General features: G+C 49.7%; 60 protein-coding genes, 1 tRNA gene and 1 pseudogene (1 of these 62 only partly in view). 33 read left to right on the top strand and 29 right to left on the bottom strand.

Translation table 11 applies throughout. From position 1 onward, the window contains the following. From B5D58_RS05460 to glgP, 9 genes are all read right to left on the bottom strand, one after another. Positions 1 to 1568, bottom strand: partial view of a coiled-coil domain-containing protein gene (locus tag B5D58_RS05460; protein WP_011111090.1) — the 5' portion only. It extends 529 nt beyond the left edge of the window; only the first 1568 of its 2097 coding nucleotides appear in the window; its start codon is at positions 1566 to 1568; its stop codon lies beyond the left edge, outside the window. A gap of 161 nt (positions 1569 to 1729) precedes the next feature. Beyond that, positions 1730 to 2527 (bottom strand): flagellar biosynthetic protein FliR, encoded by a 798-nt coding sequence (gene fliR, locus B5D58_RS05455; protein ID WP_011111091.1) that lies wholly within the window; start codon positions 2525 to 2527, stop codon positions 1730 to 1732. A gap of 92 nt (positions 2528 to 2619) precedes the next feature. Further along, on the bottom strand, positions 2620 to 2895 hold the full coding sequence (gene fliQ, locus B5D58_RS05450) for a flagellar biosynthesis protein FliQ (protein WP_011111092.1): 276 nt from the start codon (positions 2893 to 2895) through the stop codon (positions 2620 to 2622). A gap of 15 nt (positions 2896 to 2910) precedes the next feature. Then, positions 2911 to 3717, bottom strand: a complete 807-nt coding sequence (gene fliP, locus B5D58_RS05445) for a flagellar type III secretion system pore protein FliP (protein WP_011111093.1) — start codon at positions 3715 to 3717, stop codon at positions 2911 to 2913. Then, on the bottom strand, positions 3707 to 4156 hold the full coding sequence (fliO, locus tag B5D58_RS05440) for a flagellar biosynthetic protein FliO (protein WP_011111094.1): 450 nt from the start codon (positions 4154 to 4156) through the stop codon (positions 3707 to 3709). The genes fliP and fliO overlap by 11 nt, the downstream gene beginning before the upstream one ends. Positions 4157 to 4182: 26 nt before the next feature. Further along, positions 4183 to 4656, bottom strand: coding sequence for a flagellar motor switch protein FliN (fliN, locus tag B5D58_RS05435; RefSeq protein ID WP_011111095.1), 474 nt, complete (start codon positions 4654 to 4656; stop codon positions 4183 to 4185). Positions 4657 to 4670: 14 nt separating this feature from the next. Beyond that, positions 4671 to 5663, bottom strand: coding sequence for a flagellar motor switch protein FliM (fliM, locus tag B5D58_RS05430; RefSeq protein ID WP_011111096.1), 993 nt, complete (start codon positions 5661 to 5663; stop codon positions 4671 to 4673). Positions 5664 to 5675: 12 nt separating this feature from the next. Next, positions 5676 to 6164, bottom strand: a complete 489-nt coding sequence (gene fliL, locus B5D58_RS05425) for a flagellar basal body-associated protein FliL (protein WP_011111097.1) — start codon at positions 6162 to 6164, stop codon at positions 5676 to 5678. A gap of 257 nt (positions 6165 to 6421) precedes the next feature. Continuing rightward, positions 6422 to 8986, bottom strand: a complete 2565-nt coding sequence (glgP, locus tag B5D58_RS05420) for an alpha-glucan family phosphorylase (RefSeq protein WP_011111098.1) — start codon at positions 8984 to 8986, stop codon at positions 6422 to 6424. A 439-nt stretch (positions 8987 to 9425) separates the two neighbouring features. Between glgP and B5D58_RS13845 the strand changes: the two genes are divergently transcribed. The 12 genes from B5D58_RS13845 to B5D58_RS14290 all read left to right on the top strand — a co-directional run bounded on the left by B5D58_RS13845 (position 9426) and on the right by B5D58_RS14290 (position 17376). Continuing rightward, entirely contained in the window at positions 9426 to 9584 is a 159-nt protein-coding gene (locus B5D58_RS13845) for a hypothetical protein (RefSeq protein WP_158297455.1), read from the top strand. Further along, positions 9581 to 10360, top strand: a complete 780-nt coding sequence (locus tag B5D58_RS05410; RefSeq protein WP_011111099.1) for a sulfite exporter TauE/SafE family protein — start codon at positions 9581 to 9583, stop codon at positions 10358 to 10360. Before B5D58_RS13845 ends, B5D58_RS05410 begins: the two co-directional genes overlap by 4 nt. A gap of 181 nt (positions 10361 to 10541) precedes the next feature. After that, positions 10542 to 11039 (top strand): transcription/translation regulatory transformer protein RfaH, encoded by a 498-nt coding sequence (gene rfaH / locus B5D58_RS05405; RefSeq protein ID WP_011111100.1) that lies wholly within the window; start codon positions 10542 to 10544, stop codon positions 11037 to 11039. A 333-nt stretch (positions 11040 to 11372) separates the two neighbouring features. Further along, positions 11373 to 12431: a dTDP-glucose 4,6-dehydratase gene (gene rfbB / locus B5D58_RS05400; RefSeq protein ID WP_011111101.1), complete on the top strand. Its 1059-nt coding sequence runs from the start codon at positions 11373 to 11375 to the stop codon at positions 12429 to 12431. A gap of 288 nt (positions 12432 to 12719) precedes the next feature. Further along, positions 12720 to 12947, top strand: a complete 228-nt coding sequence (locus tag B5D58_RS05395; protein WP_041356437.1) for a DUF4160 domain-containing protein — start codon at positions 12720 to 12722, stop codon at positions 12945 to 12947. After that, on the top strand, positions 12944 to 13444 hold the full coding sequence (locus B5D58_RS05390) for a DUF2442 domain-containing protein (RefSeq protein ID WP_011111102.1): 501 nt from the start codon (positions 12944 to 12946) through the stop codon (positions 13442 to 13444). The genes B5D58_RS05395 and B5D58_RS05390 overlap by 4 nt, the downstream gene beginning before the upstream one ends. A 129-nt stretch (positions 13445 to 13573) precedes the next feature. After that, the gene (locus tag B5D58_RS05385; RefSeq protein ID WP_011111103.1) at positions 13574 to 14392 is read left to right on the top strand and encodes an ABC transporter permease; all 819 of its coding nucleotides are present in this window, start codon (positions 13574 to 13576) and stop codon (positions 14390 to 14392) included. A 165-nt stretch (positions 14393 to 14557) separates the two neighbouring features. After that, the gene (locus tag B5D58_RS05380) at positions 14558 to 14923 is read left to right on the top strand and encodes a Fic family protein (protein ID WP_011111104.1); all 366 of its coding nucleotides are present in this window, start codon (positions 14558 to 14560) and stop codon (positions 14921 to 14923) included. Between the two features lie 187 nt (positions 14924 to 15110). Next, positions 15111 to 16262, top strand: coding sequence for an ATP-binding protein (locus B5D58_RS05375; RefSeq protein ID WP_050731228.1), 1152 nt, complete (start codon positions 15111 to 15113; stop codon positions 16260 to 16262). Between the two features lie 146 nt (positions 16263 to 16408). Next, entirely contained in the window at positions 16409 to 16630 is a 222-nt protein-coding gene (locus B5D58_RS05370) for a ribbon-helix-helix protein, CopG family (RefSeq protein ID WP_011111106.1), read from the top strand. Continuing rightward, positions 16608 to 16862 carry a type II toxin-antitoxin system RelE family toxin gene (locus B5D58_RS05365; protein ID WP_011111107.1) on the top strand — a complete coding sequence of 85 codons (255 nt, stop codon included), beginning with the start codon at positions 16608 to 16610 and terminating at the stop codon, positions 16860 to 16862. Before B5D58_RS05370 ends, B5D58_RS05365 begins: the two co-directional genes overlap by 23 nt. Positions 16863 to 17184: 322 nt before the next feature. Continuing rightward, the gene (locus B5D58_RS14290) at positions 17185 to 17376 is read left to right on the top strand and encodes a type II toxin-antitoxin system RelE/ParE family toxin (RefSeq protein ID WP_143023752.1); all 192 of its coding nucleotides are present in this window, start codon (positions 17185 to 17187) and stop codon (positions 17374 to 17376) included. On the opposite strand, the gene B5D58_RS05355 is transcribed toward B5D58_RS14290, so the two are convergent. Continuing rightward, entirely contained in the window at positions 17321 to 19231 is a 1911-nt protein-coding gene (locus B5D58_RS05355; RefSeq protein WP_011111108.1) for an ATP-binding cassette domain-containing protein, read from the bottom strand. The genes B5D58_RS14290 and B5D58_RS05355 overlap by 56 nt on opposite strands. Before the next feature lie 300 nt (positions 19232 to 19531). On the opposite strand from B5D58_RS05355, the gene vapB reads away from it, so the two are divergent. From vapB to B5D58_RS05340, 3 genes are all read left to right on the top strand, one after another. Further along, on the top strand, positions 19532 to 19765 hold the full coding sequence (gene vapB, locus B5D58_RS05350; RefSeq protein WP_011111109.1) for a type II toxin-antitoxin system VapB family antitoxin: 234 nt from the start codon (positions 19532 to 19534) through the stop codon (positions 19763 to 19765). After that, the gene (gene vapC / locus B5D58_RS05345; protein WP_011111110.1) at positions 19765 to 20166 is read left to right on the top strand and encodes a type II toxin-antitoxin system tRNA(fMet)-specific endonuclease VapC; all 402 of its coding nucleotides are present in this window, start codon (positions 19765 to 19767) and stop codon (positions 20164 to 20166) included. The genes vapB and vapC overlap by 1 nt, the downstream gene beginning before the upstream one ends. A 158-nt stretch (positions 20167 to 20324) precedes the next feature. Further along, complete coding sequence (locus B5D58_RS05340) at positions 20325 to 20753, top strand: hypothetical protein (protein WP_011111111.1); 429 nt, start codon at positions 20325 to 20327, stop codon at positions 20751 to 20753. 64 nt (positions 20754 to 20817) lie between these two features. Here the strand turns inward: B5D58_RS05340 and B5D58_RS05335 are convergent, their stop codons facing one another. Both B5D58_RS05335 and B5D58_RS05330 read right to left on the bottom strand, forming a co-directional pair. After that, positions 20818 to 21123, bottom strand: a complete 306-nt coding sequence (locus tag B5D58_RS05335) for a HigA family addiction module antitoxin (protein ID WP_011111112.1) — start codon at positions 21121 to 21123, stop codon at positions 20818 to 20820. Between the two features lie 9 nt (positions 21124 to 21132). Next, positions 21133 to 21420 carry a type II toxin-antitoxin system RelE/ParE family toxin gene (locus B5D58_RS05330; protein WP_011111113.1) on the bottom strand — a complete coding sequence of 96 codons (288 nt, stop codon included), beginning with the start codon at positions 21418 to 21420 and terminating at the stop codon, positions 21133 to 21135. A gap of 92 nt (positions 21421 to 21512) precedes the next feature. Between B5D58_RS05330 and B5D58_RS05325 the strand changes: the two genes are divergently transcribed. The 5 genes from B5D58_RS05325 to B5D58_RS05305 are packed head-to-tail and all read left to right on the top strand — an operon-like array spanning position 21513 to position 29644. Further along, a complete protein-coding gene (locus B5D58_RS05325; RefSeq protein WP_011111114.1) occupies positions 21513 to 22868 on the top strand; it encodes an ABC transporter ATP-binding protein in 1356 nt (451 codons plus the stop codon). Continuing rightward, positions 22865 to 26071 (top strand): methyltransferase, encoded by a 3207-nt coding sequence (locus tag B5D58_RS05320; protein ID WP_011111115.1) that lies wholly within the window; start codon positions 22865 to 22867, stop codon positions 26069 to 26071. Before B5D58_RS05325 ends, B5D58_RS05320 begins: the two co-directional genes overlap by 4 nt. A 50-nt stretch (positions 26072 to 26121) precedes the next feature. Beyond that, complete coding sequence (locus B5D58_RS05315) at positions 26122 to 27450, top strand: glycoside hydrolase family 99-like domain-containing protein (RefSeq protein WP_143779493.1); 1329 nt, start codon at positions 26122 to 26124, stop codon at positions 27448 to 27450. Then, a complete protein-coding gene (gene wecB / locus B5D58_RS05310; RefSeq protein ID WP_011111117.1) occupies positions 27447 to 28541 on the top strand; it encodes a non-hydrolyzing UDP-N-acetylglucosamine 2-epimerase in 1095 nt (364 codons plus the stop codon). The genes B5D58_RS05315 and wecB overlap by 4 nt, the downstream gene beginning before the upstream one ends. Beyond that, positions 28541 to 29644, top strand: coding sequence for a glycosyltransferase family protein (locus B5D58_RS05305; RefSeq protein ID WP_011111118.1), 1104 nt, complete (start codon positions 28541 to 28543; stop codon positions 29642 to 29644). Before wecB ends, B5D58_RS05305 begins: the two co-directional genes overlap by 1 nt. Before the next feature lie 327 nt (positions 29645 to 29971). Here the strand turns inward: B5D58_RS05305 and B5D58_RS05300 are convergent, their stop codons facing one another. From B5D58_RS05300 to B5D58_RS05270, 7 genes and pseudogenes are all read right to left on the bottom strand, one after another. Further along, a complete protein-coding gene (locus B5D58_RS05300; RefSeq protein WP_011111120.1) occupies positions 29972 to 31654 on the bottom strand; it encodes an AIPR family protein in 1683 nt (560 codons plus the stop codon). Between the two features lie 88 nt (positions 31655 to 31742). Then, positions 31743 to 31877 (bottom strand): annotated as a pseudogene (locus B5D58_RS13565) (IS3 family transposase); the annotation flags it as partial. A gap of 95 nt (positions 31878 to 31972) precedes the next feature. Continuing rightward, a complete protein-coding gene (locus B5D58_RS05290) occupies positions 31973 to 32290 on the bottom strand; it encodes a HigA family addiction module antitoxin (RefSeq protein WP_011111121.1) in 318 nt (105 codons plus the stop codon). Between the two features lie 12 nt (positions 32291 to 32302). Then, positions 32303 to 32626, bottom strand: a complete 324-nt coding sequence (locus B5D58_RS05285; protein ID WP_011111122.1) for a type II toxin-antitoxin system RelE/ParE family toxin — start codon at positions 32624 to 32626, stop codon at positions 32303 to 32305. A gap of 287 nt (positions 32627 to 32913) precedes the next feature. Further along, the gene (locus tag B5D58_RS05280) at positions 32914 to 33981 is read right to left on the bottom strand and encodes an Rpn family recombination-promoting nuclease/putative transposase (RefSeq protein ID WP_011111123.1); all 1068 of its coding nucleotides are present in this window, start codon (positions 33979 to 33981) and stop codon (positions 32914 to 32916) included. 3 nt (positions 33982 to 33984) lie between these two features. Beyond that, positions 33985 to 34299: a helix-turn-helix domain-containing protein gene (locus B5D58_RS05275; protein WP_041356444.1), complete on the bottom strand. Its 315-nt coding sequence runs from the start codon at positions 34297 to 34299 to the stop codon at positions 33985 to 33987. After that, positions 34299 to 34619 carry a type II toxin-antitoxin system RelE/ParE family toxin gene (locus B5D58_RS05270; RefSeq protein WP_011111125.1) on the bottom strand — a complete coding sequence of 107 codons (321 nt, stop codon included), beginning with the start codon at positions 34617 to 34619 and terminating at the stop codon, positions 34299 to 34301. The genes B5D58_RS05275 and B5D58_RS05270 overlap by 1 nt, the downstream gene beginning before the upstream one ends. 1047 nt (positions 34620 to 35666) lie before the next feature. Between B5D58_RS05270 and B5D58_RS05250 the strand changes: the two genes are divergently transcribed. The 7 genes from B5D58_RS05250 (at position 35667) to B5D58_RS05215 (ending at position 41234) form a co-directional block, all read left to right on the top strand. Further along, on the top strand, positions 35667 to 35858 hold the full coding sequence (locus B5D58_RS05250; protein WP_011111127.1) for a hypothetical protein: 192 nt from the start codon (positions 35667 to 35669) through the stop codon (positions 35856 to 35858). A gap of 387 nt (positions 35859 to 36245) precedes the next feature. Continuing rightward, positions 36246 to 36485: an antitoxin gene (locus tag B5D58_RS05240; RefSeq protein ID WP_041356451.1), complete on the top strand. Its 240-nt coding sequence runs from the start codon at positions 36246 to 36248 to the stop codon at positions 36483 to 36485. After that, positions 36482 to 36892, top strand: coding sequence for a type II toxin-antitoxin system VapC family toxin (locus B5D58_RS05235; protein ID WP_011111129.1), 411 nt, complete (start codon positions 36482 to 36484; stop codon positions 36890 to 36892). The genes B5D58_RS05240 and B5D58_RS05235 overlap by 4 nt, the downstream gene beginning before the upstream one ends. Positions 36893 to 36927: 35 nt before the next feature. Beyond that, entirely contained in the window at positions 36928 to 37677 is a 750-nt protein-coding gene (locus tag B5D58_RS05230) for a glycosyltransferase family 2 protein (protein WP_011111130.1), read from the top strand. Positions 37678 to 37691: 14 nt separating this feature from the next. After that, positions 37692 to 38639, top strand: a complete 948-nt coding sequence (locus B5D58_RS05225) for a UDP-glucose 4-epimerase family protein (RefSeq protein WP_011111131.1) — start codon at positions 37692 to 37694, stop codon at positions 38637 to 38639. 58 nt (positions 38640 to 38697) lie between these two features. Further along, positions 38698 to 39258 (top strand): sugar transferase, encoded by a 561-nt coding sequence (locus B5D58_RS05220; protein ID WP_041357027.1) that lies wholly within the window; start codon positions 38698 to 38700, stop codon positions 39256 to 39258. A gap of 8 nt (positions 39259 to 39266) precedes the next feature. Further along, positions 39267 to 41234: a polysaccharide biosynthesis protein gene (locus tag B5D58_RS05215; RefSeq protein WP_011111133.1), complete on the top strand. Its 1968-nt coding sequence runs from the start codon at positions 39267 to 39269 to the stop codon at positions 41232 to 41234. A 47-nt stretch (positions 41235 to 41281) separates the two neighbouring features. Here B5D58_RS05215 and B5D58_RS05210 read toward each other — a convergent pair whose 3' ends face one another. The 3 genes from B5D58_RS05210 to rluD form a co-directional block, all read right to left on the bottom strand. Beyond that, on the bottom strand, positions 41282 to 41779 hold the full coding sequence (locus tag B5D58_RS05210) for a DUF4124 domain-containing protein (RefSeq protein ID WP_011111134.1): 498 nt from the start codon (positions 41777 to 41779) through the stop codon (positions 41282 to 41284). Positions 41780 to 41934: 155 nt separating this feature from the next. Further along, positions 41935 to 43320: a type I glutamate--ammonia ligase gene (gene glnA, locus B5D58_RS05205; RefSeq protein WP_041357029.1), complete on the bottom strand. Its 1386-nt coding sequence runs from the start codon at positions 43318 to 43320 to the stop codon at positions 41935 to 41937. A 231-nt stretch (positions 43321 to 43551) separates the two neighbouring features. Beyond that, positions 43552 to 44586 carry a 23S rRNA pseudouridine(1911/1915/1917) synthase RluD gene (rluD, locus tag B5D58_RS05200; protein ID WP_011111136.1) on the bottom strand — a complete coding sequence of 345 codons (1035 nt, stop codon included), beginning with the start codon at positions 44584 to 44586 and terminating at the stop codon, positions 43552 to 43554. Here rluD and B5D58_RS05195 point away from each other — a divergent pair. From B5D58_RS05195 to B5D58_RS05185, 3 genes are all read left to right on the top strand, one after another. Next, the gene (locus B5D58_RS05195) at positions 44585 to 45388 is read left to right on the top strand and encodes an outer membrane protein assembly factor BamD (RefSeq protein WP_041356454.1); all 804 of its coding nucleotides are present in this window, start codon (positions 44585 to 44587) and stop codon (positions 45386 to 45388) included. The genes rluD and B5D58_RS05195 overlap by 2 nt on opposite strands. A gap of 76 nt (positions 45389 to 45464) precedes the next feature. Continuing rightward, a tRNA-Arg gene (locus B5D58_RS05190) sits at positions 45465 to 45540 on the top strand. 147 nt (positions 45541 to 45687) lie between these two features. Beyond that, the gene (locus tag B5D58_RS05185) at positions 45688 to 46572 is read left to right on the top strand and encodes a recombination-associated protein RdgC (protein WP_011111138.1); all 885 of its coding nucleotides are present in this window, start codon (positions 45688 to 45690) and stop codon (positions 46570 to 46572) included. A gap of 111 nt (positions 46573 to 46683) precedes the next feature. Here the strand turns inward: B5D58_RS05185 and B5D58_RS05180 are convergent, their stop codons facing one another. Genes B5D58_RS05180 through B5D58_RS05170 form a run of 3 tightly spaced genes read right to left on the bottom strand, consistent with a single transcriptional unit; the run spans position 46684 to position 49351 of the window. Beyond that, positions 46684 to 47313, bottom strand: coding sequence for a DUF1292 domain-containing protein (locus tag B5D58_RS05180; protein ID WP_011111139.1), 630 nt, complete (start codon positions 47311 to 47313; stop codon positions 46684 to 46686). Beyond that, complete coding sequence (locus tag B5D58_RS05175; protein WP_234989006.1) at positions 47310 to 48032, bottom strand: SCO family protein; 723 nt, start codon at positions 48030 to 48032, stop codon at positions 47310 to 47312. The genes B5D58_RS05180 and B5D58_RS05175 overlap by 4 nt, the downstream gene beginning before the upstream one ends. 5 nt (positions 48033 to 48037) lie before the next feature. After that, the gene (locus B5D58_RS05170; protein ID WP_234989004.1) at positions 48038 to 49351 is read right to left on the bottom strand and encodes a YncE family protein; all 1314 of its coding nucleotides are present in this window, start codon (positions 49349 to 49351) and stop codon (positions 48038 to 48040) included. Between the two features lie 492 nt (positions 49352 to 49843). On the opposite strand from B5D58_RS05170, the gene rdgC reads away from it, so the two are divergent. After that, the gene (gene rdgC, locus B5D58_RS05165; protein WP_234989002.1) at positions 49844 to 50044 is read left to right on the top strand and encodes a recombination-associated protein RdgC; all 201 of its coding nucleotides are present in this window, start codon (positions 49844 to 49846) and stop codon (positions 50042 to 50044) included. Between the two features lie 68 nt (positions 50045 to 50112). On the opposite strand, the gene B5D58_RS05160 is transcribed toward rdgC, so the two are convergent. After that, complete coding sequence (locus tag B5D58_RS05160; protein WP_011111143.1) at positions 50113 to 50472, bottom strand: hypothetical protein; 360 nt, start codon at positions 50470 to 50472, stop codon at positions 50113 to 50115. A 319-nt stretch (positions 50473 to 50791) separates the two neighbouring features. Between B5D58_RS05160 and B5D58_RS05155 the strand changes: the two genes are divergently transcribed. Beyond that, complete coding sequence (locus B5D58_RS05155) at positions 50792 to 52354, top strand: amino acid permease (RefSeq protein ID WP_011111144.1); 1563 nt, start codon at positions 50792 to 50794, stop codon at positions 52352 to 52354. A gap of 79 nt (positions 52355 to 52433) precedes the next feature. Here the strand turns inward: B5D58_RS05155 and B5D58_RS05150 are convergent, their stop codons facing one another. Both B5D58_RS05150 and B5D58_RS05145 read right to left on the bottom strand, forming a co-directional pair. After that, complete coding sequence (locus B5D58_RS05150; protein WP_011111145.1) at positions 52434 to 53123, bottom strand: response regulator; 690 nt, start codon at positions 53121 to 53123, stop codon at positions 52434 to 52436. Then, on the bottom strand, positions 53120 to 54556 hold the full coding sequence (locus tag B5D58_RS05145; RefSeq protein ID WP_011111146.1) for an ATP-binding protein: 1437 nt from the start codon (positions 54554 to 54556) through the stop codon (positions 53120 to 53122). The genes B5D58_RS05150 and B5D58_RS05145 overlap by 4 nt, the downstream gene beginning before the upstream one ends. A 344-nt stretch (positions 54557 to 54900) precedes the next feature. Between B5D58_RS05145 and B5D58_RS05140 the strand changes: the two genes are divergently transcribed. After that, on the top strand, positions 54901 to 55665 hold the full coding sequence (locus tag B5D58_RS05140) for a DsbC family protein (RefSeq protein WP_011111147.1): 765 nt from the start codon (positions 54901 to 54903) through the stop codon (positions 55663 to 55665). A 24-nt stretch (positions 55666 to 55689) separates the two neighbouring features. On the opposite strand, the gene B5D58_RS05135 is transcribed toward B5D58_RS05140, so the two are convergent. Then, the coding region (locus tag B5D58_RS05135; protein WP_143779550.1) for an integrase core domain-containing protein at positions 55690 to 56019 on the bottom strand (330 nt) is incomplete at its 5' end.

Raw genomic sequence — 56019 nt, 5'->3', positions numbered from 1 at the left:
TCTTCCGTTTTTGCCATGGCGATAACCTGGTTCTGGGCAATGCGGGTCGAAAGTTCGGTCAGTTTCTGTTCCATTTCTATACGTGCAGCAGCAGCGGATTTGGCTTGCTGTACGGCCTCGGCCTGTTTTCTCTTGTTTTCGATCAGGCGTGCTTCAGTTTCTGCCAGTTCATTGGCTTCTTTCTCGACCTGCCTGTCCAGAGCAATGCGTTTTTCAGCCAGTTCTGCCGCGTGTGTTTCTGCTGTAATTTTATCTTCTGCTGTTTTTCTGGCGACCGCTTCCGCGGCTGCGCGGGCACGTGCTCGCCGGATGGCGGTTTCCTGGGCCTGTATACGTTCCTTGATCGTATCGGTAACTGCCTGATCGGTTTGTGCCTTTTCGTTGAAAATGGCTGTTTCCTGTTCTTTTGCCTGCATGCGGGCTTCAGCCGCAGCGCATGCCTCGTTTTCCGCAAGAGTGTGTGCGCGTGTTTTCTCCAGCAGTAGCGTATCTGCCCGGGAACGTTCCAGAGCAGCGTTGGCTGCTTCTTGTTCAGCCAGGGCAACTTGTTCTGCCATGGCGCGGGCTTTCCGTTCTGCTTCGATTCGGGTGCGCTGGGCGGTGGCGGCTTCCAGTTCGGCTGCAGCACGTGCTTCCGCCTCCGATTTTGCGGTCAGATCGAGATCGCGACGGGATTGGGCAGCTTCGATCGCTTTCTTCTCAGCATCGAGCCGGGATTGTTCCGCTTCTCGCGCACTGATTTCACCCTGTAATTTTTGCTGGGCTTTTGATGTCAGATCAGCCTCGGCTTCGGTGCGCAGCCGGATTTCTTCGATCGCCTGACGCTCAGCCTCGGCTTTGGCATTGGCCAGTGCAATATTTTTCTCATCCTCTTCGATTCTTGCACGGGCGAGTGCAGTTGCTTCTGCTTCGGCTGCAGAAGCTGCAAGCGCTATTTTCAGCGCTTCTTCGTGGGTTCTTCGTCTGGCGATGGCCGCCTCGATGGCTCTTTGCTCTGCCAGTTCTCTTTCCCGGGATTTTTCCAAGGCAAGCGCTTCTTCCTGTAAACGTCGCCGTGCTTTTTCGGTGGTGGCGGCTTCTGCCTGCACTTTGGCACGCAGTGCGGTAACCGTTTCTTTTTCTGCTTTCAGGCCATCCTCGACAGTCTGACGCAGTCTCGCTTCCAGCTCCTGGCGTGCATGGGCTTCATGCGCAGCCAGTGCTTCTGCCCGGGCGCGTGCCCTGGCTTCTTCCGTTGCAGCGGTCTCGGCCTTGATGCGTGCTTCGGCTGCCAGTCTGGCACTGGCCTCCACTCGGGCGCGCGCTTCTGCCGTGACACGTGCCCGAGCTTCGGTCTCAATCCGGCTTTTGGCTTCCCGGATCGCGAGATTCTCGGCTTCCAGCCGTGAGGCATTGCTGTCATCGGCAGGGGCATCATACTCTTCCTGTGCCGGAGTATCGTTCGTGGTCAGCAGGGTGTCGTCGGATGCGGTTTTACCGGTATAAAGGGGGACTACATTGGATTCAGCTTCATTTTCTGACTGGGGGCTAATATTCAGAATCGACCTGAGATGAGATTTGAATAGCATGGTGGTTACCGTTTTCTCAAGAAAAATATGCGAGTGCCGCTTACCTTATCAATCACCGGAAGATTGCGATCGGCCAAAAAAAGGGTAAAAAATCCGGTTAATCCAAAGAATGCCAAAATGTTCGATGAGGTCGGATCGGGAATGGCCATTCCGACTCATTTTCAGGGTATTCCAGCCACGCTGGCTTTGCTGGAGAGTGAACGCATGACCGAGAAACTCTCCTGAAACAGTTGATTGAGCAGAGGGGTGAAATAGGGCAATGCCCATGACATGACCAGCAGACCGATTCCCAGCGTCAGTGGAAATCCGACGGCAAAAATGTTCAGTTGGGGAGCGGCGCGTGTCAGGATACCCAGCGCAAGATTGGTGATCAGCAGAGCTGTCAGGACAGGTAAGGACAGATGTAATCCCAGCATGAAAATTTTGATTCCCCAATTGACGAGTGCCGTGAATGAAGTGGTACTCATTCCCTCGGCCCCGATGGGCAGCGTGGTGAAACTGTGTGCAAGAATGGCGATGACCTGCAAATGCCCGTCGATGGCTAGAAACGTGAGAGTGGCCAGCAACCCGTAGAAGCGGCCAACCAGCTGGACCTGTCCGGATTGCTGGGGATCGAAGAAAGTGGCAAAACCAAGGCCCATCTGCAATCCTGTGATTTCACCTGCCATTTCGACTGCAGTAAAAACGATGCGCATGGAAAAACCCATGGCCAGTCCGATGATGATCTGCTGCATCAGAACGATGAGGCCAACACCGGAACCCGGATCGATCTGAGGCAGCGGGGGCAGCAGCGGTGCAATCAGAATAGCCAGCAGTACAGCCAGCCCCAGTTTCGTCTGAGTCGGAATCGAGCTGCTGCCCAGCAGTGGTGTGCTCGCCAGGAGTGCGAGGATTCTGGCCAGCGGCCAGATCAGGGTGGACAGCCAACTGTTCAGTTGTTCGGTCGTGATGCTGAACATGGGTCGATGGCCTGGGCTAGATACGATGTATCAGGCTGCAGAAAAGCGTGAAGGATGCAGCATAAAATGGAAATGTCAGCACGTTTCGCCCGTCAGCCACCGCTGATGATCCAGGGAATGCTGGTATAAAGCCGGGTGATGTAATCGAGCATGATCTGCAATATCCAGGGTCCGGCCAGCGTCAGCGTGATGAATATGGCCAGCAGTTTCGGAATGAACGACAACGTCATCTCATTGATCTGTGTGGCAGCCTGAAAAATACTGATGACCAGACCCGTTACCAGCGCCGCCAGTAATAAGGGGGCTGCGATCGTGAATGTGACCTCCAGTGCCTGCCGGCCGATAGTCATTGCCTGTTCCGGGTTCATGGGGCGATCTCCTCGTCAGACGTAGAAACTCTGGGTGAGCGAACCGATCAGCAGATTCCAGCCATCGACCAGCACGAACAGCATCAGCTTGAACGGCAGCGAAATGATCATGGGTGACAGCATCATCATCCCCATGGCCATCAGCGTGCTGGCAACGACCATATCGATGATCAGAAAGGGGATGAATACGACAAATCCGATCTGGAAGGCGGTTTTCAACTCACTGGTAATATAGGCAGGCACCAGGATTTTCATCGGTACCTGATCCGGGCTTTCGATTTCTCCGTTTTCGGCAATCCGGGCAAACAGGGCGATATCTGCTTCGCGCGTCTGGCGCAGCATGAAGGATTTGAGCGGATCTCCCGCCTTTTCCATCGCTTCGACGATGCTGATTTTATCTTCCGAGAACGGCAGGTACGCTTCCGTATAAACCTTGTCGATGACCGGCGACATGATGAAGAAAGACAGGAACAGTGCCAGGCCGAGCAGTACCTGATTGGGCGGGGAGGATTGTGTGCCCATCGCTTGGCGCAACAGTGACAGAACGATGATGATACGGGTGAAGCTGGACATCATCAGGATGACGGCTGGCAGAAACGTCAGCGAAGTCAGCAGCAGCAGAGTCTGCAGGCTGAGGGTATAGGTAGCGCCCCCTCCCGCTGCAGGGGTGCTGGTAACGGCAGGAAATCCTGTTTTCTGAGCCAGCACCGGGCCGGCAACGCCGATTCCCGCAACCAGCAACAGGATGCCGCAATTGATGGAGCGTTTGGGCAGACTGTGCCGGAAGCTGGTTTTGGGATGGGCTGGTAATTTATCGTTCATGACCTTGTTCCAGATGAGCCTGCAACTTTTCCGTAAAACGGCTGGCGTGAGGAGGTTCGGCGGTTTCACCGGCAGGCAGAGTGTTTTTGTCCATCTGATGCAGCAGGCTGACCTGGCCCGGTGCAACGCCCAGTACCAGCCAGGTATCGCCGATCTCGGCCAGCACGATCCTTTCTCTCTGGCCGACACTGGCAGAGGAAATGACTTTCAGCAGACCTGTCCGGTTGGCAGGATGAAAGCCGATTTTCTTGAACAGCCAGGCAATCAGTGCGATGAATGCCAGTACCATGAGCAACCCGGCTGACAGTTGCAGCATGCTCTCGGTGGAAATGATCGGAGGCGGCGGGGTAAAGCCCTGATTTCCTGCAGGTTCGGCAAGCAACTGCTGTGGCAGCCACAGCCACAGTGCTGCACCAGCGCGGATACGTATGGGTTGCATGGATTTGGCGATCGACCCGGTATCAATCAGCGGTTGAGTTTGCGTATGCGTTCACTGGGGGTGATGATGTCAGTCAGGCGGATACCGAACTTTTCATTGACGACCACCACTTCTCCCTGAGCAATCAGACAGCCATTGACCAGCACATCCATCGGCTCCCCGGCCATACCATTCAGCTCCACTACGGAACCTTGTGCCAGTTGCAGCAGATTTTTGATAGCGATCCGGGTGCGGCCCAGCTCGACAGTCAGTTGCACCGGAATGTCCAGAATCATGTCGATATCGTTGCGGGTATCGTTCAGCACGTCATTCCTGGAGAACTGCTCGAAAACGGGGGAGGGTTTCGTCAGGCTGTCGCCCGCCAGATGGGCTGATGAGGGGGGTGGCGATCCATTGTCATCATCGGTTGTCGGCTGAGCATCAGCAGCCTGCTGTTCCGCCATGGCGGCGGCCCAGTCATCCTGTTCGGTTTGCGGTTCGGTTACGGTGGATTCATTCATCTTCTGCTCCGGTATCAGTCGGTTTCGTTGGGAGATCGTACAGTTTTGACTTTGAGCGCATAGTGGCCGTTGAGGATGCCGTAATGACAATCCATGATCGGTACGTTGTTCGCTATTGCCACCACGGTATCGGGAATATCGAGCGCGATGACATCGCCTTCCTGCATGTTGAGAATCTGATGTAACGTCACCTGGGTCTGGCCCAGATTGGCGATGATTTCTATTTCCGCTCCCTGTACTTGCCTGGTCAGTGATTTGATCCAGTTTTTGTCAACTTCCGCACGATCTTCCTGCATGCTGTTGTTGAGCAGGTCGCGTATCGGCTCCAGCATGGTGTAGGGGATGCAGGTATAGAATTCCCCGCGATTGCCGCCCAGGTTGAGCTCGAAGGCGCTGGCGACGACAATGTCGGTCGGGGTGACGATATTGGCGAATTGCGGATTCATTTCCGCCCGGATATATTCAAATTTGACCGGATAGACAGACTGCCATGCCTTTTCGTAGTGTTCGAACAGAACATCCAGCAAGCGCCGGATGATGCCCTGTTCGGTCAGGGTGAACTCACGTCCCTCCACTCTGGTATGGAAACGGCCATCTCCACCGAACATGTTGTCCACAATCAGGAATATCAGGTTGGGATCGATGGTGAACAGCGCGGTACCGCGCAGCGGTTTCATGCTGACCAGGTTGATATTCGCCGGGACGACCAGTGAACGGGTGAATTCGCTGTATTTGATGGTTTTGATCGAACCGGCGGAAATATCCACCCCCCGGCGCAGAAAATTGTAGAGCCCGATCTGCAGTGAATTGGCGAATCGTGCATTGATGATTTCCAGGGCGGGCATGCGTCCGCGCACGATCCGCTCCTGGGTGGCCATGTTGTAGGGGCGAACACCGCCCGGATAGGAGACCTCGTTTTCTTTCTGGGCAGTTTGCTGATGCTTGCTGCCATTCTCAAAGTTCAGCAGCGCATCAACTTCATCCTGGGTAAGAAAATTCTCGGCCATGGCGCGCAGAGTTTACTGAATGATGAACGAGGTGAACAAAACATCCAGAATGTCATCCTCCAGCTCTTCAGAATCGATCTTTGATCTGACTGCCTGAATGATATCCTCGCTGAGTTTCTGTTTGCCCTCCAGCGTGTTGATCTCGGAGGGCTTCTTGCTGGACAGCAGCAGCAGGATCTGATTGCGGACTTCAGGTTTCTTGTCTTCGATGATCTTGACCGCGTCCGATTCGTTTACTTTGAGGGACAGTTCTACCTGCAGATAGTGTGGTTCCCTGTCATCTGATTGCAGATTGACAGTAAAGCTTTCGAGCTTGATGAAGGTCGTCGGTTTCTTTTTCTTCTTTTTCTCGACCGTGACTTCTGATCCCTCTTCCTGCTGTTGTTTCATGTAATACCAGGTACCGCCGATTCCTGCGCCGACGGACAGCACTCCGATCAGAACAAACAGAATCATCTTCTTTTTATTGCCCGTGCCGGCCGGTAGAGTCGCTTCGCTCATGATTTCTCCTGCGTGGATAGTGATACGGGCGAATTATGGGTAATACGCGGAAATTTCGATCATCTGAACAATCGCCTAATCTCCGGCTATTTCCACACGCTGCACGGAAAGGGGTTTCCTATGTCGCCAGGTTATCTGGTGCGAGTGAGTTGGAAGAAGTGGCTGTTCAGCAACGAGGGTGACAAAGATACTGGATCACTACACTTTTCTTGTGATCATCGCAATTCTGTCTGCAGTGCGGTTCATGGAGGGCTTAATCAGAGGTTCTTCAAGGATACGATTCCGCTCCACCAGTGGATCAGGTGATTCTCGATCGGGATACAGGCATCGGGGTGATGGGCGATGCAACGTGGTGTGAAATCGGTATGGGCGCGCAGCGTATTCAGCCGGGCTGTATACAGATAGCCGTTTACGGCGCCAGGCATTTCATTGCCGCGCTGCATCGCTTCGCGGACGGGGACTTTACCTTCGATCGGATCGGCATAGAGTTGCACCTGTACAGATTCGGGAGGGATGCCTCCCAGATAAACCGGTACTTCAAACAGCCAGCCTTGCTCATCTTGAGAAACGATCAGGTTTCCCCAGTGGATTTCGTGCCAGCTTCTTTTCAGTTGCTCGTCCCACTGGCGCAGTTCCCGCGCTGTCGAGCTGCCGGGGGCCGTTCTCTGCTGGAAGGCAGCAGCGGCAGGAAGATAGAGTTGCTCGACATATTCACGTACCATCCGGTTGCTGCTGAACTGCGGAGCGAGATGGGCCATGCTGGTGCGCATACGGGCTACCCAGGCTGCGGGAATACCACTGGCATCGCGATCGTAGAACATCGGTATGATTTCTTCTTCCAGCAGGCGATACAGTTGTTCCGCTTCCATGGCATCCCAGCCGGGTTCATGGTGTTCGCGGCCATCACCCAGCGCCCAGCCGGCATCCGGGGTGTAGGCTTCGGCCCACCAGCCGTCGAGTTCCGAGAGATTCAATCCGCCATTGGCCAGTACTTTCATGCCGCTGGTACCACTGGCCTCCCACGGCCGGCGCGGAGTGTTGATCCAGATATCCACTCCCTGTACCAGCTCCTGTGCCAGCGCGATATCGTAGTCTTCAAGAAACACGACATGGTTGCGTACATCCGGCCTGCTGGAAAACTGTGCCCATTCCTGGATGAAGCGCTTGCCTTCGTTATCGGCAGGGTGTGCTTTGCCGGCGACGACCAGTTGCACCGGCCGGTCTGTCCGGGTGAGCAGCCGGGCGAGGCGTTCACGATCGTGCAGCAGCAGGTTGGGGCGCTTGTAGGCGGTAAAGCGGCGGGCAAAACCGAGTGTCAGCACATTGGGGTCCAGTATCCGGTCAACCTGACTGATCGCTTCCGTGTCTGCACCTCTTTGTCCCTGCAATATCCGCATCCGTTGCCGTGCGTGGCGCACCAGATCGGCGCGTTCCTGACCGCACAGATTCCAGAGTGCCGCATCGTCGAGTTTGTGTATTTTAGTGGCGAGTGTTTCTTCCGAACCCAGCCAGCGACCTTTGCCACAGGAATCTGTCCAGATTTCGTCTGCCCAGGGAGAATCCCACGAAGGGACGTGCACACCATTGGTAACATGCGTGACGGGGACTTCACATTCCGGCCACTGTGGGTACAACTTCTGGAAAATACTTCGACTGACCTGACCGTGCAGCCGGCTGACGCCGTTCATCATGCCGCAGGTGCGTGCTGCCAGATAAGCCATATTGAAAGGTTCATCATCATCCTGCCCGTTGCTGCGCCCGAATGCCATCAGTTCATCGAGTGGCATACCCAGGTTTCTGGCGTAGGGCAGGCCGTATTTGATCATCAGCGCGCGCGGGAAAGTGTCGAAACCAGCCGCTACCGGAGTATGCGTGGTGAACAGGTTGCCCGGGCGGGTCGCCCAGAGTGCTTCGTGGAAATCCATCTGCCTTTTCTGCGCGAAACAGCGGGCACGTTCCAGCGTAACGAAAGCAGCATGACCTTCATTCAGGTGACAGACATCGATTTCCAGTGCCAGCGCTTCGATGAGTTGCCAGCCGCCGATTCCCAGCACGATTTCCTGTACCAGACGGATTTCTTCCCCTCCGCCGTACAGCTTGCCGGTAATACCACGATCGAGCGCACTGTTCAGCGGATTGTTACTGTCCAGTAAATACAGGCTGACCCGTCCCACGCGTGCTTCCCAGACGTGCAGTTGTACCGTTCGCCCGGGCAGCCTGATCGGGATGGACAGCCAGGTACCATTATGGGCTCGCAGAGGGTGCAAGGGCAGGCTGCTGGAATCGTTGTAGGGATAGATTTCCTGTTGCCACCCGCTGGTATCCAGCATCTGCCGGAAATAACCTTCCTGATACAGCAGGCCGACGGCGATTACCGGTACGGCCAGATCACTGGCTGCCTTGAGATAATCTCCCGCCAGCACACCTAGCCCGCCGGCATACAATGGCAAAGCCTTGCCCAGACCGTATTCCATGCTGAAATAGGCGATTCTGCGCAGACCGGCGTTGTCGTGTACCTCTCCAAACCAGCCCCCACAACTGCAATAACGATTGCGTGCTTCAACCAGACGATCGAGATGCTGTCTGAATTCCTGATCCTGGCTCAGCGTCTGCAATCGTTCATGCGATAGATTCTGCAGGACGACGAAAGGATTTTCGCTTTGTTCCCACAGCTGCGGATCCATGATTTTCCACATGGCATCTCCTCCGTGGCTCCAGGTCCAGCGCAAATCCATTGCCAGATCAGCAATCTGCTCGACCAGCGGCAGCAGATCAGCAGGCAAATCTCTCAGGTAAGACATGAGTAAACGAGGTATTTGCATACGTTTTGTCCTCCTTTTGCAGTGATGTCCGAATATCGAACATTAAGGTTATTTGTCGGGAAAAACGCGATGATCGGTTTCCCGTCAGGTTGTGCAGCCCGAAAGGGCGCATGGGCAGGTAGTGAGTTACTGAAACATTCGTTTTCCCATGGTATTACCGGCAGATTCACAGGTAAAGATATTCTTCGATTGCTGCCGGATGAAACCGATCCCATATTCGATTGGAATTCGGTCGGAGATTCATCTGTATGCAGCAGGGAATATCCTCTTCGGTGGTTACAAGGCTGTTTGTCCGACAGTTTTACAAGAAAATTTAATCAGCAAAATCAAATCACGATAAACTGCCACCCTTTCTTACAGGTTGGGTTGTTTTCGACCCGGCAAAAAAGTGATTTGCCGGAGCGAAGTAACTTCAACCCGGACAGGCAAATAAATCCCTATGCGACAATCTGAATTCACAATTTTGGCAGAGCAAGCTGACCTGAACGGTGCTGATGAAGACGTACCGTATTCCGACAGGCGGCAGCAGTTCAACGAATCAGGTATTCACGATATTGTATTCATTGCGATGTGCGATTTTGCGGGAGCACGCGCATGATCGACTGGTCTTTTACGTTGGCAGGTGCATTGACCGGTTTTGTCATTGGATTGACTGGTGTGGGTGGGGGTGCCTTGATGACTCCCATTCTGCTGCTGGTGTTCGGTGTTCAGCCTGTAACGGCGGTAGCGACCGATTTGTGGTTTGCCGCCATCACCAAAATAGCTGGTGCTCGAGTGCACCATACCAATGGCAATGTCGATTGGCAGGTGGTCAAACGGTTGTGGTCGGGCAGTCTTCCCATGGCTCTGCTGGTCGTGCTGCTGGTAAGCATGGGAACACACATTACAAAAGTGGACTGGCTGACCAAAGGGATCGGCATTGTCGTGCTGATTACGGCGATCGGCCTGCTGACCGCACCCCGAATGGTTGCTCTGGCCAGAAAGAAACGAACCGGGCAGCCGGAACGGTTCGAAACCATGCAATCGATACTGACAGTCATTGCCGGTGCAATCCTTGGTGTGTGCGTTGCGCTGACATCGGTGGGAGCGGGAGTGCTGGGAAGTGTAATGCTGCTGTATCTTTATCCGTTGCGTATGACTCCGCATCGCCTGATAGCCACGGATATCGTGCATGCTATTCCCCTGGCAGTTGTTGCTGGCCTGGGTTATCTGTTCGCGGGCAAGGTCGATTGGTGGATGCTGATCAGCCTGCTGCTGGGTTCGGTACCTACCGTCGTTGCGGGCAGTATGCTGGCCAGCAAAATTACCGGGCGATGGATTCAGATCGCTTTGGCATGCGTACTCGCTGCGGCAGGGCTGAAAGTTCTCATATAAAAGAGTCTTGACAAAATATATCCTGCAGGATGCGGGAACTGTCTGTGCAGATATTTTTCATATACTGAAGAGCAGTAAATAAACAGACAATTCTGTATACATCCCGGATATGACAAATTCATTGCTGTGCCAACATTGGCTACAGTAGAATGTTGTCGTCTGGATAACCTGGGGAGAGGCAATGCACTGGTATCTCGTTCATACCAAACCCAAGCAGGAGAAATGTGCTTTTCAGAATCTGCAACAGCAAGGGTATCGATGTTACCTGCCGATGTTGCCGGTAGAAAAGCTTCATCTGGGAAATCTGACGGTGGTCGATGAACCACTGTTTCCCCGTTACCTTTTTATTCAACTGGAGCAGGGCGATTCCGCCAAAAGCTGGGTGCCGATCCGTTCCACCAGAGGTGTCAACCGGCTGGTATGTTTCGGATCTGAACCTGCCAGGATCGATGATATTCTGATCGATCTTCTGCGTATGCAGGAAGCTTCTTTCCAGCATAAACCCGAACGACTGTTCAAACCCGGGGAAAGAGTGCGCCTGACAGAAGGCGCCTTCGCCGGTATCGAGGGGATCTACCAGATGGCAGAAGGTGAACGCCGTGTGATGGTACTCATCGAACTGCTGAGTAAACCGGTTGCCATGCGAGTTTCACCGACCAGTTTGCGTAAAACAAACTGAGAAACTCTAAAAATCTGCGTAACTGATTGGTAAGTTTGGCCAGCCTGTTTCATTCATTAGGCAGAATGTTTCCCAAAAACATGGCAATGTGGCAAAATTTCGCCCGTCTGCCGGCAGGTTGCGATTCATTTACTCGCTGCTGGTTTGTGCAGTCTGCTGCTTTACTTCGTTGAATCTCTCTCCTGTTATAAAACAGGCATGGCGGTAGCGTGCCTGAAATACTCAGATTTTTTCCCTAATGTGGTAACCCATTGTTGTCGTAAGAATTTCCATAAAAAGAATGGTGCGATTTGTATCTGAAGTTCGGCTGGATTTGAAAAGGAGTCATTGGAAGTGATATTGGTTACTGGCGGGGCCGGTTTTATCGGCAGCAATTTTGTTCTGGACTGGCTGGCGCAGTCTGAAGAAACAGTCATCAATCTGGATGCACTCACTTATGCCGGCAACCGGGCGAACCTGGCTTCGCTGGAAGGTGATTCACGCCATATTTTTGTGAAAGGCAGCATTACTGATTTCGATCTGGTTGCGCGTCTTTTACACGAACACCATCCCCGGGCTGTCATCAACTTTGCGGCCGAATCACATGTCGACCGAAGTATCCATGGTCCGGAGAATTTCATCCATACCAATATCGTTGGTACTTTTCGCCTGCTTGAGTGTGTACGTGCCTTTTGGAATGATCTGAGGGAGCCTGATCAACAGGATTTTCGCTTTCTGCATGTTTCCACTGACGAGGTATACGGCACCCTGAGCAAGGAAGCCTCTCCTTTTACCGAGGTCAGTCGTTATGAGCCCAACAGCCCGTATTCGGCCAGCAAGGCAGCGAGTGACCACCTGGTGCGCGCCTGGCACCACACTTACGGATTGCCGGTACTTACCACCAATTGCAGCAATAATTACGGACCCTATCATTTCCCGGAAAAACTCATCCCGCTGATGATTGTGAATGCTCTCGCAGGCAAGCCACTACCCGTGTATGGTGATGGCATGCAGATCCGTGACTGGCTCTATGTCAAAGATCATTGTGGTGCAATCCGACGTGTGCTCGAGGTTGGAAAACCGGGTGAAATTTATAATATTGGCGGCTGGAATGAGAAGCCGAATATCGAAATCGTTAATACAGTCTGCAAACTGCTCGATGAGCTGCGGCCCAAAGCAGATGGTACGAGCTACGCATCACAAATCACCTATGTCGCAGATCGCCCCGGCCACGATCGCCGCTATGCCATCGATGCGCACAAGATCGAACGCGAACTGGGCTGGAGACCTGCTGAAACCTTTGAAACCGGCATTCGCAAAACGGTGCAGTGGTATCTCGACAACCCGGAGTGGGTGGTACGGGTTCAGTCTGGTGCGTATCGTGAATGGATAACCAGGCAATATGGAGAGTAAGGGTCAGGAATAGAAAGGTAGAAAACGGGAAACTATACAGACAGAAACACCGTCGTCCTATGCTTGAACTCTCATTGCGAACGCCAACGGCGTGAAGCAATCGAGTAATAGAGGTAGTGAACATACCGGGTTACCCTCGCTACGGCGCTTATTATTACCCAATTCAATGAATAGCCAGAGATGAAGATACCTTTGGCTATTCGGGATAAACCGCTTATTTTCAATCTACTTTTAGCGCGTGCATCACTCTTCTTGAAATAGTGCAACCATTGCCCCAAACTTGATGTAATGCCAACCCTGAAACGTTTCAATGATCTACGGGTGTTGATGTATCTGAATGACCATCCACCACCCCATGCTCATGTCAAATTACGTGATGGACGGGAATGCACAGTCGATCTTGATAATCTTGCGATCAAGGGCCGGGTGACAGAGCGCGAGATACGTGAAGCACTGGCCTGGATTGAAGCAAGTCGGGATTTGCTGTTTGATGAATGGCGGAGGAATAATCCATGAACGAGTACTTTTTTCCAAAATTGACAGCTGTTGAGGCCTTGGCGCCTTACCGTCTGCGCACTACCTGGAGCACTGGCGAGGTGCTGGAGGTCGATGTAGGTGACATCCTGCGCAAAATTCCTGATCTCGCTCCTATCCTGGATCCAGAGGCGTTTGCGCGCGTACATATTGCTGAATGGGAGGGGAGTGTTGAGTGGTTCGATACCGAATTCGGCCGGGACAACGTTTACGCTTGGGCCAAGGAGCAGGCAGGTGAAGTTAGCCACGAAATGTTTGGTGACTGGATGCACCGAAATAACCTGTCACTAACTACTGCTGCCGAGGCGCTGGGAATTAGCCGGCGGATGGTGAGTTACTACCGTACCGCGCACAAAATTATCCCGCGTACTATCTGGCTGGCTTGCCTGGGTTGGGAAGCCACGCGCCCTGAGACAAAGACTCTGCCGCGCACTTTGCCTGCAGCCTACGCTAAGGGAGTTTCAGCTTCATTGTCATGATGGCGCTACTTTTAATCATGGTTGTCATTGGAGGTGCTGGATCGCCGCATTACTATGCAGCTTGCGAAGGCAGTGATGGCAACGCAGATAGTTTTGCAAATCATTTATTGAGGTGGAGGTATTGGGTTGATGCGTCAATTTCCTGCAACGCCGGTAGAAATGTTTACCAGTCTCTGGCGCAATCGTGAACTGATTCTGGCTTCTGCCAAGCGCGAAATACTGGGGCGTTATCGTGGCTCTGTGCTGGGCCTGCTATGGTCTTTTTTCAACCCGATATTCATGCTGGCGGTGTACACCTTTGTATTCAGCGTAGTATTCAAGGCGCGCTGGAGCGTGGGAAGCGAATCCAAAACCGAGTTTGCCCTGGTGCTTTTTGCTGGTTTGATCGTGTTCAACCTGTTTGCCGAGTGTATCAATCGTGCACCTGCGCTGATTCTTGCCAACCCCAACTACGTCAAGAAAGTGGTTTTTCCGCTGGAGACCCTGACTTTTGTCAGTCTGCTTTCAGCTTTGTATCATGCCTTGATCAGCCTGGGTGTCTGGCTGGCAGCCTACGTAATTTTGTTTGGTGTTCCGCATGCAAGTGCACTGTACCTGCCATTTGTCGTCATGCCATTTGCTCTGTTTATCCTGGGGTTGAGCTGGATTCTGGCATCACTGGGTGTTTATCTGCGTGATGTATCACAATTCATCGGAGTAATAACTTCGGTACTCATGTTTCTCAGTCCTATTTTCTACCCGATTAGTGCTTTGCCCGAAAGCTATCAGCATTTGCTGTACCTTAACCCTCTTACCCCAGTCATCGAAATGGTGCGGGATGTGTTGTATTGGGGGAAAATGCCGGATTTCTTGCTGCTGGCACTTTACTGGCTGGTTACCGGGATAATTGCCTGGCTGGGGTTTGCCTGGTTCCAGAAGACCAGAAAAGGGTTTGCTGACGTTCTTTGAATACCGCGTTGTAAAATTCCCTTCTGCCACCTTTCCCATTTCATGAGAAACAGTGCGCAGGTGCGGCAAGCTCCTGATTGACTTATCGATGAGTTATCAACCACCTTTCAGCCTTACTGCCACGTTGTTCAACCGTGTTGCGGCCTATACAGGGTTCACTGGCGATTGAAGGTAATTACCTATTATCAGGTCATTGCTGATAGCACGGCGCAAACCGATTGTGCATTTTTTATTGAATTCATGCTGACGGTGATTGAAGAAACCTTAAGCGAATCACAGATCATTACCCCGCAAGCTACCCTGCAAGATATCCCGCAAGCTGTATTGGAGATTATGGAGCAATATCCGGGGTTGGCGGAGTTTTGCCAACACCCGCGCAGCTGTACTGAATTGCAAGCGTTTTACCATTTGAATGACCGTGAACATTTTCGCAAAGCTGTTTTAACCCCTTTACTTGATGCTGGCTGGCTGCGGCGCACTCAGCCAGATAAACCCAATAGCCCCAGGCAAAAATATTTTCGTGAGCATTGATGGTGCTGCGCTTATGCACCTGCTGGCTGACAGAAGCACCGGATTGCTATCCGTTCGTCCTGTTTGCGGATAAAGACTACATGATTCGTGAAAACAAACATTTGGGTTTCTATCCAGAATTTCTACAAAATGCCAGAGAGATCTATTGGATATAATAGAGATGTCTAGTATTTTGTAGGATTGCATGATGACTCTTTTTCAACGTCCTTTCGTCGCACAGCTTGCGCACCGTCTGGACGGTATGCAACCGCTGATACAAGTGCTGACAGGTCCTCGTCAGGTGGGCAAGACTACAGGTGTGCGGCAACTGATGGCACAATGCAGCTATCCGCAGCATTATGCCAATGCCGACGATGTGCTGGTGAGTGACCGCAGCTGGTTGCTGGAGCAGTGGCAGCAGGCATTGCTGTTGGGCGAAGGCGCCCTGCTTGTGGTGGATGAAATCCAGAAGGTGGTGAACTGGCCAGAAACCATCAAGGCACTGTGGGACGCGCAGCCGGGACGCTTGCGAGTGTTGCTGCTGGGTTCCAGTGCCCTGCAAATTCAGAGTGGCGTAACAGAAAGTCTGGCTGGACGCTTTGAACTGCTGAGAGTACATCATTGGACATTTGCCGAATTGCACGCTGCCTTTGGTTACGACTTGCCGCGTTATCTCGCTTTTGGTGGCTATCCGGGCGCAGTTGTCCTGGAGTATGATCCCGATCGCTGGTACGCCTACATGAAGGATGCAATTGTAGAGGCAGTTATCGGCAAGGACATCTTGCAAAGTCGCAAGGTGGCCAACCCGGCACTTTTTCGGCAGGCGTTCGAGATTTTATGCGCCTACCCTGCGCAGGAAATTAGCTACACCAAACTGCTGGGGCAGTTGCAGGACAAGGGAAATACCGATCTGGTCAAATATTACATTGAGTTGTACGGTGGTGCTTTTTTGTTGCATGCGTTGCAGAAGTATTCACCCAAGACATGGCTTGCACGCAGTTCCAGTCCCAAGATGCTACCGGCTTGCCCGGCGCTGTACAGTATGGTAGCGGGGGTAGATGTGATGCGGAGTACGGAGCAGCGCGGGCGGGCATTTGAACTGGTGGTGGGTGCTGAACTGATGCAGCTGCCTGGGCAGGTGTTTTATTGGCGTGAGCGTAACGATGAGGTGGATTTTGTATACCAGTATCGCGAGCGGTTGTACGCCATCGAGGTAAAATCCGGTCGCAAAAAATCGGCCAGGGGACTGGACGCCTTTTGTGCACAGGAGCCCAAGGCTTTGCGGGTGATTGTAACACCGGAGAATTTTGCGCAGTTTTCTGCTGAGCCGCGCGATTTTCTGCAACAGGTGGCAATATGACAATTGCTTGAAATTACCTTGCGCAAGATAGTTACAGAAATGGGAAACGGCCTGATTGATGCGGCCTTATGAGAGTGGTATTGACCTGAACGGTTCTTACCTAAACTTGCATCAATTAACATTAACTGACATTACATGGGGGTGCTATGGCTCAAATTACTGCTCGTTTGCCCGATGACCTCGTTTCTTCCCTTGATGCGGCTGCAGCTCGTTTACGGCGTTCTCGGGCAGAAGTGGTTCGTCAGGCGGTGGAATATTATTTGGAGGATTTTGAGGATATCTCGCAGGCGATCGATATATTGCGAGATCCGGCAGATCCGATACTGGATTGGGAAGAGGTAAAGCGTGATCTACTCCATCTCGATTAGGCAGAGCGCGGTAAAGTCACTTGAAAAAATTCCCGGACCAGACCGACTACGTATCATAAAAGCAATCGATTTGCTGAAAGAACACCCCGGTGCCGGATCTATCCTGAAGGGCGAGTTTTCCGGGTTGCGCCGGATACGGGTTGGTATGTATCGAGTCGTATATGAAATCCAGGATAACCTCTTAACGATTCTGGTTGTTCGTATCAATCATCGTCGTGATATTTATCGCTGAGCGGTCAAGAAGCTTCTGATTAAATCGATAAATGTCATTGCGGGTGTATCAGTCTTCAGCCGCAGGGCCATAGGTCGTGGCGGGAAGCAATCCAGTAAAATATAAAACCCAATGACATCTGGATTAACAAATGACATTTAGAAAAACCTGGAGAGAATCTGTTTTCAGCAAAAGAAATGAGAGTGGCATGAAACCTGCCCCGGGCAATACAAGAGAGAGTGGAAGCTGGCCGCACCTCAATGCGGGCCGGTCATGGCCGTACAAATAATGAAGTTGAAGCTGAATTCGCTACCAGGCGCAACCAAGTAATAGCCGGCCAGGTGTGATAGTTATCTGGACGCCAGAAGCGGAACAAGATCGGGCAGACATCTGGGACTACATCGCGGCGGACAACCCCGGCGCGGCTGGAGTGAAGCGTTTTGTGACACCCCGGTTTAGCCCGCTTTCAAACCATTGCGTTATACATCTTCCCCAAGTTCACTTTGCAATAATTCCAGCTCTTCTAAGTTATTGAGCCAGGTTTCTTCCAGTTTTACTTGCTTTTGTAGCAAGTTGGTTTGCTGGCTTAGGTATTGCTTGAGCTGATCTTTTTGCGGCTGCTCATAGAGATTATTATCAGCCAGAATGGTTTCCAAAGCCTGTAGCTCTTTTTGAATGTTATCTAACTGTTTTTCTAATGTATCAGTGTGCTTGCGTAGCGGTGCCAGTTGTTTACGGAGTGCTGCAGTTGCCTGGCGTTGTGCGCGGCGATCGACTTTATCGGGGCTGGTTGCGTCGTTATCAGGACGCTGGCGCAAACGATAATCGTTGAGCCATTTGCTGTAGTCCTCAAGATCGCCTGCAAACTCCCGCACACGGCCATCAGCAACTAAGTACAACTCATCCATGGTACTTTTGATCAGATGGCGATCGTGAGACACCAGCAGTAGCGCACCGGAGAAATCTTGTAAAGCCATACTCAATGCTTGTCGCATTTCTAAATCAAGGTGGTTGGTGGGCTCATCGAGCAGTAATAAATTAGGTTTACCCCACGCAATCAGCGCCAAAGCCAAGCGGGCTTTTTCACCACCGGAGAAATTGAGCACAGGTTCATCACAGCGCTTGCCGCGAAAATTAAAACCGCCGAGGAAATTACGCAAAACTTGCTCGCGTTCATCTTGAGCAATGCGTTGAAAATGTAGCAACGGGCTGGCTTTTGGATCAAGTGAGTCCAGTTGATGTTGGGCAAAGTAGCCAATCGCTAAGTTTTCACTGCGGGTGAGTTGACCTGCCAATAGCGGTAAATCGTCCACAATACTTTTAATCAGAGTTGATTTACCTGCACCGTTGGGGCCAAGTAAAGCAATCCGTGCGCCCGGGACTAGCTGTAGCTTTACATTGCTTAAAATAGGCTGTCCCACGTTGTAACCAAGCTCTGCTTCATTGAGATTCAGCAGCGGTGTAGAGACTTTATCAGCCACGCGGAAAATAAAGTCAAAAGGTGAATCGAAGTGTGCTGGTGCCAGCTCCTCCATGCGTTCCAGGGCTTTAACACGGCTTTGTGCTTGCCGTGCTTTACTGGCCTTGGCTTTAAAGCGTCGGATAAAATCTTCCATATGCGCGCGCTGTGCTCTTTGTTTTTCGTGCGCTTGCTGTTGCTGCATAATACGTGCAGCACGGGCGCGTTCAAAGGCTGTATAGCCGCCGCAATATAGCGTTAGTTTTTGTTGATCAATATGGACAATATGACCGACCACTGCATCTAAGAAATCACGGTCATGGGAAATCAGCAGCAAGGTACCGGGATAGCTTTGCAGCCAACTTTCCAACCATAAAATTGCATCGAGATCCAAGTGGTTAGTGGGCTCATCAAGTAATAGCAAGTCTGATGGGCACATTAACGCTTGTGCCAGATTTAAGCGCATCCGCCAGCCACCGGAAAAGCTATTGACCTGATTTCCCATTTGTTCTTCCAGGAAACCCAAACCAGCTAATAATTTACGTGCGCGCGCGTCGGAGGTATAGGCATCAGCGTTATCAAGTTCCGAGTACAAGCGGCCAAGCTCAACTCCGTCTTGTCGTTGTTCAGCTTTGACCAGTTGCTGTTGAATATCGCGTAAGTAGCCATCACCATCGAGCACATAATCAATCGCATTACAATCAGGTGCATCGATTTCTTGACGCATATGGGCAATGCGCCAGTTCATTGGCAATACGCAATCGCCTGCATCAGGATGCAATTCCCCACGTAGCAGGGCGAATAAGCTTGATTTGCCAGCGCCATTGGCACCAATTAAGCCGACTTTATGCCCTGGGTGCAGGGTTAAATCTGCATTTTCCAGTAAACGCAGAGGGCCACGTTGCAAGGTCAGTTCTGAGATTCTTATCATGGCGCGCAGTTTAGCAGTTTCGCGGCTGTTGCCGATCCTGATTGATGATCCGGATTTCCAGCAGCTTTTCCCGAACGGCTGGATTCACCGTGTCACTCATGGGTGACCTGGTCAAGTAAAATCGGGCAATCCAGTGCTTAAATTACGATTTCAGGCACGAAGTTGTATGTGCTATAGGTCCGGGTGGTGCAGTACCCATCTTCATACCAAAAAATAGGCAAATATATCTCCCGCAGATGTCCATACAACAAGCAATGCTATATACTTGTAGTATCTGGCTACTTTGATTGGAGGATCGTGATGTATACAGGTACTGTTTTTGAAAATAACCGTACTCAGGCTGTACGTTTGCCGGTAGATGTGCGCTTTGCCGATGATGTGAAAAAGGTCTGGGTACGTAAACTGGGTAAAGAGCGAATCCTGACCCCGGTTGACCATACTTGGGACAGCTTTTTTCTGGCGGAACAAGGTGTTTCAGAAGATTTTTTATCTGAACGTGCCAGTCAGGAGCAGCAGGAGCGCGAGGTGTTCTGATGCTCAAATATATGCTGGATACGAACATCGCCATCTACGTTATCAAACGTCGGCCAATAGAAGTGCTGGTTACCTTTAACCGCTATGCAGACATGATGTGCGTAAGCGCTGTTACCGAAGCCGAGTTACTGCACGGCGCAGAAAAAAGCCGGCAGCGTGAGCACAATCTGCGACAGGTGGCTGATTTTTTATCTCGTCTGGAAGTGCTGTCGTATACCAGTAAAGCAGCCGGGCATTATGGTGATATTCGTGCTGATCTGGAGCGAAAAGAAAAGCCCATCGGCGTGAATGACTTGCACATCGCCGCTCATGCTCGCAGTGAAGGTTTCATCCTGGTCAGTAATAACCTGCGTGAATTTGAACGAGTAGATGGTTTGCGTTTGGAAAATTGGATTACCTGATCGCTCTGTTGGATTGAAAATTGTTCGACATCCTTTTCTACCAAGTAACCTCAGATAACAACGCCGACAGAATGTAAAAATTACCAATTTCCTTTTCGTTACCGGCGGTACTGGATTGCCGCATCGGCCTGCGACCCTTCACAACGACCGGCTAGTATATGCAACAGGTTGCCCTGATTTCCGCCGTCTTTGCGATTGCGAATGAAGTGAAGCTGGAAGCAATCCAGTTAGTCGATTGCAGAGGCGCTGGATCGCCATGGCCTGATAGCCTCGCGAAGACGAGGTGTGATGCACTACAGCAATCATTTATCAACCGCCGTCATTGCGAAACGGCGCAGCTGGTGAAACAATCCAGTAAAATACTGCTTTTACTTCTACCAAAACTCAAATGGCATCCGGATCAACAAATTTTTACCGTCTTTGCGAACGCCAACGGCATGAAGCAATCCGATACTTTTGTTGTCATTACCATTGCTGGATCGCCGCGCATCATACCGGGTTGCCGCCGGCTTCGCCTCCTCGCAATAACAAGCTTCGCGATGACAGGGAAAATTAGGGAAAGCTGCTCCTGTTTGCAGCAAAAATGAGAGTGGCATGAAACCTATCCCGAACAGTACAAGGGTAATTGGCTGCTGCCAGTACCAGTTCAAGTCACACGTGTTCTTCACGCCTTTGCACGCGGCGTTCAATTTCATCGCGCGTGGGCAGTGTTTTCAGATCGTAACTGGCCTGCAGAGCAAGCCAGGAAGCGGCATCACCCCCGAAATAATGCGCCAGCCGCTCAGCAGTATCAGCGGTAACGGCGCGCCGCTCCTTGACGATTTCATGAATGCGGGTGGCTGGCACACTCAAGGCAATTGCCAGAGCGTTGACACTTATCCCGGCTGGAATCAGAAAATCTTCACGCAGCACTTCCCCGGGATGGACGGCACGCATGCGGTTTACAGGTCTAGTCATGGTTATTTCTCAATGATAATCAACAATCTCTACATCGGCAGGATCGAGATCAGACCAAGTAAAGCATATACGCCATTGTGCGTTGATACGAATGCTCCATTGACCTTCCCGGTCGCCAGCCAGTTTTTCCAGCCGATTTCCTGGTGGAGAGCGCAAAAAATCAAGTGTTTGTGCCGCTTCCAATTGTGCCAGCTTACGTTCAGCCACAGCTTGGATGGCACTAAAACGCTGAGGACATTCACCCTCAAACATTGCTTGAGTACTCTTACATCGAAAAGACTGGATCATGCAGCCCATGATATTACGTCAGGCGTAACGCGTAAAGCGAGAAAAATTTCAGGCTATCTACCCAGCCATAGTCAACGCACACTGGCAATAGAAACACTATTATGAATCAGGAACAGAATGACATCGCTATCCGGGTTAGCAATCTTTCCAAGTGTTACCACATCTATGACACACCGCGCGACCGGCTCAAACAATTCATTCTACCCCGTCTGCATCACTTAACCGGGCAAACACCCAGGCAATATTTCCGCGAATTCTGGGCGCTTAGAGATGTATCGTTTGAAGTCAAAAAAGGGGAAACCATCGGCATCATCGGCCGCAATGGCAGTGGTAAATCGACCCTGCTGCAAATGATCTGCGGCACACTCAATCCGACCTCTGGCAGCATCACAACGTATGGCCGCATCGCCGCGTTATTGGAGCTTGGCTCCGGATTCAACCCGGAATTTACCGGGCGCGAGAACGTCTACATGAACGCATCCGTGCTCGGTTTGAGTCAGGAAGAAACGGATGCGCGCTTTGATGACATTGCCGCATTTGCCGACATTGGTGAGTTCATTGAACAACCGGTCAAAACTTACTCCAGTGGCATGATGGTGCGGCTTGGTTTTGCTGTACAGGCACAAGTCAAACCTGACATTCTTATTGTGGATGAAGCATTAGCAGTGGGAGATGCTAAATTCCAGGCAAAATGCTTTGATCGCCTCCAGCAATTGAAGGATGGAGGTACAAGTATCCTGCTTGTAACGCATTCATCCGAACAGATCGTAACGCATTGTTCAGAGGCCATTCTTCTTGACGGGGGAGATGTTATCGAACATGGTGAACCCCGTTACGTAGTGAATCACTATATGGACTTGCTTTTTGGCAAGGAACGTAAAAGCTATTCAGCATCAGCTTTTTCTACTGAATCAAATTCCGTCGAGCCAACCCAAGACGACAACCTTAGCCTGAATTTCATAGACGATGTTTTTTCTTCTCATGCAAACTACAACGAGCATGAATATCGCTGGGGAGATGGCACTGCAACAATTCTGGATTTTTATTTGTTGACTGATAATGAGCCTTACCCTTCCGTTATTACAAGTGGGCAGAGCGTTGTGCTTGGTGTTGCTGTAAGGTTTTATGAAGATTTAGTACGTCCCATTCTTGGTATCACCATCAAAACCAAGGAGGGGGTGACTGTTTACGGCGTCAACTCCGAGACATTAGAAACAGATGAGATAAAGGTACTGGGTAGTAAAGGAACAACTGCACTGATCAAGGCCGAATTTATCTGTCGCCTTGCCCCGGGTGACTATTTCATCTCACTTGGACTTGCTACCAGAAAAGGCGAAGAAATAGTGCCTCATGATCGGCGATATGACGCCATTTATCTACAAATTGCCCCAGTAACAAAATTTTTTGGTCTGGTAGATCTAGGCTTAAAACTGAGTGCACAAAACACCTCCCTATGAATTCTTTTTTAATAAAAACAGGCTATATCCTTGATGTAGTAACCGGCATTTGGTCTCGACAAGATTACACGGGCATTGCCTACAGTGATGGTGATGAAGTAGAGCAGCGGATTGCTTCAATTATTAACGAAGCTTCCGACCTTGGCGTACTCTCCAGCGAATTACGCCAGCACTGCACCGACTGGCCGTCTCTTTATCATCTATCAGGAACGCGAGCCAATATTTTGCGTCCCTTTGAAAATGATCTTCATGGAGATATTCTGGAGATTGGCGCAGGGTGTGGTGCGATTACTCGCTACCTGGGTGAATGTGGTGGCAATGTATTGGCGCTTGAAGGTAGCCCAAGACGCGCTGCAATTGCAAGAGCAAGAACGCGCGATTTGCAGAATGTTACGGTAGTGTCCGACAGGTTTGATCTTTTCTCGGCTGATCAGAAATTTGATGCCATCACGCTGATTGGCGTTTTGGAATATGCCAATCTCTTTACCCCCGGAGAAAGCCCGGCGCTGAACATGCTGGAGCGAGTTCGGGCATTGTTGAAGCCGGAAGGAAAACTCTTCATTGCCATTGAGAATCAACTGGGCTTGAAATATTTTGCTGGCGCACCCGAAGACCATCTCGGACAACCGATGTACGGAATAGAAGGACGCTATCGCAACGATCAGCCTCAGACATTTGGTCGCATTATCCTGGCAGAAATGCTGAAAGAAGCAGGCTTCTCAGCTTGTGATTTTTTGGCACCTTTCCCTGATTACAAATTACCCGTATCCGTTATTACAGAGCGCGGCTTTAAAACGGAGAAATTTGATGCAGCAGCGTTTGCCTGGCAAAGTGTGCATCGTGATCCACAACTTCCGCCTATATTGGCGTTCTCACCAGAGTTGGTATGGCCAACCCTGGCGCAAAATGGTCTTGCATTGGATTTGGCAAACTCGTTTCTTATTGTAGCCAGTAGCAATAAAGAGTCGAATCTGGAGTCATCTACACTTGCCTGGCATTTCACAACGGAAAGAAAAAAAGAGTTTTGTAAAACAACTCAGTTTGTGCAAACGGAGGCTGATGGTATTGAAGTCCGATATAAATCTCTCGCACCGGCGTTACCAAGGCCTGTAATTGGTAAATCATTGAAATTTGATATCCCAGATCGAGCTTCTTACGTGTATGGCATACCACTTTCACAAGAATTTATCCGAATCGTCACTCGTGACGGATGGCGTATAGAAGAACTTTGTATCCTACTGAGAAAATATCTCGATATTGTTGCAAATGTTGCGTGCACAAAATGGCAGATTGAAGAATTGTCAGAGCCAACTATTAAATTGCCTGGAAGCACGTTTGATTGCATACCACAAAATATTATTACTTCTACTGATGGTGGAGCGTATATCATCGATAAAGAGTGGGAAGCAACTGAGCCAGTGCAGATCGGCTTTCTTTGTTTTAGGTCGTTAATTACCCTTTTTCACAACGTTACCAAATTCGGCCATTCCGCTGATGAGTTTGGTAAAACATATATCAATCTAATTCAAGCTGTAATGAATGGCTTGGGCTGGTTACCAGACAAAGGGATGATCATTAGCTATGTTAATCTGGAAGCCGTTATTCAAACTGAAGTATCTGGCCGAGTTGTAACTCCCAAGGAAACGATGGACTGGTTAGACGGCCCTATTTCTAAATTAAATAACCTCAACCAAGCTGTCACTGAGAAGGATGGTCAGATCGCCAGCCTTAGCCAGGCTGTGATTGATCGAGATAAATGGCTGGAACAATATAACCAGCAGATCAAAGCTCTGAAAGGGAGTCACTCATGGAAAATCACTAGTCCACTGAGGATAATTGGAAAAACTCTGAGAAAGCAGCGCACGGCCCAGAGAGCTTCCATGGAGCCTGGCGCTGTTCCTACGCATAAAGACTACCCGCTCTGGCGTAAGCGAATTTCCTATCTTACTACTCGTTACAATAACGGAGTCCAGCGACACGGCTTGTTGAGTTCACTTCCTCTTGCGATGCGCGCATTCCACAGATTCGGATCTGTCTGGATGGAGAAGCAGCTTAGGCGGAGAACCTATGAGCGGCGATTAAGAGAACTACGGACGATCATAATCGAGCATACAGACTTTATCGATCTTTTCCATGTTCCCATGGGGTGGAGCACACCGCTATTTCAGCGGTTTCAGCATATGTCATTGCAGGCAGCGCAGTTAGGCGGGCTTGCTCTTTACGGTGGACATCTACAAGTCGACAAAGATCTATTTGTCTTTAATCGGGTAGAGGGCAATGTAGTCGTATTTGATGCGCTCGACGACCGAGTCGTGCAATGTGTGTTCGATGCTCTTTTGGAAGTTCGACAACCGAAAATGCTGCGCTTGCAGTCGATTGATCTTGCAACAAAAGTCAGTGATCTTGAGCATTTTATTCGTGACGGCATCATCATAGTGTACGAATATATTGATGAAATCAGCGAGGAAATTACGGGCGCCATTCCTGCTTTTGTCATAGAACGGCACAAATGGTTGCTGAGGAATGAAGCAGTTTTTGTGGTCACGACATCGGATAGGTTGTTTACGGAGGTAACTAGATATCGGACGAGCCAATGCATTCTTTCCACGAATGGCGTAGATTTGCCTCACTGGCGCAAAACAGCTCCACATCCTCCTGCAGACATGGAGCCCGTGCTGGCATCAGAACGGATTGTAGTTGGCTATCATGGAGCGCTGGCAAAATGGATTGATTATGATTTGCTTAAAAGAATTGCGAGTGATGGCAAGTACGAGCTGGTACTCATCGGATATGCGCATGATGATTCTCTTGAGCAAAGTGGCATATTGGATATCCCAAACGTTCATTTTCTAGGTAGTAAATCTTACTTTATCTTGAATGAATATGCGGTGTTTTATGATATTGGAATTTTGCCGTTTAAACGTAACGAACTTACGGAGTCGGTTTCACCGGTAAAACTGTTCGAGTACATGGCAGCCTCAAAACCAATTGTTACAACTTACCTGCCTGAGTGTGCGAAATATAAGTCATGTCTAGTATCAGGTACGCATGATGACTTCCTGAGCAATCTCGCTGCCGCAGCGGTTGCCAGAGACGATCCCACCTACATGAAAGCCCTTGCAGATGATGCGGAAAAGAATTCATGGGCTGAAAAAGCAGCTTTGGTATACCAGCTTGTCGGCATCCGAACAGCCAAAAGCTGAGTGCAGAGTGACCAAAATTTATCTCTTTTAAATGGTGGATAGTGAAAAGAGTGAATCAAAATTTATATCAACTACTACGTCGAATATATTGGCGGCTTCCGTTACCTGAAGAAACCAAGGAGTTACTGGTTGGATTCGCTCGCAGATTTTTGCGTGGCATGAAAAAAGCATTGGCTGAGCCGGTGACAACAGCTAGTTCAGCATCTGTCAGTCGGGAGAAAATCCTCCAGGAGTATGCTAATCAAATCCTTGCAATACCTAGGAAATCGGGTAACGAGTATGTCGAGATCAGCTCAAGTTCGTACCAGCGGAAGGAAGGTGATGCAAAAATCCTGGCTTATTACCTTCCACAGTTTCATCCAACTAAAGAAAATGACATGTGGTGGGGTAAGGGAGTGACTGAATGGAATAACGTTTCTCGCGCTATGCCGCAATATGTTGGACATTACCAGCCACGTTTGCCCGGTGAGCTTGGATATTATGATTTACGAATCCTGGATAATATGCGCCGCCAAGTTGAGTTGGCGCAAATGTATGGCATCTATGGATTCTGTTTTTATTATTACTGGTTCGATGGCAAGCGCTTACTGGATAAGCCGCTCGACATGTTCTTGGAAGCCAAGACTATTGATTTCCCCTTCTCACTTTGCTGGGCGAATGAGTCATGGACTCGCAGGTTTGATGGTTCTTGCGGAGAAATCCTGGTTAAGCAGAGCGAAACGGTGGAGAGTTATATTGCATTTATTAATAGTGTTGTACCTTATATGCGTGATTCAAGATATATAAGGATGAATGGTAAACCGATCTTTACAATTTACCGCCCATCGTTCATTCCAGAATGCGCTAGCACAATAACAGCATGGCGTGAGCATTGTGTTAAAGCAGGCATTGGCGACATTTATATTATCGGCATAAAAGAACATACGTGGGATGTCAACTTGATTGAATTGGGATTTGATGCGCAGAGTGAGTTTCATCCGGGAACACTCTTCAAACATTGCGTCGATATCAGTTCACAGATTAACTATATGCAGGACTTTGGCGGTATCGTGCTGGACTACCGCGATATCGTCGAGCATAAAAAATATTTTTTATACAATCATCCAAAGCTTCATCGCGCAGCTATGCCAATGTGGGATAACTCTGCAAGACGTGACAATAAAGGCATGATATTTGAGGGAGCTTCGCCCGACTTATATGAGCGCTGGCTTACAGACATTCTGCTTGAGGCCAAGAACCGAGAAGATCTTGAAGACCATTACATTTTTATCAATGCTTGGAATGAATGGGGTGAAGGCGCTTACCTCGAGCCAGACAAGAAATATGGATATGCTTATTTAAATGCCACACGCCAGGCTATTGAGGGCGTAAGGTCATGAAAATTTTGATTGTAGTAGGTACCCGTCCCGAAGCCATCAAAATGGCCCCAGTTATTCTGGCGCTAAAAAAAGAACCATGGGCAAACGTCCGGGTTTTGGCAACTGCCCAACACAGAAATATGTTGGATCAGGTAAACGAGTTTTTTGGTATCGATCCTGATATCGATCTGAACATCATGCGCCCCAATCAAGCGCTGACAACATTGACTGCGCGGTTGCTGCCTGAACTCGACGATGTCTTGCAAGCTGAGAAGCCGGATGCTGTATTGGTTCAAGGTGATACTACTACGGTCATGACTGTTGCTTTGGCGTGTTTTTATCATCATATTCCCGTTGGTCACGTTGAGGCCGGGCTGCGTACTTGGGATATGCAAAATCCATTCCCCGAGGAAGCCAATCGTGTGATCACTGGTAAGTTTGCTCGTTGGCATTTCGCGCCTACCGAGGGCTCGCGGCAGAATTTGCTCAAGGAGGGAGTGGCCGATTCTAAGATTATCGTGACGGGCAATACTGTCATTGATGCGTTGCTGATGAGCGCATCGAAGGATCTGCAGTTGGGAATTGAGCTTGATTCAAACAAGCGTCTTGTGCTCGTGACCTCCCACCGTCGCGAAAATTTCGGCGAGCCGTTCCGCAATATTTGCCGTGCGTTGCAGACGCTAGCCGAGAAAAATCCGGATGTGCAGTTTCTCTATCCGGTGCACCCAAACCCCAATGTCAAGGATGTCGCGCACGAGTTCCTGGCAGGGCTGCATAATTTCACGCTGTGTGAACCACTGGATTATGCATCGTTCATCGCAGCAATGAAGCGCGCCTACATCATCCTTACTGATTCAGGTGGTATTCAGGAAGAAGCTCCTGCGCTGGGCAAACCGGTGCTGGTGCTGCGCGATGAGACCGAGCGGCCTGAGGCAGTGGAGCAGGGTGTCGTGAAGCTGGTCGGCCCCAATTATGATGCAATCGTGCAGGAGACTCAGTGCCTGCTTGATGATGAATTCGCTTATCGTGCGATGGCGCGAGGGATTTCACCTTATGGTGATGGCAAGGCGGCAGAGCGTATAGTCCAAGTCTTGCGTAAGTACTTTACTTGATGCAACTGATTTACTTGTCGCCTGTACCTTGGGCAAGTTTTGCGCAACGACCGCATAAATTTGTAGAGTGGTTTCATGGCCGGACGGGGGGGTCTGTATTTTGGGTTGATCCGTATCCAACTCGTTTCCCGCTGCTCTCTGACTTTCAACAATTTATAGGTAAAGCCAAAGCAGCACGAGATGAGGTTTTCATTCCTGCCTGGTTAAACATAATCAAACCTGTTGCCTTGCCGATAGAGCCGTTACCGAGCTCAGGAACAGTCAATATTTTTTTATGGCGGCGGTTGCTGCAAGAACTGTCAGTTTTCGCAGCCAGTGGTGAAACATTGCTGGTCATAGGCAAACCCTCTATTTTTGCGTTGACTGTCATGGATCGACTCAATGGATGTCGGTCGATCTATGATGTGATGGATGATTTTCCCTCGTTTTACTCCGGGTTATCGCGTTTTGCCATGCAACAACGAGAAAAAGCACTTGTTCGTCAGGTGAGCGTGATCCTGACTTCTTCAACCACATTGAAGCACCGTTGGTCAATCTTCCGGAATGATGTGGAACTTGTACATAATGGATTGGATCTGGATATTTTGCCGCCTCTGAGGTTATGCAGCCACGATAATGAGCGGAAAGTACTGGGTTACGTAGGTACGATTGCCGCTTGGTTTGACTGGGAATGGGTGATTGTTTTAGCCAATGTGCGACCACAGGATATAGTGCGCTTGATTGGTCCGGTATTTTCAACGGTTCCTGCAGTATTGCCACAAAATATTGAAATTCTACCTCCCTGCAATCACCAGGCGGCATTGCTGGCAATGCAGGAATTCGATGTTGGATTAATACCTTTTAAGAAAATTTTGCTGACTGAATCGGTAGACCCGATCAAATACTATGAGTATCGCGCCTTGGGGTTGCCAGTATTATCTACAGATTTTGGGGAAATGGCGTTACGTAAAAGTACTGATGGAACCTATTTAAGCCGTGGCGTGGAGGATGTTGGTGAATTGGCAGCCTTGGCGCTTCAGTACCATGCAAGTTCAGAAGTTATTTGTAAATTCAGAGAATTCAACTCATGGAAAAGCCGTTTTGATAACGCTGGTATCATTTAGTGTTCAATCTGGAACTGGCTTATAGGTTTGTACCGCACAAGACTCTATCGACAGGCTTTTGCAGGAAATATCACTCTGTGGCTGGCGGCGTTATTCAAACGCCTTTAGCAGTCTGTTACAGCGATGTTCAAATAAGCTACCTTATTCAAATTTTCTGGATCGCCACGGCCTAACGGCCTCGTGAAGACGATGAAAATTGAGAAAAGCTGCTCCTGCTCGCTTTGTCTTTGCATGGTAATGCGCTCAATTCCTCTTCTTTCCTTGCGAGGAAGCGTAGCTGACAAAGCAATCCGGCGTAACTGACCTGGTTTGGTTGAAGGCCATCGATCACACCTCGACCTGATCAAGTTTCCCGATCAGATCACCACGGCGGAAGGTGGCAGAGAGTTGCTGCACGGAAATTTCCTGGTTCCCATACAGAGCCTTGAGTGCGGTATCGATATCTTGTCGGGACACTACAAACACGGCTTCGCCCTGTTCCTCAATCCATTGTCTGGCCTGGGCAAAATTGCGGTGGTCCAGGCCATTGAGCTTGATATCCAGTGCTTTGAGCAGCCGCTTTCCCATCTGCATGGCGATAAAGCAAGATGCATAGCGGACGAACAATGGATCATCACCATGCGGCCGGCGTCGGTGATTTTCAGCGATGCGATAAAGCAAGGCTGCAATCACCACCTGAGCGCCATTGAGCGACTCGCTAAAGATGGTGTCGTACAGCTTGCCGAAGTGCTCGCGGGTCAAAAATTTCGCCTGATGTGGCGCTTTACGCCAAATGGCCAGTACAGCCTCCGCTGCGGCACCTGTGGTAATGTCGGTGGCCTTGGTGGTTGCATCCATGCGCTTGCGTCGGTAGCTATAGCCCAGGTTTTGAATGCTTTGTTCGAGCTGCTGCTGCCTGGCATCGTTGGCGCGCAGATCCTTCAAGTCCACCGGGTTTTGACTGTTGGTGGCGTGAGTTATTTGCAGAACCACATCGTCGTTATCGCTGCTCAGTTCGTACAGCCGGATCAAGACGCTTGCCTGCGCTGGTAAGGTCTGGCCATTTTTTTCAAGTTCCTCGGCTGTTTTGAGGATGGTCATACAGCTCTGGCCACCATTGACGATCTGCAGGTTCTTGACTTTGATTTGAAAATCACCTTGTTGAAGTGCATTGTAGGTGAATTTGTCGCAAACAAGGGTTATCCCATTGTTGAAAAAATAGAAATTCTCTGGCGTATTTGAACTCAATGTAGCGCGGATACCCTCATTTACACGATTTCCGTGCAACCCAAGATAGCGTCTAATATTGCGCTCCAGCAGCTTTTCGCCATGATTTTTCATGAGCGCAGCCACTTCAGCCACGGGCATCCGCCCTACGCATACACGGCTGTAATTCATGTCTTCAACCATGGCTTTGCCCGTCAACCGCAAGGTTTCATCGACCGGTTTGATGCTCTGCAAGATACCGATCAATACGTCGTGATTAACATGTTCCCAGGTAACTTGATCACCAAGAACAGCACGGTCAATCGACTGTTGGCCATCCGTGTTCCACTTGAGGCCATTATTACAAGCGATGGCACGAACACGCGGAATCAGGCCATCTCGAATCAAAGAGCGAGCCTGTTCCACTTTGACGCGCAGTCGATCATTGATAGCGCCAAGATCGGCAGACGGATCGAAGATATGGCGAATGGCATTGACCATCGCTTCGATGCTGTTTTGTTCGAAATTTGAATTTCCCTCAAGATTTTTTTTGTACTTTCCTTGAAACAGGGTAACGCCAAACTCGCCATCCATTTCTTCGGTAATGTGCAGTGCATCCACACCAAAGTCGCCGCCTCCGTCGGTCAGACAATCGAAGGCTTCATCAACATCGAGATCAAGCATGGTTTCGACGCACAAGTAAACAAAGGCTAGCGACCTGAGGCGATCGCCATCGCTGATGCCAAACTCTTCGGTCGCCCGTTCCTTGATTTTATCTTGAACACCAGCCAAACGCTGATCAATGATTGATGCGTTGATGTTCATATCATTGCTCCTTGTTCTGGCCTAATACTCCCGGACACTTTGCTATGATCTGGTCAAGTAAAACCGGATACTCCAGTTGAGTGACATTTTTTAATTTTTCCATTTCTGCCTCATATTGATTCTGGCTTTTGTATCCCAAGTATGAATGTGGTCGATGACTGTTATAAAATATGGAAATATACTGCAGCACATCTTGTTGTGCTGCATGGCGGGTCTGGTAATGTATCGGTAATGTATCGAATCACGCCAACATAGATGCTCTTGGGACCCGGTATTCTTACTTTGATGGTGGTTGAAACCATCCACTGGGAACAATGATCAGGCCGGTGTCCCATGCTCTTGGGTATTTGCCCACGGTCTGATCTTCGCCAATGTTTCTTCCAGCGCACCGCGCGCCATCTCGATATCGTAGTCCACTTGTAGGCGCAACCACCATCCGTCTGACAGACCAAAAAATCGGCATAGGCGCAAATCTGTATCTACGGTAATGGCGCGCTTCCCCGTTACGATTTCACCGATGCGCTGCGCTGATACGCCAATTTCCTTTGCCAGACGGTAATTGCTCATACCCAGCGGAATTAAGAATTCCTCTGCCAGCATCTCGCCGGGGGAAACCGGCGTTAATTTATTATTCATGGTTAATCTCCATCAGTGGTAATCCACAATCTCAACATCTTCTGCATCCGTGCCCGTCCAGCGGAAGCACACACGCCACTGGTCGTTGATGCGGATACTGTGCTGCCCGGCACGGTCGCCTTTCAATATCTCCGGCCGATTCGCGGGCGGCACACGTATATCCTCAATGCACCGTGCTAAATCAAGTTGCTTGAGCTTGCGTAACGCTGGACGCTCAATGTTGACAAATCGTGCAACTCGCCCTAACTTGAATAAGGTTTCAGGATCCGCGCATCGAAATGTCTTGATCGTCATGAGTATATAGTATTGCGTTGCGATATTAGCGTCAAACGACATTACAGATTAACGCCAACTTGGAGAAACACTGATTTATCCCGTCACCCTACGCTTTTATGCTTGCCTGGAATAAGCGTGTTTTGTGTAAAAGAGGAAAAGAGGAAAAGAGTGGGGAGCTTGTATCGTACAGGGCTTTATCGACAGCCTTTTGCAGGAAATGTCACCCTGTGGCTGGCGGCGTTATTCAAATGTTTTTAGCAGTGTGTTGTAACGATGACTGAAACCGGCAACTTTGCACTCCTGCAACCACAATGGCGGGATGAAAGGGTGCGTAAATGCAGAAATCATTACTCTTCGAATACTTCTTCGATAGTTTGTGCTACCAGAATCCGCTCACCCCAGCGCAACAAAGTCTGCGAATCTGCAGATTTAATACGAGTCTGGGTAATTTCATCTGCCGGACCAAATTTTCGTTCCAGCAGCCTCAAAAAAAATTCTACCTCACCCTCCAATCGTCCTTCCTGCCGTCCTTCCTGCCGTCCTTCCTGCCGTCCTTCACGGATACCTATCTGTTTGCCTTCCTGGATACCTATCCGCTTACCTTCCTGGATACCGATTTGTTTGCCTTCCTCAATTCCCTGTTGTTTCCAGTCTTTGGTCCAATCTTTGACACGTTCTGAAAGCATGCTGTATACCTCCTGTAAATCATGAATTTCATCGAAGCTGGTTTTGGGCATTCTGCCTGGTAAGAATACCCGTTTTAGCCAGACAGTAAATGCACGTCGCAGGCTGTCTTGTTCCGGGGTATGCAACCAAGTGATTAATGCCTGCAATACTTGTTGGACATCTTCCGGGGTGCGACTGTTCTCCAGTCGGAATAACGCGGCTGTCAGATTACGTAATGCTACCAGTTCGTGTTCATGGTAGCGGCCTTCGTCCAGCAGCAGGTAGTTGAGTTGTGGTCGATAACGATCCAACCCACCAGGTGCAGGCAAGATCAGCTCACCCATATTCACTGGCGCTTGCCAGCGATGATCTCCGTTGTACAAAACCATCGGCAGTACCGGTGGCAGCTGTTCCCCCGTTTTAATGGATTCACTACGGATGAGATCCTGATACAGCAGGCCGATGTAAGTCATGATCCGCACCGCCATGAACCAGTCCACAGTAGATTGGAATTCCAGCAGCAGGTAAACGTACAGCCATTCGTCTTGCTTGCCTTGCTTGCGGCGCAAACGCCAGATGATGTCGTCCTGGCGCTCTCTCAAATCATCGCTAATATAGCTGCCGTTAATCTTTTCCAGTGTAGAGAAATCAAGTTCATTAACCCAGCCTTCTTTCACAAAGCCACGCAACAGGTCTGCCACCATTTCAGCGTGGGAAAACAGCAGTTTATAACCGTGATCGTGATTCATCTCTCAGTTGCCACGGTTTCTCTTGAAGGTACGCAAGGTTTGGGCAGAGAACATCTGGTTGCGGCCTACGATACAGCTGGGCACCAATTTGCCTGACTGCACATAGCGGCGCAGCGTGGGCAACGATATCTCCAGATATTCTGCTGCTTCCGGGGCCGAGAACGGTTCCTGATATGTTTCACCAAATATCTGCTCATGGGTGAAATCATCCTCACGGAAGGCGCTGTCCGCCAGCAGGGAAAAGAATCGAATCCGTTCAGCTATCGGCATTCTCTTTATTTCAGCGTATAACTCTTCGGCAGTTAAGGTATGGCTCATCATATTTCTCTCGGATTTTTATCGTGTCGCAAGTACTGTTTCAGTTTGTCGTAAAAGTTTTCGTGCGTACCGATTTGATAGAAGTCGATGATCATAAATTCAACAGGTGTGTTTCTGGTAGGCGATCGGTAAGCTATTAGATACTCTTGCTGATTGAACCGGAACTTGTAAACCCGAACATCAGCCAGATCCCCGGCCTTGAGCTCGCCAATTTCTGGTGTTTCACATATCATTTCCACCTCATCTTCGATCGCTAGCCGCAGCGGTTTGGTAGCTTTCTTGACATACTGGGCGAATGGGCGCTTAAAGCTGGTTTTCATGAGTCGATATTAGATAGCAATAGATTTCATGTCAAATCAAAAATGATCTTTCAACCGAAAAGGTAGTATTGTCAGATTTGCGTGAAAAACTAACCCCGGAGAGTTGGCTCATCTATGACGAATTTTCCCACTTCCGCAATGCTTTACTGTGGAACCGGCTGGCGGCGTTATTCAAGCGCCTTTAACAGTGCTATTATAACGATGACAAAAATCGGCAGCTTTGCATATCTGCTAGTGTTGTCTCTGGATTACTTCACCCTTGCAGGGTTCGCAAAGACTGCGGAGGTTGGATCTGCTGTGTCTTTGGAGTACGAAGTGCAGCAATCCAGAGAGACAGGCGGTACAGGGACTGGATCGCCATGTCACGTTGCGATTCACGAAGACCGTGAAAATTGAGGCAATCCAGTTCCACAGGAGATGCGGTTTGTACCTCAGCCGGGTTTGCCCGATTTGCGCGCTGTGAGATCTTGCAGTGAGCCAGATATGTATTTATGAATAATACTGGAGACAAGCGTTTGATATGGGATGCCTTCTTCAATTGCTCTGGACTGAATAGCGACAAGATCCCTGTTCGATATGCGAATATTTATTCTTTTATCCTTCTTGAAGGTAAGGTTGGCCGCAGCCTCAAGTTCTTTCTTGCGTGATTTGGTTAGCGTACGATTCGTACTCGCCGGACTCCACAGCATCAAGCAGCGTTTTCTCTTCCTGTGATAGTTTTCCTTTGTTCATATTTCACCTCCGAGGTATATCCTGGTGAATTTTCTGCTGGGGATAATCGTCTTAAGAAAAATCTCATCCTGGTTTTCCACGTAAGGCACCAGATAGACATAATCATGAATCTGGATCACAAATATTCGTTGATTTGGGTAATCCGTAGTATTTGGATGGATGATGTCATCCAGCAGTCCTCCGTTACATATGTGTGCATTTTGTCATCAAATCGGGTGGAAATGGAATGACTGGATTGCTTTGCCTGCAAAGACAGAGGTAGTCAAAAGGGGCAATTGCAATAATTTTTCCACTTTGCCATTGATGATTTGATAGGTGGTATTTCCCGCAAAATCCCGGCGCTTTATTGCTCCCGGTTTGCGCTATCGCCAGCATGCTACCAACCTGATCGGGGCAGATGGTGGATTTATTGCCAAATTCAGTCGTTTTGGTCTGATGCTGTCCGGGAGATATCGGCAGTGGAATGCACGCAATATCGAGGCGTTGTCAGGCTTGCGGAGAAACTGACAGCGGAAAATAGGTTCATCTATGACGAATTTTCCCGCTTCCGAAATGCTTCATTATGGAACTGGCTTGCGGATTTGTACCATACCGGGCTTTATCGACAAACGCTTGCGGGAAATGTCATTCTGTGGCTGGCTGCGCTATTCAAGCGCCTTTAGCAGTGCTGTTATAACGATGACAGAAATGGTGATTCTGCATATCTGCTAACGTTATTACTGGATCGCTACGTTCCGCTACCCGTCAGAGTTAAATCCAGCATAGTGAGTCAAAAATCACGAAAAACCAGAATCAAGGATTATCGTGAAATTTGCAGGCTAAGCGAGTCGATACATTGACGATCTGTTAGAAGAAACATATGCTTGACCTATGTTTAGGAATAGGAGTAATACCATGTTATCTGAACGTTATGTCAGATTGTTTCGTAACGGCAAGAATCAGGCTGTGCGTATTCCTCGCGAATTCGAGCTGAATGCGCAGGAGGTAATCATGCGCCGGGAAGGTAATCGTTTGATTATTGAACCGGTACCCCCAAAAGGCTTGCTGGTAGTGTTGGCAGAGTTGGCACCACTTGAGGAAAATTTTTCTGATATTGATACCAGATTGGCACCGTTGGATGACATTGATTTATGATTTCACCGCGTTATTTACTGGATACGAATATTCTTTCTGATCTGGTTCGCTATCCACAAGGAGTTATAGCCCGACGAATTGAGGAAGTTGGTGAAGCAGCGGTATGTACGTCGATTATCGTTGCCGCAGAATTGAGGTTTGGGGCTGCCAGGAGAAATTCCTTAAGGCTGACCAGGCAGGTGGAAGCCATTCTGGCGGCAATCGAGGTGTTGCCGCTTGATACGCCAGTGGACCGCGCTTATGCGCAATTGCGCTGGGTGCTTGAGCAATCTGGACAAGTCATCGGGCCTAACGATATGCTGATTACGGCCCAGGCTATGGCAAGTCAATGTGTGCTGATTACTGCCAATCTGGATAAATTTTCCCGGGTTGGGGAATTGCAGGTAGAAAACTGGTTAGTGAGGTAAGTTGCAATATTGAGTATCTTTGAGAATATTGTTACATGATCACTGTTTCTATCGTCAGTCATGGCCAGTCGACCCTGGTTGAGCAATTGCTCGCGGATTTGGTTAGATTGGATATGTCCATGGTTACCGAAGTTCTGGTTACGCTCAATATCCCTGAAGATATTTCATCTAAGCCCGGTGATTATCCTTATCCGGTCAGGATATTAAGAAACACAGCAGCCAGAGGGTTTGGCGCGAACCACAATGCGGCCTTTCGGCAGGCAGAAGGGGAATGGTTCTGTGTGATGAATCCTGATATTCGTTTGATTAATAATCCTTTTCCGATCCTGATCGAGGAGGGAGCATATGATTCTGCAGGTGTGATCGCACCGATGGTGGTTACGCCAAGCGGTATGATTGAGGACAGCGTGCGTTGTTTTCCTGTATTGACATCTCTGGCAGCAAAACTGTTCGGGCATGGAGATGGCCGGTATCTCTTTGCTGCCGGTGATGAGGCATTTGCAGCAGACTGGGTGGCGGGTATGTTCATGTTGTTTCGTACTGAGGATTTTCGTGCAGTCGGGGGCTTTGATGAAGGCTTCTTTCTGTATTACGAGGATGTCGATATTTGTGCACGCCTGTGGAAATCGGGGCGGTCAGTATTGGCGTGCCCGAAGGCCAGCGTTATTCATGATGCACGGCGATCGAGCCGCCGGAATCTGCGCTACATGAAGTGGCACGCTTTGAGTCTGATCCGTTATTTCTGGAAACATTGGGGGCGTTTGCCTCAGACGCCCGAGCAGTAGATGGAGTAGTTGAAATGAACATTCTGGTTACGGGTGCAAATGGCTTTGTCGGGCAGACGTTATGTCCGGCTCTGGAGAGAGCTGGTTTGCGGGCCGTTCGAGCAGTGCGTATATCCACCAGGTATGAGGAGATTTCAGTTGGTGAAGTGGATGGGGAAACGAGCTGGAGCAGAGTGTTCGATGAAGGTATCGATGGTGTCGTTCACCTGGCGGCCAAAGTACCGCTGGCAGAGAAGGAAAAAGAAGCAGCCGATTCATATCACCGGGTGAACACGCTGGGTACCGTTCGTCTGGCTCGGGAATGCGCGGCAAGAGGTATCAGGCGATTTGTTTTCATCAGCACTGTGAAAGTGCTGGGCGAGGAGTGCGATAAGCCCTTTCAGGCTGATGATTCTGCTGTGCCGAGTGATGCTTATGCCATCTCCAAATGGGAGGCAGAGCAGTCGCTTAGGCAGATATCTGCTGAAACGGGGATGGAAGTGGTCATCCTGCGTCCGCCACTGGTATACGGGCCCGGCGTAGGGGGTAATTTCCTGCGGTTATTGCAGATGGTAGATCGACGAATACCGCTGCCTCTGGGAGCGATTCACAATCGGCGCAGTCTGATTTACCTCGGGAATCTGGTGGATATCATCCGGCTTTGTCTGACACATCCTGATGCTGCCAGCAAAACATTCATGGTGAGTGATGGTGAGGATGTTTCCACCCCGGGCTTGATTCGTCGGATTGGATCTGTGCTGGGGCATGGAAGTTTTCTGCTGCCTGTACCGGCAGCCTGGATGAGACGGGTGGGGGATTTATTGGGAAAACGATCTGCAATCGACCGTTTGACGGGCTCGCTTTCGGTTGACAGCATGCCCGTACAGAAAGAACTGGGCTGGCTGCCGCCTTACGGCATGCAGGCTGGTCTGGCGCTGACTGTGCAGTGGTATCGTCAGCATAAACCGGAAACGAAGTCGTAGTGTGAGGCAGATGAGCGGCAAAACAAGAGAAAGCCCGCTTTTCGTGAACCGAGAGGTAATGTTGCGTTTACTGGATATCGTGCTGGTAATTCCGGGCATTCTGGTGACTTTGCCGCTTATGGTGGTTCTTTACGTAATCGGGTTGTTTGATACCGGCTCCCCGCTGTTTCGGCAGATCAGGGTGGGCCGGCGGCAGCAACCATTTACTCTGGTCAAATTCCGTACCATGCGGCCAGGGACGGCTTCGGTGGCCACTCATCTGGCCGATGCCTCTGCAGTGACTCCTTTTGGCGGTTTTCTGCGCCAAACCAAGCTGGATGAATTGCCCCAGCTATGGAATGTTCTCAAGGGGGAGATGAGTCTGGTGGGCCCCCGCCCGTGCCTGCCAAATCAGCATGAGTTGATCAGGGAACGGCAGCTTCGGGGTGTGTTCGATGTACGCCCTGGTATTACGGGGTTGGCGCAGATTCAGGGGATCGATATGTCTACCCCCGTTTTACTGGCGGAAATCGATGCACAGATGATCAAAACATTATCGCTGACATCCTGTTTCAGATACATCCTGCTGACGGCACTGGGGCGTGGTACAGGTGATCGCGTAAGAAAAAAATCCGGGTAGTGAACATCATGCTGGAAAAATACCTTGCACAGCTTGCATCTCCGGTCCTGGCATTGCCCCGTACGGCAAAACGTATGGTTGTGCTTTCAGTTGACCTCAGTTTATGTATTCTGACGGTATGGCTGGCTTATTACCTGCGCTTGGGTGAATTCATCAGTTTTTCCGGACAGGGCTACTGGGCGACAGGTGCTGTTCGGGCTGCGGCCGCTTCGGTCGTACTGGCGCTGCCCATTTTTATCGTAACCGGTCTTTACCGCGCCATCTTCCGGTACAGCGGCTGGCCGGCGTTGCTGGCCGTGGCACGTGCAATCGGTATTTACGGACTGGCTTATGCATCCATGTTTACGGTGATCGGGCTGCCGGGTGTTCCGCGAACAGTCGGTATCATCCAGCCGATTCTGCTTCTGCTGTTTGTAGGTGCATCGCGCGCAATGGCTCGTGTGTGGCTGGGAGATCAATACCAGAATATCCTGAAGCGCGCCTCCCAGCCCAAAGCCCTTATTTATGGTGTTGGCCGGACGGGTCGTCAGCTGGCCTCGGTCATGACCAACAGCCCGGAAATACAGGTAGTGGGATTTCTGGATGATGACGATCGTTTGCACGGACATGTGCTCAACGGTTTGCCTATCTATAATCCAGGTGATCTGACCGGGCTGGTTCTGACGCTGAACATCAGCGATGTACTGCTGGCGATGCCTGGTATCTCGCGCCGTCGTCGTAATGAAATCCTGAGCCAGATCCGCAGTGCACGTGTCTCGGTGCGCACCCTGCCCAGCATGGCGGATCTAATTCAGGGCAGAGTCAGTATTGCAGATCTGCGTGAGCTGGATATCGATGATTTGCTTGGCCGTGAGCCGGTAATGCCCAACCATATCCTGCTGGCGAAGAATATCCTGGACAAGGTGGTACTGGTGACAGGAGCGGGCGGATCGATCGGCAGCGAGTTGTGTCGCCAGATTCTTGCTGTCGGACCCGCCAGGCTGTTGCTGATCGAGCAGAATGAGTTTGCACTTTATCTGATTCACCAGGAGCTGGAGGAAAAGCTTGCCAGCCGTGAGATCGTGCTGGTACCTCTTCTGGCTTCGGTGCAGGATGAAGATCGAATGTGCGAGATCATGTCTACCTGGCATCCTGATACCGTTTATCACGCAGCGGCCTATAAACATGTACCGCTGGTGGAGCACAATCCGGCGGAAGGCATCAAGAATAACGCACTGGGTACGCTTTGCCTCGCACAGGCGGCTGAGGAGAACGGTGTGGCGGATTTCGTGCTGATCAGTACGGATAAGGCGGTGCGGCCTACCAATATCATGGGTGCGAGCAAGCGTTTGGCTGAAATGGTGCTGCAGGCGCTTGCAGACAGGGGTTCCGCCACCCGATTCTCCATAGTGCGTTTTGGCAATGTACTGGGTTCTTCAGGTTCGGTGGTACCGCGCTTCCGCCGGCAGATCCGTGAAGGTGGCCCGATTACGCTGACTCACCCTGAAATTACCCGCTATTTCATGACTATTCCGGAAGCCGCTCAACTGGTCATTCAGGCGGGAGCCATGGCGAAAGGGGGAGGTGTATTTGTGCTGGACATGGGGCAGTCGGTCAAGATCATTGATTTAGCACACCGCATGGTTGAGCTCTCCGGACTGAAAATCAGGGATGAGCAGAATCCGGAAGGAGATATCGAAATCGTGATTACTGGTTTACGTCCCGGAGAAAAACTCTATGAAGAGTTGCTGATCGGTGATGACCTGGAACCGACCTCACATCCACGAATCATGAAAGCACGTGAGGAGTTCGTTCCCTGGGCAGATCTGGAAGACAAGCTGAGTGCGCTGGAGGTGGCGCTCAATGTGAATGATGTCAGCGTAATCCGGTTGATGATGGAACAACTCGTTCCCGGTTATACACCCAGCCAGGAGATCGTGGACTGGGTGTATCTTGCGCAGGAAGCCGAAATCCAGGTACCGGGCCTGGGAAATTAGTTGTTTGGATCAGGCTGCAGAACTGAATTGCCTGCATCCGGGATGCATTAAAGGTTGTTGAGTTCCATTTTGAGTGCTTCGATATTGCGTTCGTGTGCTGCGGCCTGATTGCGCAGCTGCAGAATATCGAAATGATCTGACGTAAAGTACGGGCGGCCTGGTAAGTAGTTATCCGTTTTCTGTTGCGTCAGATCAATGGTTTTCAGGGCATCTTCCAGCAATCTGGTTTCGTTGGCAAGCTCCTGGGAAAGTATCTGCCTGCGTTTGCTGTCTCGCTGGTCCTGCTGGAGCTTGCTGACTCTGGGGTAATTGCTGCCGGTAATGGCGACTGTGATAGGTTCGGTGCTGGTGCCGTTCCGGCGCGAGGGGACTACCGACACTGATTTGGATGACTGAATTTGCCTGGTATTTTTAGCAGGATCATTAGTGAAAATGACGCGCCCGCGTTCATCCACCAGTTTATGGATACCGGAAGCTGTGCAGGCAGTAGAAAGACCGAACGACAGAGCTCCAGTCAGCATGATGGTGCAGTAGGTTCGTTTCATGGAGAACACCCCCGATTCTAAAATGGATAGTTTCAAACCGGAATTCCGTGTTCCACGGTGGTGAAGAGCACGGAATCCGATCCGGGATGTGTCAGATTCTAAGCCTGGCTGCTGGTATGGTGACTTATGAATAAACGCAGATAAATATCGCTTTTTTACAGACTGTAATACAGGGCAAATTCAACAGGGTGTGTCGTGGTACGCAATAATGTCGCTTCTTCCGACTTGAGCTTGATAAAAGCATCGATCATGTCGTTGGAGAATACGTTGCCGCGTGTCAGGAATTCACGATCGCTATCCAAGCTTGCCAGCGCTTCTTCCAGTGAAGCACAGGTATTGGGCACCATCGAAGCTTCTTCCGGGGGCAGGTCATAAAGGTTTTTATCCATGGGGTCGCCAGGATGGATTTTGTTTTGAATACCATCCAGTCCCGCCATCAGCAGAGCAGTAAAGGTGAGATAAGGGTTGGCGCTGGGATCCGGGAAACGGATTTCGATACGGCGCTGCTTCGGGCTGCTGGCATAGGGGATGCGAACAGCGGCTGACCGGTTGCTGGCGGAGTAGGCGATGTTGACCGGCGCTTCGAAACCGGCCACCAGTCTTTTATACGAATTGGTACCGGGATTGGCAAAGGCATTCAGTGCCTTGGCGTGCCGGATAATGCCGCCGATGTAATACAGCGCGGTTTCCGACATACCGGCATAGCCGTTACCGGCAAACAGATTTTTGCCTTCTTTCCAGATCGACTGATGGACGTGCATGCCGGAACCATTGTCACCGACGATCGGTTTGGGCATGAATGTCGCTGTTTTGCCATAGGAAACGGCGATATTGTGGATGACGTATTTCATCAATTGGTTCCAGTCGGCACGTTTTACCAGGCTGCTGAAACGGGTACCAATCTCGCACTGCCCGGCATTGGCGACTTCATGGTGATGAACTTCGACGGGAATGCCCAGTTCATCAAGCACCATGCACATAGCCGAGCGGATGTCGTGCAGGGAATCCACTGGCGGTACCGGCATGTATCCGCCTTTGACTGCGGGCCGATAACCGTTATTGCTTTTTTCGTAGCGTTTTTTGGAGCTCCAGGCAGCTTCTTCCGATTCGATTTTGACGAAACATCCGGACATGTCGGTATGCCAGCGGACCGAATCAAAAATGAAAAATTCCAGCTCCGGGCCAAAGTAGGCGATATCGCCGATACCGGTGGATTTCAGATAAGTCTCACCGCGTTTGGCCAGTGAGCGCGGATCACGGTTGTATCCCTGCCCGTCAGCAGGATCGACGACATCGCAGGTCAGCAGCAGTGTGGTTTCTTCCATGAAAGGATCCAGTGCGGCGGTTTCCGGGTCGGGCATGAGCAGCATGTCGGACGCGTGAATGTTTTTCCAGCCGGCAATAGAGGATCCGTCGAATGCGTGGCCATCTTCAAATTTATCGGTATCGAAGGTATGTGCGGGGACCGTGACATGATGTTCTTTGCCGTTGGTGTCGGTGAAGCGCAGATCAACGAACTTGACTTCATGATCCTGAATCATTTTTAAAACATCAGCTGCCACAGTTTTTCTCCAAAAGGTGTTTATTTACTTGGGAAACGATTTGTATGAATGCATGTGCCCGACTGGGAAAAATCAGGCAAGTACGAAGGGTGACATTGTACCGTCGGGCTGGCATCGAATAAATAGGCCGACTGTTTTATTTCGGGCAAGAAACCATGGTTTATCTGCGTTTTGGGCGAAGTTCATGGAGAACAGGTAAACAAATTCCGTTTATAGTGGCCTGGAAACAGAGGAATGAGGCAGGTTGCGTATTGCCTGCAATAAAGCGGCCATATCGTCCGGCAGTGGGGATTCCCAAAGTAGAATTTGTCCGCTGTGAGGGTGTGTCAGTTCGAGCTGCCAGGCATGCAGCGCTTGTCTGGGCAGGCGTACAACTGCATCTGCTGTCGATGGATCAGGGGATGTTCTGCCATATACCGGATCTCCTGCAAGTGGATGGCCGATGGACAGCAGATGAACGCGAATCTGGTGTGTGCGCCCGGTTTCCAGGCTGCAGTGCAGCAATGTGCTGGCAGTAAATTTTTCCAGCACCCGGTAATGCGTGCGTGCCGGTTTGCCATTCTGAACGACTGCCATGCGGGTGCGGTGGATGGGGTGTCTGCCAATCGGCGCATCTACTACGCCATCTTTTTCAAGTTTACCTAGCACGAGTGCGAGATAATGGCGTTTGACAGTGCGTTGCTGCAATTGTCTGGCCAGATCGAACTGTGCCTCGATCGTTTTAGCGACGACCAGCAGGCCGGTGGTATCCTTGTCCAGCCGGTGAACGATACCGGCGCGTGGTACCTGGCTGAGCTGCGGGGCATGATTGAGCAGTGCGTTCAGCAGGGTTCCATGCCAGTTACCGTTTCCCGGATGGACGACCAGGCCGGCAGGTTTATCGATGATAATCAGGTGGTCATCTTCGAACAGGATTTTGAGTGGAATGGCCTCCGCCTGATGGCTTTGATCGTTTTCAGTCTGGCCGGCAATTACACGAATGGATTCTCCCCCCCATACCTTCTGTTTGCAGGTTGCTGCCGCGCTATCCACGCTGACACATTTTTGTTCGATCCATCCTTGTAACCGGCTGCGTGACCACTGGGGAAGCAGTTGCGCCAAGGCCTGATCCAGGCGCAGCCCTGCGAGATTATCGGGTACAGTCAGTTCGATGGTGTTTTCATTCTCCTGACTGCCGGCTGCGGATGAGTCGGGCTTTGCGCTATAATTGCGCCCATCTTGCTCGTTAATGAGACGGTTCATCATGTTGCGACAATTTTTGGCAGGGTGGTTGGTGGTAATGCTGGCTGCATGCGGCATCTTATCTGAGAAAACGGTTGATCACAGTAAATGGTCTGCGAGCAAGTTCTATGTCGAGGCTAAAAACGAACTCAACGAAGGTAACTATGCAGCTGCGGTCAAACTGTTCGAAGCACTGGAGGCTCGTTACCCCTATGGACGTTATGCCCAGCAGGCGCAGCTCGAAATAGCCTACGCCTATTATAAGGATCAGGAGCACGCTTCAGCCATTGCTGCGGCAGAGCGGTTCATCCAGCTTTATCCTCATCACCAGAATATTGATTACGCCTATTATATCAAGGGCCTGGCAAGCTTTAACGATGATCAGGGCCTGATGGGATATATCACTCACAAGATCATCAAACAGGATATGAGTGAACGGGATGCCAAAGCTTCACGGGAGTCGTTCGAAAGTCTGAAGCAACTGGTGACACGTTATCCGGACAGCAAATATACGCCCGATGCGCTTCAGCGTATGGCGTACCTGGTCAATGCACTGGCAAGAGGCGAAATTCACGTCGCACAATATTACATGAAGCGGAAAGCTTATGTGGCTGCCATCAAGCGCGCCCAGTTCATACTGGAGGAATATCCGCAGACCCCTGCCACGGAGGATGCTCTGTATATCATGGCGGTAGCCTACGGTGAACTCGGTATGACCGATTTGCGTGAAGACGTGGAAAAGGTCATCAGAAAAAATTTCCCGGAAAGTATCTATCTCACAGATTCCGGCGCAGTGAAAGGAAAATCCTGGTGGGAAATCTGGTAGCAGGCTGATTTCTTCCTGTTCCGGGAGCAGCTATGGATTTCGTTCACCCGGCATTTTGGCGTAAAATGCAGCCCCCGCCCTGGTAGCTCAGGGGATAGAGCGACCCCCTCCTAAGGGGTAGGTCGGACGTTCGATTCGTCTCCAGGGCGCCAAAAAAACAGCTTTTCGGAATCTGCTTTGTACAAAAACAAAGATTACCCTCTTTGCCAGTCATGCAACCTCCTGCTGTGAGCGATTCTTCTTTTTATACTGCATTTCTTGCCTTCTGTTCTGATGGAATTTTCGATTGATACGAGTATATGTGGTTTAGAAATTTACTGATTTACCGTCTTGCCGGTGAAGTGATTACCTCGGACGAACTTGAAGCGTATCTGGCAAAACAAACCTTGCAGGGTTGTCTGGGGCTGGAACCCCAAAGCCGGGGGTGGGTTCCACCGGGGATCGCAGAGGCCGATCTGGTTTACAGCTACGGACAGCAGATGCTGATTGCGCTGGGAACTGAGAAAAAGCTGCTGCCTGCATCCGTCGTCAATCAGCTGGCCAAAGTACGTGCTCAGGAAATGGAATCGCATCAGGGTTATGCGCCTGGCCGCAAACAAATGAAAGAAATCAAGGAAGCAGCTTATCGTGAACTGTTATCGCGTGCGTTTGCCATCCGGCAGCGGAGTCATGCATGGATCGATCCGGTGGGTGGCTGGTTCATTGTTGAAGGCGCAAGTGCTTCTAAAGCGGATGCCCTGATTGAAGCATTCATCAAATCGACTGGTATCGGGCTGAAACGCATCAGGACAACTATGGCACCGACATCCGCCATGACGGCATGGCTTTCAGGCGATGATCCGCCTGCCATTTTTTCGGTCGATAGTGACAGTATTTTCCGCAGTCGTGAGGATAAGAAGGTTTCAGTGAGCTATATCCGGCAGTCACCCGATCCACAGGAAATCACCCGGCATGTCCGGACGGGTAAGGAAGTCATCAGGCTGGCGATGACCTGGCGAGACAAAATCTCGTTCATTCTGGATGAAAATCTGCAGCTGAAACGGCTGACTTTGCTCGATATCGACCGGGAACCGGCTGAAACAGCTGAAGAGCAGTTTGACAGCAATTTTTTTCTGATGACGGAAGAATTGCGGCAATTGTTGCCGGACTTGGTTGAGATATTAGGTGGAATGACAGCTGACTAGCGCCCAGAGTAGTGCTTCTCTGATAAAACGTTGTTTCCAGTATTTCTTATAAAAGAATGTAACCAAATAAATGTTTTGTTTGGTTACATTCAGATGGTTTCATTACTATAGTCAGAGCCGCTGATTATTACTTTTGGGAGCACAGATTTTATTAAGCAATGTAATAGCAGAGAGTGGCTTTTCATTATTGTGTGTTTTTCCCTTTCTTGCCCAATCGTATACTTTACTGATTTTCAGCGTATCCCCTTTGATCCTGGCTTGAACTGTATAAGCATCAAAACTGAAATTTGTATTGAAATCAATCCAGTCTAGCGGCACACTGAATTCTCCTCCCCGAAAAATGGAAGTGATATTAAAGTTTGTCAAGTGCGAATTTCCCTTGAATTTGCCAAGAATGAGGAGATCATCGTCATCGGGTTGAGGTAAGCGTTCATATACCAGCATCTGATTTTCTTTTTCCTTATTGATAGGTAAAAGAAGAACATAAGTTTTTCCATGTGTGATGTGAAGAAGCAGATAATCATGGTCGTTTCCCTGTATACGTTCTCCCCGTGTTTTAACTTGGAATACAAGATGGTGGTTGTCGGGCGAAATATCTGCCATTACACGTAAAATATCCAGTTCAGGTGCAATGGATTTATCCATAAAAGAAACAACTACCCGAGGATCCGGATTTATTCTCATGCCGGAAACAGATCCCATGACCATGAGCAGTACTACTGCTATCAAAGCTCTATTCATGATTTGAATAATCCCTTGTTATCTTTAAAGATTCTGGCTACATCGACAGCATCTTTCAATGCATCAAAAATTACCCTGATTTTTCCTGTCGGATCAATCAGGAAAGCTGTAGTACTGTGATCAACCTGATAGTGGGTTTGATTACCTGCATTCTTTGTATAGAAGACAACCTCTACCTGAAAAGCATTTTTGAAATGCTCAAGCTCTTCTCCTTCAAAGCGTAAATAAGTAATGCCAGGACCAAAGCCTTTTGTATAACCGGATAAAATCTCTTCTGTATCTCTATCCGGGTCAACTGTGACAAAAACCCCATTGAGCTCGATCTGTTCACTGACTGCTGCTTTAACCAGCATAGATAAATTAGCAAGCGACATCGGGCAGACATCTTTGCAGTGAGTGAAACCAAAAACGACCAGCTTCCACTGATTGGTATTGGTTGTATCCGCTTGTTTCAGGTGAGTAATCGTTTCTGCCTGTAACGATACCGGACGGGATAACGTGATAGTTGCTGCTCTGATATCAGCTTGTACAAAAATAAGAAATAGGGTAGTAATAACCTGAAAACAGTAGCTTCGTGAGATTCTCAATTTCATGTTATCTGTCTTTTCATCAATCATTCTGAACGGTTTTTGTATGCTGTATTTACTTTTAAACCGATCTATCCTGATTTTTATCTGATGATTTCTGGATAAAAAAGAAGATAGATCGGTTTCCTGCACTACAATCAGCGAAGACCGCCGGCAGTATAGATACCATGTGGTTTGATCAGACCGTCATTCGGTCCCCAGATTTTGACAACGGTATCTGTTTCTGTATCGATTTTTAGTACATAACCTGAAACCCAGCTCGCGACTATCAGATAACGGTTATCCGGTGTCGGGCTGATTGTGTGGGCCACTGCGTAACCGGTGGGCAGTTCCCGACCAGGTTTAAGCCTTTTCAGGAATCGTGGCTTGTAGCGATCGGTCAGATCGAATACAGAAATGTATCCATCGTTGGCAAATGTGTAATCAAGCGAATCCTCTTCCGCAATATAGAGCTTGCCATTGACCACTGCGATATCGGAAGGAGAGCGGAAAATACCCTTGCCATTTGCATGATTGGTATGGTCGAGAATTTTTGTTGCAGTCCCTTCCAAAGTATCAAGCAGCCATACACTGGGTGGGATGATCTTTTTAGTAGTAGTGGGGGTAAGTGAAGTTTTATCAAATTGCATGGAAGCAGTTACAGCATATCGCTCATCCAGCCAATATACAAAATGGGTAAACGCTGCATGCCGTTTTTCATCGCCCAGTCTGATCTGGCCAATCGTTTGCAGCTCGCCTGTTTCTCTATTAGGTTTATAAACGTCGATAACGCTGTTATCAAAGAAATATCCGGTTCCAAGACCAATGGTTCCGGACCTATTGAAGTTGATACCATGCGTTTGTTCTGTATAACCAGGTATGGCGATGGGATCTACGCCACTTACAAACTCGTTTGTTTTACGGTTGATGACACGTATCCTGTCTGAAGTGAGTTCAGTCAGATAGACAAAATCTGAGTAGGGTAATATTGTGGGACCATGTATCTGAGTTGTTCCTCTCCCTACTAGCCAGTTGGGGATGGCTTGGACATTGTTAACGGGTTCAACAAACGGAAATTCTGTTGGTGTCCCCGGATTATCTGCCGCTACTACGGTTTCTACTGCAAGTGAGACTGTTCCTGCATCCCAGTTAATATCGTTTACTTTCAATATGATAATGTAAGCAGCATGCTCTTCCGTATTATCAGATGTGATAAAAATCTTATCTCCTTCAGGGAACACGAGAGTATGTTGTAATGGAACATTCCCAGGCCAACCGCTGAGGCTTGTCGGATCAACGATAATCAGCTTGTCATTTTCATAGTTAAAGAGATAAACCATCCCGGAGTGATAATCTATTGCGGTTGCTACAGGCTGCAGGTAATTATTGTAAACATCAGGGTACTGATACGTCGGTAATGGTGTCGGACGATTGTTTTTAGCAAGGATTACTCCGGAAGAGAGTGAAAACATGCATATTGTTGCTAATGTGACTCCTCTGGCCCAGCTTCTTAGAATCATTTATAAGTTCCTTTTTATGCTATTTAAATAAATTCTCAAGTAACCGGATGATAAAAACCTGTTACTTAAGAATACTCGTCAGGAAATGCCTTCCTGATTTCAATGTACCCGTGATTGACTTCATATCTGTTTCATTAATCGCGGGTGGCAAGCTGGCAGATTATCTATGTGTCATATCTGGGAATACGAATAATGCACTTTTCTGACCGGAGTCGGTGTTAACGGTACTCAGACTAAATTTATTTAATAACTTTTTTGCTTCCATAAGGCAAAGGTTGTCATTGGATATATGGCATCAGGGTATTGATATCATGCTGCTGTTGCGATGGTATGACGGTACTTGATTCTAAGATGTGGTGTATTTCACATACGATGCTGCTTTTTTCTTTATAAAGGAGAGTGGCTCATGCCAAAGGAGGAAAGTTATTTGATAGCCCAGTCCGGTTGAACTACATCATAGGAATAAAATCCCATATTCTGGACAGTAACTTGCAGTTGAAGTGGTCGGTCTTGCTTGATATCGACCGGGAACCGGCTGAAACAGCTGAAGAGCAGTTTGACAGCAGTTTTTTTCTGATGACGGAAGAATTGCGGCAATTGTTGCCGGAGTTGATGGAGGCGCTGGGCGGAACAGCCAGCGAATGAATGGCCTGCAATGGCCGGTAGCGATAGGAGACCATTGCAGGCGGAGTGAATAGTGAATGTTTTTGTTGTTACTGTGTTGTACCTGACTGTTCCTGTTTTCTTTCTTGCAGTTTCTCCTGATGTTTTTTGTGCCACTGTTCCTGCCGGCGCTGTTTCAGTTCCTGCAGTTTGGAATACTGCTCAGGTGTCAGAATGGTTTTCAGTTGGGACTGGGTTTCCTCGCGGATCGCCTTGAATTTTTCTCCATTTTGTTTGAAGAGTGTGTCAATCCTGGATTTCTGGTCGTCAGTCAGGGACAACTCTTTGTCCAGCCGTTCTATTTTCTTCGCCCGGTATTGTTCATGATCATGTTTGTGCTCTCCCGGGTTGGCAGTAACCGCCAAAGGAAATGCCAGCGCGAGAACGATACCGATAAGTTTTTTGTTCATGATGAACCTCCTGGTTGATTTTCAGAAACAGAACGGAATGTTTTCCGCCCTTGATGACAACTATACTTTGCCAATTTGCAAATACTTTGCAGAGATTGTGAAAAGAATGTGAAAGATGCAGGAACACAATCTGACTCAAATATGTTCCCGATGTTCAATCGGTTGTCATGTTGCCAAGCCTGAACATGCAGATAACCAGACGCAGACACAGGTATTTTTGTCCTGATTTCGGTCTTATGGTCATGGTATTTCTTGTACACTATCTCCCGCTAAATTCAGGGATTTTGTAACTATCTGTTTTTATTGAAGGAGAGGGTTCATGATCTTCTGGCGCGTAAAATCGCTAGATGCCATTCTGGCTACAGCCGAAAAGAAAAGTCTTCACCGTTCTCTGGGTGTGTGGCAGTTGACGCTGCTGGGGGTGGGAGCGATTATCGGCACAGGTATTTTTGTGCTGACTGCCGAGGCAGCACAAAAAGCCGGCCCCGGTATGATGATTGCTTTTGTCATTGCCGGTTTCGTTTGTGCAGTGGCCGCACTCTGCTATTCCGAGCTTTCTTCAATGGTACCGGTATCCGGGTCTGCTTATACCTATTCCTACGCCGTGCTTGGTGAACTGATCGCATGGATGGTGGGATGGGCGTTGATACTGGAATATTCTGTTGCAGCCGGGGCAGTGGCCGTAGGCTGGTCGGGCTATTTCGTCGGGTTGCTGAATAATGCCTCGCTGGGATTCGAAATTCCCTATGTGCTGGCGAACGGGCCGTTTGCCGGGGGTATCATCAATCTGCCTGCGGTTGTCATCTGTCTGCTGGTCGTCGGCCTGCTGATCATCGGAACACGAGAGAGCGCCATGTTCAATGCCATACTCGTTGCAGTCAAAATCATCGCTCTGACGGCGTTCATTGCACTGGCACTGCCGGCTACCGACATGAACCATTTCGACCCTTTTCTGCCACTGGGAACTTCGGGTGTCGTTGCTGCGGCTGCTTCCATTTTTTTCGCATATGTCGGTTTTGATGCGGTATCAACCGCAGCGGAAGAAACAAAAGATCCGCAACGCAATCTTCCGATCGCTCTGATCAGCTCATTGCTGCTGTGTACGTTGTTTTATTTACTGGTATCTGCCGGGGTGATCGGCGCAGTGGGTGCACAGCCACTGGTCGATGCCGCAGGCGAGGGGCTCGCTCCCGGTTCCAGGGAAATGGCTGCGCAGTGCAAATCACTTGCGGCAGCAGGGCAGCAACCGGTGGTTTGCTCGCATGAAGCGCTGGCGCATGTGTTGCGTGAAATAGGCTGGGAGAAAATTGGTAACCTGCTTGGTCTGGCTGCTTTCCTGGCACTTCCCTCGGTGATTCTCATGATGCTGTTCGGACAGACGCGTATTTTTTTCGTCATGTCGCGTGATGGTTTGCTGCCGGAAGTATTGAGTCGCATCCATCCGCGCTTCAAAACCCCGTATATCGTTACGCTGGTTACCGGTGTCGGCGTAATGGCAGCAGCAGCTTTCCTGCCGGTGGGTAAGCTTGCAAATATTTCCAACTCCGGAACATTGTTCGCTTTTCTGGTCGTGGCATTGACGGTCATGATTCTGCGAGTCAGAGACAAAAATCGTCCCAGGCCTTTCAGGACGCCCATGATCTGGCTGGTGGGGCCGCTTGCCATTGGCGGTTGTCTGATTCTTTTTCTGTTTTTACCGATGGATGCCAAACTGGTGTTTCCAGTCTGGACCGGAATCGGCTTGATTTTTTATTTTCTTTACGGCTACCGGAGAAGCCACGTTTTGCTGGGTATCGATACGCCTTCGGGTGGTGAGAATCTGATCGAACCGATCCGATCTCTCGCGGATGGCAGTGATGAAACCGAAGTGAAAGTGAAATAAACCTTTCGCCTTACGGCGAGGATCGCATTGTTAAATGATGAGTGGGAAAGTTGAAGCGACGAAGTCCCGTACCGGATCGTTATTCTTCGGGCTCGACAGATTGTGGATCATAGCGATAACCCGCGCCATAGACTGAACAGATCACTTCTTTTTCCGGAATCAGTTCAGCAATTTTTTTCCTCAGCTTCTTGATGTGGCTGTCTATCGTTCTGTCTGAAACGATGCGCTGATCCTGATAGATCAGATCCATCAGTCTGGCGCGCGAGAAAATACGCCCCGGTTGCTGATATAACGTATAGAGCAACTGAAATTCAACGGCAGTCAGCTCGATTTCTCGCCCATCGTATTGGACCTTGAAACTTTGAGGGGAGAGTGTGAGCGCCTGCTGCGCCGAGTTCGGGGCGGGCGGCTGCAGTCTGCGCAACACAGCCTTGACGCGTGCAACCATTTCTCTGGGACTGAAAGGCTTGCAGATATAATCATCCGCTCCCATTTCCAGTCCCAGCAAACGGTCGATTTCCTCGATTCGTGCGGTCACTATGATGACCGGCACCTGGCTGAAACTGCGAATATCGCGGCAGATATCGAGACCATCCCGCCCCGGTACCATCAGATCCAGCAATATCAGTTCGACAGTATTTTCCTTCAGCCAGGGGATCACTTCTAGCCCCTGACTCAGGCAATGAGTCTGGAAACCGGCATGCTGCAGATAATCGGCTTCCAGTCTGGCTAGCCTGGGTTCATCTTCGACGATCAGAATACGGCTCATGGCGTAATTGGCAGCTCGATATGTATCGCCAGACCGCCCAGAGCCGAATGGGATGCCATCAGCGTTCCTTCATGCGCTCTGACGATATTGCTGCAGATGGCCAACCCCAGGCCGGCTCCTCCCAGATGCCGGTTGCGTGAATGATCGACACGATAGAAACGATCGAACAGATGCGCGATATCCTGATCCGAGACACCGGGACTGCTGTCCGCCAGTTCGATCACCAGCTTGTCTGCCAGGCGCTGAACCGTGATTTCCAGTTGTCCTCTCGCATCCGTATGGTTCAGACTGTTGGTCAGCAGATTGCGGAACAATTGTGATAACCGGTCAGGATCAGCATTGACCAGTACAGGTTTGAACAGCCGGTTGATCCATCTGACACTGATCTGCTTATGATTGAAATCAGTTGTGAACGTTGCCAGATCTTCTCGCAGCAAGGGTACGGGGTCGAGCAGTACTTTCCGGTAACTCAATGCACCCTGATCGGATAAAGCAAGCTGGTAAAGATCTTCTGTCAGACGATTGAGCCGCAGCACATCACCGGACAGGGATTCTATCGCTGCGGGAGTCAATGGGTGAACCCCATCCAGGATGGCTTCCAGCTCACCACGCAAAACGGCCAGTGGTGTACGCAATTCATGAGAAATATCGGCCACCCACCGTCTGCGACTTTGTTCTGCTTGCTCCAGTGCAGCAGCCGTATCATTGAAATTCAGTGCCAGTTGGCCCATTTCATCCTTCGATATGACAGGTAGTCTGGCTTTGTAATCCCCCGTCGCCAGCCTTTGTACCACCGCTGCGATCTGCTTGAGCGGCCGTCCGAGGTGATAGGCCATCAACCAAGCGATCAGTGCAGACAGTACTACCATGGTCAACGCAATCCAGAAGAAAAAGTCGGCCTGTTGTTCCATGAAATAAATGTCGCTGGCCTGACTGACCGGGTTTCCTGGCAACAGGCCAAGAAACCCGACCGTCCGGTGTTCATACTGAACAGGATGCAGGCTCAGTTGAGAAATCAGTTCCTTCCGCCCGAACAGAATCGATCGATCTGCATCCAGCAGTATTACCCGTAACTCGAATGGAGACCACTTTCTTTCGGCTGTTCCGGGTGTTACTGCTGGTGGCCACTGTCGATCGGGCTCATGCTGTGCCTGTTCGATAATCCACTTCGGCGGACGATGCCGGTGCGGGCCGGCATGCCACAATAACGAAATCCAGTGTTGCTTGTTTCCGGCCAGCTCTCCCCAGCCACGGTGCTCAGCATAGTGTTCCTCCAGTACATCGATGATTTTATCCAGCCGTTCCTGCTGTCTTTTTTCGATGAACTCGGTGAATCCTTTCTCCAGGGACCAACGGGTGAAAAAATGCATCCCCATCACCACTACGAACGTAGTCAGCAGAAAGGCCAGGAATAATTTGATTCGGATGGACATAAAAATGGATATTTACTACAGGGTGACCAAGAGGAAATAGTACGGAAATAAAAGAATAACCATCCTATCCTATGCTTGAATCTTCCTCTGGAATAGGCATATTTTAGTTGAGCAGGGAAGAGGCAGTGATCTAAATCATCTGTAGTTGTGAAAATCTGGGGAAAAGAATGTGTTGTTCTACTAAAGAAGAGCGGGAATATTACGTTAGATTGCATTACTTTGATGTAATTACAGAAATACTGGATTCCCGTAGAGGTGCATGGTTTTGTCTATTGTCATGATAATAGGATTTGTGAAGATAGTAAGTTAAAAAAATCAGACTTTATCAGTTAGGAATATTAGCAATGAAGCTTGCAAAATTATTACTTACTTTAGTTTTAGCATCTTTCGCCTGCCTGACGGTGGCGAATCCAATGTGGGAACCGGATTTACCCAGGGCAAAGTCTGCGTTTGAAAAGGAAACGAGAGTTCCCTTACGGGCAGGTCATTATATCGAGCCCACTCTTTTCAAAGGATTTTATGCCGTGCGCACGGGGCAGGCAGGTGGCCCTTCTGCCTATTTCCGGGAGGACATGGGATGGTTGGGGAATATAAAGTCGCCAGGGTGGGTAATTCAGTCACCAGCTGAAGATAACCCGGCCTATAAACATACCTGGCTGCGTCAACAGCTTGCACAGATTCCATTGGAACAGTTGGTGCTGGTAAAACGATCTACTCCACCTGTGGCAGTGATATGGTCGGCGCCAGATTGTCCTTATTGCCGCAAACTTGAAAAAACACTGGAGCAGGAAAATGCTTCCGTATATGTGGTACCGGTGGGGGTGGCTGAAAATGGATTCAGGCAGGCTGCCAGGGTATATTGTGCTGATGATCCTTCACAAGCCTGGCGCAAAGTGATGCAAGGTTCTGAAATAAATGGTCGAGCGAAAACTTCATGCCAATATCCTCGTGATATGTTAAACGACATCGGCTTCTTTCTTGGAATGGGAAGAATGGCAACGCCAATCGTTGTTTTTGCCGATGGGTCTACGGTAATTGGGTGGAATGATCAGAATGCCTGGATGCTCTTGCGCAAAAAAATAAGTGAGCAAATTTTTTTTAACGATTAAGGTTAAGGTAAAAGGCACTGAATGCTAGGTGTTTAGTCCCACTTTGTGATGGTATGGATTGATGATAAAACGTTCAGGTTCGTTTTGCCAGCATTTGATGATGTATTCGTAAGGTGTGAGTCCTCGTAAGGTTTTGAGTCGCCTGGCGAAGTTGTAGGCATTCAGGAAGCTGTAAAGATGCTCTCGCAACTGTTGATGATTTTCATAATGATAGCGTTTGACGGTTGCTTCCTTGAGGGTGCGGTTCATGCGTTCGACTTGACCATTGGTCCAGGGGTGATTTGGCTGGGTCAGGCGATGTTCCGTACCATTTTCCAGGCAGACACGGTCGAAGATATGCAAGAAAGCATGCCT

It is taken from the genome of Nitrosomonas europaea (assembly GCF_900167395.1).
GTDB classification, from domain to species: domain Bacteria; phylum Pseudomonadota; class Gammaproteobacteria; order Burkholderiales; family Nitrosomonadaceae; genus Nitrosomonas; species Nitrosomonas europaea.
The sequence above is the reverse complement of the archived record's forward strand: the minus strand, read 5'-3'. Positions and strand labels throughout refer to the sequence as shown.

What these genes read in the sequence shown, in the direction of transcription:
- fliR (WP_011111091.1), bottom strand. Translation starts at nt 2,527, where the DNA reads ATGTTCAGCATCACGACCGAACAACTGAACAGTTGGCTGTCCACCCTG.
- fliQ (WP_011111092.1), bottom strand. Translation starts at nt 2,895, where the DNA reads ATGAACCCGGAACAGGCAATGACTATCGGCCGGCAGGCACTGGAGGTC.
- fliP (WP_011111093.1), bottom strand. Translation starts at nt 3,717, where the DNA reads ATGAACGATAAATTACCAGCCCATCCCAAAACCAGCTTCCGGCACAGT.
- fliO (WP_011111094.1), bottom strand. Translation starts at nt 4,156, where the DNA reads ATGCAACCCATACGTATCCGCGCTGGTGCAGCACTGTGGCTGTGGCTG.
- fliN (WP_011111095.1), bottom strand. Translation starts at nt 4,656, where the DNA reads ATGAATGAATCCACCGTAACCGAACCGCAAACCGAACAGGATGACTGG.
- fliM (WP_011111096.1), bottom strand. Translation starts at nt 5,663, where the DNA reads ATGGCCGAGAATTTTCTTACCCAGGATGAAGTTGATGCGCTGCTGAAC.
- fliL (WP_011111097.1), bottom strand. Translation starts at nt 6,164, where the DNA reads ATGAGCGAAGCGACTCTACCGGCCGGCACGGGCAATAAAAAGAAGATG.
- glgP (WP_011111098.1), bottom strand. Translation starts at nt 8,986, where the DNA reads ATGCAAATACCTCGTTTACTCATGTCTTACCTGAGAGATTTGCCTGCT.
- B5D58_RS13845 (WP_158297455.1), top strand. Translation starts at nt 9,426, where the DNA reads ATGCGACAATCTGAATTCACAATTTTGGCAGAGCAAGCTGACCTGAAC.
- B5D58_RS05410 (WP_011111099.1), top strand. Translation starts at nt 9,581, where the DNA reads ATGATCGACTGGTCTTTTACGTTGGCAGGTGCATTGACCGGTTTTGTC.
- rfaH (WP_011111100.1), top strand. Translation starts at nt 10,542, where the DNA reads ATGCACTGGTATCTCGTTCATACCAAACCCAAGCAGGAGAAATGTGCT.
- B5D58_RS05395 (WP_041356437.1), top strand. Translation starts at nt 12,720, where the DNA reads ATGCCAACCCTGAAACGTTTCAATGATCTACGGGTGTTGATGTATCTG.
- B5D58_RS05390 (WP_011111102.1), top strand. Translation starts at nt 12,944, where the DNA reads ATGAACGAGTACTTTTTTCCAAAATTGACAGCTGTTGAGGCCTTGGCG.
- B5D58_RS05385 (WP_011111103.1), top strand. Translation starts at nt 13,574, where the DNA reads ATGCGTCAATTTCCTGCAACGCCGGTAGAAATGTTTACCAGTCTCTGG.
- B5D58_RS05375 (WP_050731228.1), top strand. Translation starts at nt 15,111, where the DNA reads ATGACTCTTTTTCAACGTCCTTTCGTCGCACAGCTTGCGCACCGTCTG.
- B5D58_RS05370 (WP_011111106.1), top strand. Translation starts at nt 16,409, where the DNA reads ATGGCTCAAATTACTGCTCGTTTGCCCGATGACCTCGTTTCTTCCCTT.
- B5D58_RS05355 (WP_011111108.1), bottom strand. Translation starts at nt 19,231, where the DNA reads ATGATAAGAATCTCAGAACTGACCTTGCAACGTGGCCCTCTGCGTTTA.
- vapB (WP_011111109.1), top strand. Translation starts at nt 19,532, where the DNA reads ATGTATACAGGTACTGTTTTTGAAAATAACCGTACTCAGGCTGTACGT.
- vapC (WP_011111110.1), top strand. Translation starts at nt 19,765, where the DNA reads ATGCTCAAATATATGCTGGATACGAACATCGCCATCTACGTTATCAAA.
- B5D58_RS05340 (WP_011111111.1), top strand. Translation starts at nt 20,325, where the DNA reads ATGCAACAGGTTGCCCTGATTTCCGCCGTCTTTGCGATTGCGAATGAA.
- B5D58_RS05335 (WP_011111112.1), bottom strand. Translation starts at nt 21,123, where the DNA reads ATGACTAGACCTGTAAACCGCATGCGTGCCGTCCATCCCGGGGAAGTG.
- B5D58_RS05330 (WP_011111113.1), bottom strand. Translation starts at nt 21,420, where the DNA reads ATGGGCTGCATGATCCAGTCTTTTCGATGTAAGAGTACTCAAGCAATG.
- B5D58_RS05325 (WP_011111114.1), top strand. Translation starts at nt 21,513, where the DNA reads ATGAATCAGGAACAGAATGACATCGCTATCCGGGTTAGCAATCTTTCC.
- B5D58_RS05320 (WP_011111115.1), top strand. Translation starts at nt 22,865, where the DNA reads ATGAATTCTTTTTTAATAAAAACAGGCTATATCCTTGATGTAGTAACC.
- wecB (WP_011111117.1), top strand. Translation starts at nt 27,447, where the DNA reads ATGAAAATTTTGATTGTAGTAGGTACCCGTCCCGAAGCCATCAAAATG.
- B5D58_RS05305 (WP_011111118.1), top strand. Translation starts at nt 28,541, where the DNA reads ATGCAACTGATTTACTTGTCGCCTGTACCTTGGGCAAGTTTTGCGCAA.
- B5D58_RS05300 (WP_011111120.1), bottom strand. Translation starts at nt 31,654, where the DNA reads ATGAACATCAACGCATCAATCATTGATCAGCGTTTGGCTGGTGTTCAA.
- B5D58_RS05290 (WP_011111121.1), bottom strand. Translation starts at nt 32,290, where the DNA reads ATGAATAATAAATTAACGCCGGTTTCCCCCGGCGAGATGCTGGCAGAG.
- B5D58_RS05285 (WP_011111122.1), bottom strand. Translation starts at nt 32,626, where the DNA reads ATGTCGTTTGACGCTAATATCGCAACGCAATACTATATACTCATGACG.
- B5D58_RS05280 (WP_011111123.1), bottom strand. Translation starts at nt 33,981, where the DNA reads ATGAATCACGATCACGGTTATAAACTGCTGTTTTCCCACGCTGAAATG.
- B5D58_RS05275 (WP_041356444.1), bottom strand. Translation starts at nt 34,299, where the DNA reads ATGAGCCATACCTTAACTGCCGAAGAGTTATACGCTGAAATAAAGAGA.
- B5D58_RS05270 (WP_011111125.1), bottom strand. Translation starts at nt 34,619, where the DNA reads ATGAAAACCAGCTTTAAGCGCCCATTCGCCCAGTATGTCAAGAAAGCT.
- B5D58_RS05240 (WP_041356451.1), top strand. Translation starts at nt 36,246, where the DNA reads ATGTTATCTGAACGTTATGTCAGATTGTTTCGTAACGGCAAGAATCAG.
- B5D58_RS05235 (WP_011111129.1), top strand. Translation starts at nt 36,482, where the DNA reads ATGATTTCACCGCGTTATTTACTGGATACGAATATTCTTTCTGATCTG.
- B5D58_RS05230 (WP_011111130.1), top strand. Translation starts at nt 36,928, where the DNA reads ATGATCACTGTTTCTATCGTCAGTCATGGCCAGTCGACCCTGGTTGAG.
- B5D58_RS05225 (WP_011111131.1), top strand. Translation starts at nt 37,692, where the DNA reads ATGAACATTCTGGTTACGGGTGCAAATGGCTTTGTCGGGCAGACGTTA.
- B5D58_RS05220 (WP_041357027.1), top strand. Translation starts at nt 38,698, where the DNA reads ATGTTGCGTTTACTGGATATCGTGCTGGTAATTCCGGGCATTCTGGTG.
- B5D58_RS05215 (WP_011111133.1), top strand. Translation starts at nt 39,267, where the DNA reads ATGCTGGAAAAATACCTTGCACAGCTTGCATCTCCGGTCCTGGCATTG.
- B5D58_RS05210 (WP_011111134.1), bottom strand. Translation starts at nt 41,779, where the DNA reads ATGAAACGAACCTACTGCACCATCATGCTGACTGGAGCTCTGTCGTTC.
- glnA (WP_041357029.1), bottom strand. Translation starts at nt 43,320, where the DNA reads ATGATTCAGGATCATGAAGTCAAGTTCGTTGATCTGCGCTTCACCGAC.
- B5D58_RS05195 (WP_041356454.1), top strand. Translation starts at nt 44,585, where the DNA reads ATGTTGCGACAATTTTTGGCAGGGTGGTTGGTGGTAATGCTGGCTGCA.
- rluD (WP_011111136.1), bottom strand. Translation starts at nt 44,586, where the DNA reads ATGATGAACCGTCTCATTAACGAGCAAGATGGGCGCAATTATAGCGCA.
- B5D58_RS05185 (WP_011111138.1), top strand. Translation starts at nt 45,688, where the DNA reads ATGTGGTTTAGAAATTTACTGATTTACCGTCTTGCCGGTGAAGTGATT.
- B5D58_RS05180 (WP_011111139.1), bottom strand. Translation starts at nt 47,313, where the DNA reads ATGAATAGAGCTTTGATAGCAGTAGTACTGCTCATGGTCATGGGATCT.
- B5D58_RS05170 (WP_234989004.1), bottom strand. Translation starts at nt 49,351, where the DNA reads ATGTTTTCACTCTCTTCCGGAGTAATCCTTGCTAAAAACAATCGTCCG.
- B5D58_RS05160 (WP_011111143.1), bottom strand. Translation starts at nt 50,472, where the DNA reads ATGAACAAAAAACTTATCGGTATCGTTCTCGCGCTGGCATTTCCTTTG.
- B5D58_RS05155 (WP_011111144.1), top strand. Translation starts at nt 50,792, where the DNA reads ATGATCTTCTGGCGCGTAAAATCGCTAGATGCCATTCTGGCTACAGCC.
- B5D58_RS05150 (WP_011111145.1), bottom strand. Translation starts at nt 53,123, where the DNA reads ATGAGCCGTATTCTGATCGTCGAAGATGAACCCAGGCTAGCCAGACTG.
- B5D58_RS05145 (WP_011111146.1), bottom strand. Translation starts at nt 54,556, where the DNA reads ATGTCCATCCGAATCAAATTATTCCTGGCCTTTCTGCTGACTACGTTC.
- B5D58_RS05140 (WP_011111147.1), top strand. Translation starts at nt 54,901, where the DNA reads ATGAAGCTTGCAAAATTATTACTTACTTTAGTTTTAGCATCTTTCGCC.